Source organism: Blautia faecis (assembly GCF_027662325.1).
GTDB lineage: Bacteria > Bacillota > Clostridia > Lachnospirales > Lachnospiraceae > Blautia_A > Blautia_A faecis.
This window is the reverse complement of sequence record NZ_JAQDKY010000026.1, coordinates 5,376-61,913: the sequence shown is the minus strand read 5'-3', so window position 1 is coordinate 61,913 and position 56,538 is coordinate 5,376. Positions and strand designations below refer to the sequence as shown.

The 56,538-nt window shown below is 43.7% G+C and carries 56 protein-coding genes and 6 pseudogenes; 15 read left to right on the top strand and 47 right to left on the bottom strand.

All coding sequences use genetic code 11. The annotated features are described in order from the left end of the window. Positions 1-327: 327 nt before the first annotated feature. Both PGQ38_RS12575 and PGQ38_RS20080 read right to left on the bottom strand, forming a co-directional pair. Positions 328-2,460, bottom strand: a complete 2,133-nt coding sequence (locus PGQ38_RS12575; RefSeq protein WP_270431972.1) for a glycoside hydrolase family 13 protein — start codon at positions 2,458-2,460, stop codon at positions 328-330. 35 nt (positions 2,461-2,495) lie between these two features. Next, on the bottom strand, positions 2,496-2,741 hold the full coding sequence (locus PGQ38_RS20080; RefSeq protein WP_334292298.1) for a DUF6783 domain-containing protein: 246 nt from the start codon (positions 2,739-2,741) through the stop codon (positions 2,496-2,498). Here PGQ38_RS20080 and PGQ38_RS20075 point away from each other — a divergent pair. Continuing rightward, positions 2,640-2,870, top strand: a complete 231-nt coding sequence (locus PGQ38_RS20075; RefSeq protein WP_334297255.1) for a DUF6783 domain-containing protein — start codon at positions 2,640-2,642, stop codon at positions 2,868-2,870. The two genes, PGQ38_RS20080 and PGQ38_RS20075, sit on opposite strands and share 102 nt — an antisense overlap. Positions 2,871-2,964: 94 nt before the next feature. On the opposite strand, the gene ftsH is transcribed toward PGQ38_RS20075, so the two are convergent. From ftsH to PGQ38_RS20070, 11 genes and pseudogenes are all read right to left on the bottom strand, one after another. Beyond that, complete coding sequence (gene ftsH, locus PGQ38_RS12570) at positions 2,965-4,815, bottom strand: ATP-dependent zinc metalloprotease FtsH (RefSeq protein ID WP_204453367.1); 1,851 nt, start codon at positions 4,813-4,815, stop codon at positions 2,965-2,967. 16 nt (positions 4,816-4,831) lie between these two features. Then, entirely contained in the window at positions 4,832-5,359 is a 528-nt protein-coding gene (gene hpt / locus PGQ38_RS12565; protein WP_118581570.1) for a hypoxanthine phosphoribosyltransferase, read from the bottom strand. Next, a complete protein-coding gene (gene tilS, locus PGQ38_RS12560) occupies positions 5,352-6,887 on the bottom strand; it encodes a tRNA lysidine(34) synthetase TilS (protein WP_148463168.1) in 1,536 nt (511 codons plus the stop codon). The genes hpt and tilS overlap by 8 nt, the downstream gene beginning before the upstream one ends. Positions 6,888-7,007: 120 nt before the next feature. Continuing rightward, a complete protein-coding gene (locus PGQ38_RS12555) occupies positions 7,008-8,495 on the bottom strand; it encodes a SpoIIE family protein phosphatase (protein WP_118581564.1) in 1,488 nt (495 codons plus the stop codon). Between the two features lie 15 nt (positions 8,496-8,510). After that, a pseudogene (locus PGQ38_RS20760) lies at positions 8,511-8,573 on the bottom strand (DUF6783 domain-containing protein); the annotation flags it as partial. 177 nt (positions 8,574-8,750) lie between these two features. Then, a complete protein-coding gene (locus PGQ38_RS12550) occupies positions 8,751-9,065 on the bottom strand; it encodes an FtsB family cell division protein (protein WP_226815895.1) in 315 nt (104 codons plus the stop codon). Beyond that, positions 9,019-9,522 carry a spore cortex biosynthesis protein YabQ gene (gene yabQ / locus PGQ38_RS20755; protein ID WP_204453369.1) on the bottom strand — a complete coding sequence of 168 codons (504 nt, stop codon included), beginning with the start codon at positions 9,520-9,522 and terminating at the stop codon, positions 9,019-9,021. Before yabQ ends, PGQ38_RS12550 begins: the two co-directional genes overlap by 47 nt. 3 nt (positions 9,523-9,525) lie before the next feature. Continuing rightward, on the bottom strand, positions 9,526-9,807 hold the full coding sequence (gene yabP, locus PGQ38_RS12545; RefSeq protein WP_118581555.1) for a sporulation protein YabP: 282 nt from the start codon (positions 9,805-9,807) through the stop codon (positions 9,526-9,528). A 101-nt stretch (positions 9,808-9,908) separates the two neighbouring features. Beyond that, the gene (locus PGQ38_RS12540; RefSeq protein ID WP_173773275.1) at positions 9,909-10,148 is read right to left on the bottom strand and encodes an RNA-binding S4 domain-containing protein; all 240 of its coding nucleotides are present in this window, start codon (positions 10,146-10,148) and stop codon (positions 9,909-9,911) included. 72 nt (positions 10,149-10,220) lie between these two features. Next, a complete protein-coding gene (locus tag PGQ38_RS12535) occupies positions 10,221-10,496 on the bottom strand; it encodes an HU family DNA-binding protein (RefSeq protein WP_117851504.1) in 276 nt (91 codons plus the stop codon). A gap of 25 nt (positions 10,497-10,521) precedes the next feature. Next, positions 10,522-10,701, bottom strand: a complete 180-nt coding sequence (locus tag PGQ38_RS20070) for a DUF6783 domain-containing protein (RefSeq protein ID WP_306467791.1) — start codon at positions 10,699-10,701, stop codon at positions 10,522-10,524. Here PGQ38_RS20070 and PGQ38_RS20065 point away from each other — a divergent pair. Then, positions 10,639-10,890 (top strand): annotated as a pseudogene (locus PGQ38_RS20065) (DUF6783 domain-containing protein); the annotation flags it as partial. The gene PGQ38_RS20070 and the pseudogene PGQ38_RS20065 sit on opposite strands and share 63 nt — an antisense overlap. Here the strand turns inward: PGQ38_RS20065 and PGQ38_RS12530 are convergent. The 11 genes and pseudogenes from PGQ38_RS12530 to PGQ38_RS12480 all read right to left on the bottom strand — a co-directional run. Further along, positions 10,787-11,668 (bottom strand): annotated as a pseudogene (locus tag PGQ38_RS12530) (CotS family spore coat protein); the annotation flags it as partial. The pseudogenes PGQ38_RS20065 and PGQ38_RS12530 overlap by 104 nt on opposite strands. 123 nt (positions 11,669-11,791) lie before the next feature. Continuing rightward, a complete protein-coding gene (locus PGQ38_RS12525; RefSeq protein WP_148463165.1) occupies positions 11,792-13,132 on the bottom strand; it encodes a CCA tRNA nucleotidyltransferase in 1,341 nt (446 codons plus the stop codon). A 134-nt stretch (positions 13,133-13,266) separates the two neighbouring features. After that, positions 13,267-14,706, bottom strand: a complete 1,440-nt coding sequence (gene proS / locus PGQ38_RS12520; protein WP_148463164.1) for a proline--tRNA ligase — start codon at positions 14,704-14,706, stop codon at positions 13,267-13,269. Positions 14,707-15,212: 506 nt separating this feature from the next. After that, positions 15,213-17,366, bottom strand: coding sequence for an LTA synthase family protein (locus tag PGQ38_RS12515; protein ID WP_204453371.1), 2,154 nt, complete (start codon positions 17,364-17,366; stop codon positions 15,213-15,215). A 16-nt stretch (positions 17,367-17,382) separates the two neighbouring features. Then, positions 17,383-17,868 (bottom strand): deoxycytidylate deaminase, encoded by a 486-nt coding sequence (locus tag PGQ38_RS12510; protein ID WP_118581740.1) that lies wholly within the window; start codon positions 17,866-17,868, stop codon positions 17,383-17,385. 82 nt (positions 17,869-17,950) lie between these two features. After that, positions 17,951-18,385, bottom strand: coding sequence for a ribose 5-phosphate isomerase B (gene rpiB, locus PGQ38_RS12505; RefSeq protein WP_173770842.1), 435 nt, complete (start codon positions 18,383-18,385; stop codon positions 17,951-17,953). Further along, a complete protein-coding gene (locus tag PGQ38_RS12500) occupies positions 18,382-19,446 on the bottom strand; it encodes an L-threonylcarbamoyladenylate synthase (protein ID WP_204453373.1) in 1,065 nt (354 codons plus the stop codon). Before PGQ38_RS12500 ends, rpiB begins: the two co-directional genes overlap by 4 nt. Before the next feature lie 63 nt (positions 19,447-19,509). Continuing rightward, positions 19,510-21,783, bottom strand: coding sequence for a DUF2298 domain-containing protein (locus PGQ38_RS12495; RefSeq protein WP_204453374.1), 2,274 nt, complete (start codon positions 21,781-21,783; stop codon positions 19,510-19,512). Further along, positions 21,767-23,749, bottom strand: coding sequence for a hypothetical protein (locus tag PGQ38_RS12490; RefSeq protein WP_204453376.1), 1,983 nt, complete (start codon positions 23,747-23,749; stop codon positions 21,767-21,769). Before PGQ38_RS12490 ends, PGQ38_RS12495 begins: the two co-directional genes overlap by 17 nt. Before the next feature lie 109 nt (positions 23,750-23,858). Continuing rightward, complete coding sequence (locus PGQ38_RS12485; RefSeq protein WP_226840941.1) at positions 23,859-24,545, bottom strand: N-acetylmuramoyl-L-alanine amidase; 687 nt, start codon at positions 24,543-24,545, stop codon at positions 23,859-23,861. A gap of 191 nt (positions 24,546-24,736) precedes the next feature. Then, positions 24,737-26,395 carry a glycosyl hydrolase family 18 protein gene (locus PGQ38_RS12480; protein WP_204453378.1) on the bottom strand — a complete coding sequence of 553 codons (1,659 nt, stop codon included), beginning with the start codon at positions 26,393-26,395 and terminating at the stop codon, positions 24,737-24,739. A 1,290-nt stretch (positions 26,396-27,685) separates the two neighbouring features. On the opposite strand from PGQ38_RS12480, the gene PGQ38_RS12475 reads away from it, so the two are divergent. Then, positions 27,686-28,465, top strand: coding sequence for an adaptor protein MecA (locus PGQ38_RS12475; protein ID WP_173715667.1), 780 nt, complete (start codon positions 27,686-27,688; stop codon positions 28,463-28,465). Between the two features lie 98 nt (positions 28,466-28,563). Continuing rightward, positions 28,564-28,770: a DUF6783 domain-containing protein gene (locus PGQ38_RS20745; RefSeq protein ID WP_368365937.1), complete on the top strand. Its 207-nt coding sequence runs from the start codon at positions 28,564-28,566 to the stop codon at positions 28,768-28,770. Here the strand turns inward: PGQ38_RS20745 and PGQ38_RS12470 are convergent. Beyond that, positions 28,732-28,935: a DUF1858 domain-containing protein gene (locus PGQ38_RS12470; protein WP_117851487.1), complete on the bottom strand. Its 204-nt coding sequence runs from the start codon at positions 28,933-28,935 to the stop codon at positions 28,732-28,734. The two genes, PGQ38_RS20745 and PGQ38_RS12470, sit on opposite strands and share 39 nt — an antisense overlap. Positions 28,936-29,232: 297 nt before the next feature. Here PGQ38_RS12470 and PGQ38_RS12465 point away from each other — a divergent pair, with 297 nt between their 5' ends. Further along, positions 29,233-29,403, top strand: coding sequence for a DUF362 domain-containing protein (locus tag PGQ38_RS12465; protein WP_118583690.1), 171 nt, complete (start codon positions 29,233-29,235; stop codon positions 29,401-29,403). 68 nt (positions 29,404-29,471) lie between these two features. On the opposite strand, the gene PGQ38_RS12460 is transcribed toward PGQ38_RS12465, so the two are convergent. The 5 genes and pseudogenes from PGQ38_RS12460 to PGQ38_RS20060 form a co-directional block, all read right to left on the bottom strand. Beyond that, on the bottom strand, positions 29,472-30,026 hold the full coding sequence (locus tag PGQ38_RS12460) for a MerR family transcriptional regulator (protein WP_173715668.1): 555 nt from the start codon (positions 30,024-30,026) through the stop codon (positions 29,472-29,474). A 188-nt stretch (positions 30,027-30,214) separates the two neighbouring features. Continuing rightward, a complete protein-coding gene (gene dnaB, locus PGQ38_RS12455) occupies positions 30,215-31,543 on the bottom strand; it encodes a replicative DNA helicase (protein ID WP_118583698.1) in 1,329 nt (442 codons plus the stop codon). Between the two features lie 64 nt (positions 31,544-31,607). Beyond that, the gene (rplI, locus tag PGQ38_RS12450) at positions 31,608-32,057 is read right to left on the bottom strand and encodes a 50S ribosomal protein L9 (protein WP_204453380.1); all 450 of its coding nucleotides are present in this window, start codon (positions 32,055-32,057) and stop codon (positions 31,608-31,610) included. Further along, positions 32,054-34,108: a DHH family phosphoesterase gene (locus PGQ38_RS12445; protein WP_118583686.1), complete on the bottom strand. Its 2,055-nt coding sequence runs from the start codon at positions 34,106-34,108 to the stop codon at positions 32,054-32,056. The genes rplI and PGQ38_RS12445 overlap by 4 nt, the downstream gene beginning before the upstream one ends. 10 nt (positions 34,109-34,118) lie before the next feature. Further along, positions 34,119-34,310, bottom strand: a pseudogene (locus PGQ38_RS20060) (DUF6783 domain-containing protein); the annotation flags it as partial. Between PGQ38_RS20060 and PGQ38_RS20055 the strand changes: the two are divergent. After that, a complete protein-coding gene (locus tag PGQ38_RS20055; RefSeq protein WP_306797036.1) occupies positions 34,248-34,385 on the top strand; it encodes a DUF6783 domain-containing protein in 138 nt (45 codons plus the stop codon). The pseudogene PGQ38_RS20060 and the gene PGQ38_RS20055 sit on opposite strands and share 63 nt — an antisense overlap. A 41-nt stretch (positions 34,386-34,426) precedes the next feature. On the opposite strand, the gene rpsR is transcribed toward PGQ38_RS20055, so the two are convergent. From rpsR to PGQ38_RS12400, 9 genes are all read right to left on the bottom strand, one after another. Continuing rightward, positions 34,427-34,693 (bottom strand): 30S ribosomal protein S18, encoded by a 267-nt coding sequence (rpsR, locus tag PGQ38_RS12440; RefSeq protein WP_118583682.1) that lies wholly within the window; start codon positions 34,691-34,693, stop codon positions 34,427-34,429. 42 nt (positions 34,694-34,735) lie between these two features. After that, on the bottom strand, positions 34,736-35,188 hold the full coding sequence (locus PGQ38_RS12435; RefSeq protein ID WP_118583680.1) for a single-stranded DNA-binding protein: 453 nt from the start codon (positions 35,186-35,188) through the stop codon (positions 34,736-34,738). A gap of 74 nt (positions 35,189-35,262) precedes the next feature. Continuing rightward, complete coding sequence (gene rpsF / locus PGQ38_RS12430; RefSeq protein ID WP_117851485.1) at positions 35,263-35,550, bottom strand: 30S ribosomal protein S6; 288 nt, start codon at positions 35,548-35,550, stop codon at positions 35,263-35,265. A 109-nt stretch (positions 35,551-35,659) separates the two neighbouring features. Next, positions 35,660-35,854, bottom strand: a complete 195-nt coding sequence (locus tag PGQ38_RS12425) for a DUF951 domain-containing protein (protein ID WP_173715669.1) — start codon at positions 35,852-35,854, stop codon at positions 35,660-35,662. 55 nt (positions 35,855-35,909) lie between these two features. Then, positions 35,910-36,638, bottom strand: coding sequence for an NAD-dependent protein deacylase (locus PGQ38_RS12420; RefSeq protein WP_118583678.1), 729 nt, complete (start codon positions 36,636-36,638; stop codon positions 35,910-35,912). Positions 36,639-36,777: 139 nt separating this feature from the next. After that, positions 36,778-37,644 (bottom strand): class B sortase, encoded by an 867-nt coding sequence (gene srtB / locus PGQ38_RS12415; protein WP_195409151.1) that lies wholly within the window; start codon positions 37,642-37,644, stop codon positions 36,778-36,780. Between the two features lie 297 nt (positions 37,645-37,941). Continuing rightward, positions 37,942-39,462: an ATP-binding protein gene (locus PGQ38_RS12410; protein WP_204453382.1), complete on the bottom strand. Its 1,521-nt coding sequence runs from the start codon at positions 39,460-39,462 to the stop codon at positions 37,942-37,944. After that, entirely contained in the window at positions 39,459-40,754 is a 1,296-nt protein-coding gene (locus PGQ38_RS12405) for a vWA domain-containing protein (protein ID WP_204453399.1), read from the bottom strand. Before PGQ38_RS12405 ends, PGQ38_RS12410 begins: the two co-directional genes overlap by 4 nt. Before the next feature lie 100 nt (positions 40,755-40,854). Then, positions 40,855-41,298, bottom strand: a complete 444-nt coding sequence (locus PGQ38_RS12400) for a hypothetical protein (RefSeq protein WP_243284505.1) — start codon at positions 41,296-41,298, stop codon at positions 40,855-40,857. Between the two features lie 34 nt (positions 41,299-41,332). Here PGQ38_RS12400 and PGQ38_RS20740 point away from each other — a divergent pair, with 34 nt between their 5' ends. Then, complete coding sequence (locus tag PGQ38_RS20740) at positions 41,333-41,416, top strand: DUF6783 domain-containing protein (protein ID WP_368072636.1); 84 nt, start codon at positions 41,333-41,335, stop codon at positions 41,414-41,416. A 23-nt stretch (positions 41,417-41,439) separates the two neighbouring features. After that, a complete protein-coding gene (locus PGQ38_RS12395; protein WP_195380046.1) occupies positions 41,440-42,669 on the top strand; it encodes a 6-phosphofructokinase in 1,230 nt (409 codons plus the stop codon). 266 nt (positions 42,670-42,935) lie between these two features. Here the strand turns inward: PGQ38_RS12395 and PGQ38_RS12390 are convergent, their stop codons facing one another. The 5 genes from PGQ38_RS12390 to PGQ38_RS20050 all read right to left on the bottom strand — a co-directional run bounded on the left by PGQ38_RS12390 (position 42,936) and on the right by PGQ38_RS20050 (position 47,439). Next, entirely contained in the window at positions 42,936-44,324 is a 1,389-nt protein-coding gene (locus tag PGQ38_RS12390; protein ID WP_118583668.1) for a uracil-xanthine permease family protein, read from the bottom strand. 145 nt (positions 44,325-44,469) lie between these two features. Further along, positions 44,470-44,880 (bottom strand): ATP-binding protein, encoded by a 411-nt coding sequence (locus PGQ38_RS12385; RefSeq protein WP_118583666.1) that lies wholly within the window; start codon positions 44,878-44,880, stop codon positions 44,470-44,472. 197 nt (positions 44,881-45,077) lie between these two features. Further along, complete coding sequence (locus PGQ38_RS12380; protein ID WP_173715676.1) at positions 45,078-45,380, bottom strand: STAS domain-containing protein; 303 nt, start codon at positions 45,378-45,380, stop codon at positions 45,078-45,080. Positions 45,381-45,535: 155 nt separating this feature from the next. Further along, entirely contained in the window at positions 45,536-47,248 is a 1,713-nt protein-coding gene (locus PGQ38_RS12375; RefSeq protein WP_195699505.1) for a S8 family peptidase, read from the bottom strand. A 44-nt stretch (positions 47,249-47,292) separates the two neighbouring features. Continuing rightward, positions 47,293-47,439 carry a DUF6783 domain-containing protein gene (locus tag PGQ38_RS20050; RefSeq protein ID WP_334286099.1) on the bottom strand — a complete coding sequence of 49 codons (147 nt, stop codon included), beginning with the start codon at positions 47,437-47,439 and terminating at the stop codon, positions 47,293-47,295. Between PGQ38_RS20050 and PGQ38_RS20735 the strand changes: the two are divergent. Continuing rightward, positions 47,377-47,613: pseudogene (locus PGQ38_RS20735) on the top strand (DUF6783 domain-containing protein); the annotation flags it as partial. The gene PGQ38_RS20050 and the pseudogene PGQ38_RS20735 sit on opposite strands and share 63 nt — an antisense overlap. Here the strand turns inward: PGQ38_RS20735 and PGQ38_RS12370 are convergent. From PGQ38_RS12370 to PGQ38_RS12360, 3 genes and pseudogenes are all read right to left on the bottom strand, one after another. Then, positions 47,499-48,218, bottom strand: a pseudogene (locus tag PGQ38_RS12370) (prolipoprotein diacylglyceryl transferase); the annotation flags it as partial. The pseudogenes PGQ38_RS20735 and PGQ38_RS12370 overlap by 115 nt on opposite strands. A gap of 16 nt (positions 48,219-48,234) precedes the next feature. Next, on the bottom strand, positions 48,235-49,029 hold the full coding sequence (locus tag PGQ38_RS12365; protein WP_195699507.1) for an arginase family protein: 795 nt from the start codon (positions 49,027-49,029) through the stop codon (positions 48,235-48,237). Beyond that, on the bottom strand, positions 49,017-49,832 hold the full coding sequence (locus tag PGQ38_RS12360) for an HdeD family acid-resistance protein (protein ID WP_204453384.1): 816 nt from the start codon (positions 49,830-49,832) through the stop codon (positions 49,017-49,019). Before PGQ38_RS12360 ends, PGQ38_RS12365 begins: the two co-directional genes overlap by 13 nt. Before the next feature lie 231 nt (positions 49,833-50,063). Here PGQ38_RS12360 and PGQ38_RS12355 point away from each other — a divergent pair, with 231 nt between their 5' ends. The 6 genes from PGQ38_RS12355 (at position 50,064) to PGQ38_RS12330 (ending at position 56,501) form a co-directional block, all read left to right on the top strand. Continuing rightward, positions 50,064-50,846, top strand: coding sequence for a GDSL-type esterase/lipase family protein (locus PGQ38_RS12355; RefSeq protein ID WP_118583657.1), 783 nt, complete (start codon positions 50,064-50,066; stop codon positions 50,844-50,846). Beyond that, positions 50,843-51,421 carry a DUF4358 domain-containing protein gene (locus PGQ38_RS12350; protein ID WP_270431956.1) on the top strand — a complete coding sequence of 193 codons (579 nt, stop codon included), beginning with the start codon at positions 50,843-50,845 and terminating at the stop codon, positions 51,419-51,421. Before PGQ38_RS12355 ends, PGQ38_RS12350 begins: the two co-directional genes overlap by 4 nt. Positions 51,422-51,434: 13 nt before the next feature. Then, entirely contained in the window at positions 51,435-52,823 is a 1,389-nt protein-coding gene (locus PGQ38_RS12345; protein ID WP_204453386.1) for an MBOAT family O-acyltransferase, read from the top strand. Between the two features lie 49 nt (positions 52,824-52,872). Continuing rightward, positions 52,873-54,129, top strand: coding sequence for a DHHW family protein (locus PGQ38_RS12340; RefSeq protein WP_270431952.1), 1,257 nt, complete (start codon positions 52,873-52,875; stop codon positions 54,127-54,129). A 371-nt stretch (positions 54,130-54,500) separates the two neighbouring features. Then, positions 54,501-55,595, top strand: a complete 1,095-nt coding sequence (locus tag PGQ38_RS12335) for an ABC transporter ATP-binding protein (protein ID WP_173715683.1) — start codon at positions 54,501-54,503, stop codon at positions 55,593-55,595. A gap of 12 nt (positions 55,596-55,607) precedes the next feature. Further along, positions 55,608-56,501 (top strand): carbohydrate ABC transporter permease, encoded by an 894-nt coding sequence (locus PGQ38_RS12330; RefSeq protein WP_204453390.1) that lies wholly within the window; start codon positions 55,608-55,610, stop codon positions 56,499-56,501. Positions 56,502-56,538 lie beyond the last annotated feature (37 nt).

Below are 56,538 nucleotides of genomic sequence, written 5' to 3'. Positions count from 1 at the left end.
TTCGAATCCTTCTCCATCCACTATATTCTAAACTCCCAGGTATTTTTGTCTGGGCGTTTTTTATCCCTCTTCTCTGTATCAGCAGCGCAGCGCCCTGATACCAAACGTTCTTTTTTCGCCTTGAATACTCAGCCGCGAGGAGGGGCCTATGGACTGGCGGCCATTGCGAGGATTCCAGGGATTTTCCATATACGCGCAGGAGGTGGAGCACTGTCTGAGGCCACCATGTGGCCGAGTTTGCTCCACCTCCTGCAAATAAGCGTATATGGAAAATCCCGGAACCGCAGCTCTGGCCGTCAGCCCATAGGTTCCTCCTCGCGGCGTCCCTTAATCTTCCACAAATATAGTCGGATTCTCACACTTATGATACAACACCATCGCCCCAAACGCTGGCATCGGCACCCTGATCACACCTGCCTTGGCTGTATATTCATATTCCTCCGTAGTATATCCATCACGGTAAGACAGCATGATCCGCTTCAACACAGAATCCTTCAGTCTGCTGATTCCCGTCTTCCAGACCTCAATCTCAACCTCCCGATCCTCATTCCGGTTATTCAGAATCACAATCATTCTTTCATCATGGGAAAATCTTCCGAAGCAAAGTCCCTGATAATCATTCCAGAGGAACACAAGGGAACCATTACTTAAGAAATCATATTCCTTATGGATCTTAATCATATCTCTGTGGAACGCAATCATCATCTGATTCTCATGTCCCCATGGATAAGTTCTTCTGTTATCCGGATCCGTAAAGCCACAGACACCTGCCTCATCACCATAATAAACAGTTGGTGCTCCCGGCCAGGTCATCTGCACCACAACACCTTCACGCATCACTGCAGGATTGATGTTCTGGGAAGCAGCTTCCGCACCGGCATAGGAAATCCTTCCCACACGGCGGTTTGTTCTGGTGAGAAATCTGGAATGATCATGATTGGACAGCTCATTCATGGACGTATAAAGTGCAGACATATGAAGTGCCCTCATATGAGTCTTCATAGCCCCAATAAAGGCATCACTGTTTCCATAAAGGTCATCCCTGCACTCATCACTGTGCTTCTCCATGCCCGTCAGGAACCAGGTCAGAGGTTCCATAAAGGCATCGTAGTTCATAACCGTATCCCACTCATCCCCCTGCAGCCAGCTCTCCGGATTTCCGTAATGCTCTGCCAGAATGATCGCATTGGGATTTGCCTCCTTTACAGCTTTCCTGAAATCCTTCCAGAATTGATGGTTAAATTCGTTGCTGTGCCCAAGATCTGCCGCCACATCCAATCTCCATCCATCTACATTATAAGGCGCAGAAACCCACTTCTTACCAATCTCCAGAATCTTATCATACAGATCCCTGGAGGCTTCATAATTCAGCTTCGGCAAAGTATCATGAGTCCACCATCCATCATAGGTAGGATTGTACGGCCAGCGGTTCTCGTCATAGAAATTAAAGTAATACCTATATGGACTGTCTGCAGAAATATACGCTCCCTTTGGATATCCCTCCTGGTTCTCATAGATCCGCTCTCTGTCCATCCATTTGTTAAAAGATCCACAATGGTTAAACACACCATCCAGGATTACTTTCATGCCTCTCTTATGGATTTCCTCCACAAGCTTTGCAAACAGTTCATTACTTGCCTCCAGATTCCGCTTATCGGTCACACGCTTAATAAATTTCCGGGCATGGGCATTCTCGCGGTCCCCCTCATTCAGAAGGCCATCATCCATATCCTCCACGATCTTGCCGTAATGGGGATCCACATACTCATAATCCTGAATATCGTACTTGTGATTACTTGGAGAAACAAAAATCGGGTTCAGATAAATAACATCCACTCCCAGATCCTGCAGATAATCCAGTTTATCCATAATTCCCTGCAGGTCACCGCCATAAAACTCCCGCACCCCCATTACTGCCGGAACTTTTCCCCAGTCTCTTACCCTGGAAGTCATATCGCCAATATAAAAATATTCACGATCCTCCACATCATTCGTCGGATCCCCATTGCAGAAGCGATCCACAAAAATCTGGTACATAACAGCACCCTTCGCCCACTGGGGTGTATCATAATCCGGATAAATCTCAAACTCCAGACGCTCCTCCGGGTTCATGGAAACACCCTGATAATTATAATAACAGGTCACCCATCCGTATGTGATCTCAAAATGGTAACGGACAATCTCCTCTCCCATAATAATAGAAGTCTCATAATAATCAAATCCATTGGATTTGGCCACACGCTCCATCTGTTGACGCTTGCCATCGTATACTAAATAAACCATATCTACGTTGTTCCGCTTGGTGCGGAAGCGGATACGGACCTTGTCTCCTGCTTTGGGATTTGACGGACAACGGTAATAATCAGAACCATCGCTGAACAATGCCTCTGTATTCAAAACCGGTCTCATATTCAATATATATTGCATTTTTTTCATTACATCTGCATTATTACGATCCATAACATCCCTCTTTCAAAAAAATTACACCCTATATTTTAACTGAAAACATTTCTTCCCACAACTGTTAAAATTCGGCTTATTCTCCAAATTTCCGCCCAGCTTACCGACGTTTTCACCAAAGAACTCCCACCACATTTCAAACACGCTCTAGAGTGTGTTTGAAAAAGGCTTTCTGCAAGATGTGCGTCACAATTTGTGGGAGATTTTGTCCGGATGAGGGCGCCGTAGCGGGCTACGGCAACCGAATTCGGGCAAAATCTCCCGCAAAGTGGGGCGTGCAGATTGCGGGAATGATTTTTCAAACACGCTCTAAAATACCTTATTCATTTAACGTAAAAAAGACAGCCGGTAAAAGCTGTCTTTTTTGGAGAAGGTATTTCTTCTTATGGGGTGTAGCAAAAACTATATAATGTATTGGGGGGTTTTTACGATGTATATAGTACCATGTGTCCACCAAAAAGTGTGCACAAACTTCACAAAAATCACTATTATTTTTTGTGCATGTTATATACTTTCATTTGATTCACCCGATTTTTCCATTGTAAAAAGTGCTTCAAATTCATCCCGATGAACTTTTTCCTTCTCGAGAAGGAGCTTGGCACAGCCATGAAGAACCTCCATATGCTCAGAAATAATCTTCTTCGCATTGTCATGACACTCCTCAATGATACTGTGAATCTCACTGTCAATTGCCTTGGCAACATCCTCGCTGTAACCGCGGGTGTGCGCCAGATCCCGTCCAATAAATACCTCATCGTCATCATCTCCATAGGAGATCAGTCCAATCTTATCGGACATACCATACTTGGTCACCATAGCTCTTGCTTCGCTGGTAGCCCGCTTGATATCGTTGGATGCACCAGTTGTAATATCGCCGAAAATCAGCTCCTCTGCCACACGTCCTCCAAGAAGTGTGGTAATATCCTGGAGCATTTTACCCTTAGTATTAAATATTTCGTCATTCTCTGGAAGAGGCATGGTATAGCCGGCTGCTCCCATTCCGGTAGGGATAATGGAAATGGTGTAAACAGGCTCCATATCCGGCAGCACATGGAACAAGATTGCATGGCCTGCCTCATGATAAGCGGTGATCCTTTTCTCCTTCTCGGAGATCACCTTGCTCTTTTTCTCTGCACCGATGCCAACCTTGATAAAGGCATTCTTAATATCTTTCTGGCAAATAAATACATGACCTTTTCTGGCTGCAGCAATAGCCGCCTCATTCATCAGGTTCTCAAGATCTGCACCTGTAAATCCAGCTGTAGTCTGAGCGATCTGTTTCAGGTCTACATCCTCGCCAAGAGGTTTATCCTTGGCATGAACATGGAGGATTTCTTCCCTTCCTTTAATATCCGGACGACCTACGCCAACCTTGCGGTCAAAACGTCCCGGACGAAGAATTGCAGGATCCAGAATATCCACACGGTTGGTAGCGGCCATTACGATAATGCCTTCATTTACCCCGAATCCATCCATCTCTACAAGAAGCTGGTTCAGAGTCTGTTCCCTTTCATCATGACCGCCTCCCATGCCGGTTCCACGCTGTCTTGCAACAGCATCAATCTCATCAATAAAGATGATACAAGGTGCGTGACGCTTGCCCTCTTCGAAAAGATCTCTTACACGAGAAGCACCTACACCAACAAACATTTCCACAAAATCAGAACCGGAAATGGAGAAAAACGGAACGCCCGCTTCCCCGGCAACAGCCTTGGCCAGAAGCGTCTTACCAGTTCCTGGAGGTCCTACAAGGATAACTCCTTTCGGGATTCTGGCCCCCATCTTGGTATACTTCTGGGGATCCTTCAGGAAATCTACAACCTCCTTCAGTTCTTCTTTCTCTTCCTCCAGGCCCGCTACGTTCTGGAAAGTCACTTTCTTATCATCCGGCATGGACATTCTCGCCCTGCTTTTGCCGAAATTCATCATCTTGGCATTGGTGCCACCACCCCCACCTGACATCTGACGGTTCATCATCAGCATGAGGAAGATGATAAGACCACAGGTAAGAAGTACCGGGAAAACAGAGTTCATAAATACACTCTGCTTCGGCACATCCTCAACAGCAGGATCAAGCCCGCTCTCTCGAAGAAGCTGCTCTGCCTCATTTACATCTGCCACATAAATACGCTTCTGTCCCTCGCCGCTTATATTCACGATCACAGAACCTGTTGGAACCTCACTGTTCTGATGGATCGTGGCACTGGTCACCTTTCCGTCTGTCACTGCCTGCTCCAGCTGTCCATAAGTATAATCACTCTGGACAGCTACCTGATTGTTCAGATACAGGTAACCTGCGATCAAAGCTACGATCAGGACAAGATACAAGCCAATTCTGCCTGACTGCTTATTCACTTGTATAATTCTCCTTTCATTCGAACTCTACCACTCCGATGTATGGCAGATTTCTGTATTTCTGGGCATAGTCAAGACCATAGCCCACAACAAACTCATCTGGAATATTGAAGCAGCAATAATCCACATCAACCCCTTTTACCACTCTGCGGTCCGGTTTGTCCAACAAGGTGCAAAGTCTCACGCTGTTTGGATTACGTCTCTTCAGAACGTCCAGCAGATAGCTTAAGGTTCTTCCGGAATCAATAATATCCTCCACAACAAGAACTTCTTTATCTTCAAGAGGCTGATCCAGATCCTTGACGATCTTTACAACTCCGCTTGATTTGGTGTCATCTCCATAACTGGAAACAGACATGAAATCAAGAGTTACCGGCACTGTGATTCTCTTGGCAAGCTCACACATGAAAAATACTCCGCCCTTAAGAACGCAGATCATGTGGATTTCTTTTCCCTTGTACTCTTCGCTGATCTGGGCTGCTACTTCGCAGATACGCTTCTCCACAGTCTCCTCATCCAGTAAAACTCTGATTTTTTCACTCATGATTATCTTTTCCTCCTTGGTATTGTATTTCCAATATTCTCCTGGTTCTGGGAGCTATTTTATAATTCTCATTTATTCTGCCTCCCACCACCCACAAAACCTCAGAGCCGGTACATAGAAGCAAGATGCTGTCTCTTTCCTCTGATGGGATCTTCTCATCTATAAAATAACGGTTCAGCTTCTTGCTGCTCCCTTTGTCATCTACAATGAGAAAATCTCCCGGCTGTCTGGTCCGGATGGACAGTTCCTGTTTTATTTTATCATAATCCAGCCATTTCGTATACTTTTTTTCTTCAATCTTCTGGCCTTCATTAGAAAATATTTTTAGATAAAAAACATTATCTGTAAAAAGTACCTGTTCACAAGCAGTTTCCAGCTCCTTTTTACTCAACTGGACACTTTTTTGCAGTGCATTCCTCTCCTGATTTTTTTCAGCTTTCACTGGATCGTACTCTTTTGAACTTAGATTTCTATCTGACATTCCCAGTAATTGTCTTTCTCCCAGTAAAATTCCTCCATAAGTTCGAAGCGCCGCCAGATCATAAGGCAGATTGATCCGTCGTCCCACCTGAAGCTTCAGAAGGCTCTCCACACTTTTTACATGAGCAGCTGTAAAATCCTTACGTTTCCCAGCCAGCTCTTCAAAAACCTGAAGCACTCCGTAAGAAGCTATGGCAGGCTCATCCCGCCAGAATGCTTCTGACAGGAAAATTCCCCGCTCCCTGTTTTCCCCATACTTTTTCACAAGGCGTTCTCCCTGACGGGACAAATACTCCTCTGCCTGACTAACAAGACTGGCCGTCTCCGCCATATGGCGGACAGCAGAAGCATTCACCTGTTCTTCCAGAATAGGCAATATCTGATGTCTGATCTTATTTCTTGTATAATCATCTGTAAGATTGGTACTGTCTGTTACATAGGGAATCTGTTCTTTTATTAAATAATTGACAATTTCCTGTTTATTTAAACACAAAATGGGCCGAATAATTTCATCCCGCACCGGCAAAATAGAAGCCAGACCTTTCAGCCCCGTTCCTCTGCAAAGATTGTGGAGCAAAGTTTCCGCCACATCATTTTCATTGTGGGCCAGAGCAATACGGATCCGTAATTTTCCTTCTCTGGCGGCAGAGACTCTTCCCCCACCCTGGAGGTCAGCCGTTTCTGATTTTCCAAAATAATCAGCTTCTGCCCTGGAAAACGCATCCTGTCTGACTTTTCTTCCTGTCTCTTCCAGTCCCATTTTCCATTTCTTTGCAAGCTCCGGTACCGGGTAATGATAGGATAAAAAAGGAATCGTCCATTTTTCGCAGGTCTCTCTTACTACTCTTTCATCCCGGTCAGCTTCCTCGCCGCGGATTCCATGATGCACATGTACCGCACACAGCGAAAAAGCTGCTTCAGCCTGATATCTTTTTAACATTTCCAGCATAGCCATGGAGTCTCCTCCTCCGGAAACTCCGGCAAGGACCACATCCCCATCCACTACCATGCCATGTTCTTTCATATATGCTTTCACTTTCTGATACATACTAGCTCTGCCTCTGATACGTTACTGATTCTTTCGTGAACCGTAACAATATTACTTCTTTCAAACATATTCATATGCTCATATGATTCCATATCTGTTTTTTACTCAAAAATAATCATTCTATTTCTTCCACATTCCAGCTACAAGAACCGTCATATCATCCCTGGCGCAGTAATCGCTGTATCCTAGCACCCGCTCCAAAATCCCCCGGCTCATCTCCTTGGGAGTCTCTTCATGGATATCCATAATGATTTCTTTCATGGTCTCCTCCTCCCGCATGGCAGGCAGCGCATCCAAGACGCCATCTGTCATCATGATCAGATAATCCCCGTGATACAGCTTCCTTGAAGATGTTTCAAAATCCACCTGCTGTATCAGCCCTGCCGCCAGACTCTCTGAAGAAATGGCCTCCACCCAGTGATCCCTTTTGATAAAAGTGGCGGAAGCCCCCGCTTTCAGGAAGTTACAGATTCCCGTATATAAATCCACTGCGCAGATGTCCACTGTTGAAAAAATCCCTTCCTGTCCCTTCATCACAAGAGCAGAGTTCACCATTTTCGCCGCCGTCTCCTGGGTAAAACCGGATTCCAGAAATTGTTCCAGAAGTTCTACCACTTCCTCGCTTTCCCGGCATGCCTCCACCCCGGAGCCCATTCCATCGGAAAGACACATTACAAAACGGCCTGCCTCTTCCTGTCTGCAAATATAATTGTCTCCGGAAACCTTCTCCATTTCCTTGGTCAGCTTTGCCACTCCGTAAAGTACCTGATAACTTACATCCTCCACAAAATGAACCGTATGGTATTCTCCATTTACAATTCTTCTTCCTCCTGCTGCCGCCATGGGAGTTCCGAATTCCTGAGACAAAAGCTGTGCCACCTCATTAACAGAAATGCACTGCCCGCTTCTGGCACGCATGGTAAGAAAAATCTCACGTCTTCCTTCCACCTTATCCATCACCCAGACCTGCTTCACCACAATATGACGCTTCCTGAGAATCTTCTGCAATTCCGTCATAAGCTGAGGATCCGCAATGGAAATGTCGTACAGGTCTTCTGCCACCATATCCATGATTCTGGACATCTCCTGGAGTTGCTGTGCCACGGCAAGGCGGCTTTCGATCATCCGGTTGTCCCATATCAGCTTCTGCCGCTCCCTCATATAAGAGTTACCAAGTGTCTCATAATACTGGGAAAAACGACTGCATACACTCATCCAGTCGCTTTTTGTCTCCTGTATTTTCTCCTGATTTCCCTCCTCCATGGAACGAATCATCCGCTCGCTTCCTCTGTACATTTCCTGCGACTGGGTGCCCCAGCAGATTTCCCGCTGATAACAGTGGCTGCATATCTCATCACAGGTCTCCCTTATGATTCCATCCACCTGGCCGTTGCTTAAATAGTCTTTTCGGTAGGGTAATCCATAAAAGCTGTCTGCAAGCTTCCGAAAAGAAGCCGCATACCGCTCCACCTTCTCCTTCTGGGGATTTTTCTCTTCGGCCGGCTGCTCTGCCTTAAGGAAACTTCTTCCCCTGAAAAAAACTTTTGCCATGTCCCGCAGCACCAGCAGCACACTGATCACGAGCATGGCAATTATCCATTCCTGCATATTCTCCCCTCCCCTTTACAGCCTTACAGTGCCAGAGCCTGTTTGAAAAAGCATTCCCGCAAGCTGCACGCCCCACTGTTCATGTAGTCTTTAACTGCTGCCCTTGTTTTTGCAAAGGAATGCTGCATTTACATCACCTTCGGCAGCACCTTATGCCTATTATAGGGGACAGGTATGAAAATATATGTCAAACAAAGACGACCATATTGAAAAATATATCGTCAGAAACTTCCAAACTTCGTTTTTCCCAGAACCTTATTTCTCCTCCTGAAAAATAATCTCATTCTCCTTCACAAGACCCAGCTTCTCTCTGGCGGCCTGCTCTGCGTACTCATCCGTGAGCATATACTGCTTCAGATCTTCAATCTCCTGAGTGCGCGCCTGCTCTTCCTCAATCTGCTGGCTTAATGCCTCTGCCCTGGTCTCATAGCCGGCAAGAGATTCCTTAAGGTCCCGGCTCTGTGCCATAAGCGTCAGAATCAGAATCAGAACGATCAGAGAAATACCGAACATCCCGAGATGATTATACCCTATTGTCTTTTTTCTTCGTTTTTTCCCTGATTTTCCCAAACTTCCTGCCTCTTCTCATCTGCAAACGATTTCTGGTACTATTTTTGTACTGATTTGCAGATTGCTTAACTAAAATTTTACAACGTTTACAAAAAAATAGCAACCAATTTATATATTTTTTTGAAGTTTTTTTTACGAATCTGACAGGAACCTCCAGGATTATATAACAAATTTTTTCAAATAAAGGTTTTATTGTCAGATATGTAAGAAATGCCCCTGATATAATTCCCAAAAACAGAAAACTACGCAGGATTCCCTGGTTGATCCGGTAAATTCCTGCAAATACCAGAAGTCCTGCGCACACCCAATAAAGAAGGTCCAAAATCCCTCCTGCTGCCGGACTGCAGAAAATGAGCCTTCTTATTTCCTGAAGCAGGCTGTAGCAAAGGATCAGCACCGCACCCCCTGCAAAAGCCCAGACGAAAAGCCAGATCTCATTGTAGATATATATGCTCATAGCTTAACGGAACAGCCTTGTAAATAATGGTTCTTCTTTTCGTGGGGAATCTTTAGACAAATAGACAAGAGAATCCACATGTCCGGCAAGAGCAGCTTCTCCTTTTTCCAGGTTTAGTCCTTTTACATGAAGCCCGCTGCCGCGAATCTGCAGCTTCCCGTCAGCAGTCTGAAGAAGGATTTCTTTTTCATCAAAAGAAATCACATCCTTCACACCTGTGACAGATGCTTCTTTCCTGTTATCCAGTATCAGCTTATGGGAAATGTTCACAACCTTTTCTTCCAAATCCCTCTCTCCCAAATATGTGGGTTCACAGATAATCTATGATTTTTTCTTTAAAATTAGAACCTGCTTAAGTAATGCTGTTTCCTTCGTTCTCAGAACTCTTAAACATACCTGTACAGATTCTCAACTTCTTCCTTCTTCACAGTCTCTTTCACATCCAGCACTTCCACCTTCACATTGCGGCTTCCAAACTGAATCTCAATAGTATCTCCTGTCTTCACCTGGACAGAAGCCTTGGCCGGCTTATCATTTACAAGCACTCTTCCTGCATCACATGCCTCATTTGCCACAGTTCTTCTCTTAATAAGGCGGGATACTTTCAAAAATTTATCTAATCTCATAATACTCTCCTATATCAGAGCGTGTTTAAAAAAGGAGGAACTATAAAGTTCCTCCTGTAAAAGCTTACGCGATTATGCGTTTACCATATCTTTTAAAGCTTTACCAGCTTTAAATTTCGGAGCCTTGGAAGCTTCGATCTTCATGGTCTCACCAGTCTGAGGATTTCTTCCCTCTCTGGCAGCTCTCTCGCTGACTTCAAATGTACCAAAGCCAACTAACTGAACTTTCTCACCTTTTTTCAGTTCTTCTGATACAACGTCGATGAATGATTTTAAAACAGCTTCAACGTCCTTCTTGGACAGATTGGTTTCTTTCGCCATAGCTGCTACTAATTCAGTCTTATTCATGGTGTTTCCTCCTCTAAAGATTCTTCTATCTATATATATACCTTTTGCCCTGTATTGTCAAGGTTTTTGCGCTAGAACGTGTTTGAAAAATCATTCCCGCAAGCTGCACGCCCCACTTTGCGGGAGATTTTGCCCGAATTCGGTTGCCGTAGCCCGCTACGGCGCCCTCATCCGGACAAAATCTCCCACAAATTGTGACACCCATCTTGCAGAAAGCCTTTTTCAAGCACGCTCTAGAAAGGGGATTTTCCAAAGCAGTTTTCAGGGAAATCCCCCCATATTTTCTTCTGGGCAATTACCTTTTCCAGCTTTTCTGTATTCTTGCCGGAAATCCATGCTTTGTTGTGAGAAAAGTAGTAATTTGCCAGTTTCCAGTATTTTTCCGGATATGTGAAACGGATTTGCAGGTTTTCCCATTCTTCCGAAGAAATAGGACGTATTTTGTCATATTGCTCCAGCATCCGTCTGGCCAGAAATACATCCCAGTTATATTTTTCCAGGATTTTTCGCATAAAACAATACAAGTCGCTGATCTGCACATCAAAGCTGAAGTGACCAAAATTTGTCACAGCAGCCTGATTTTTACAAAGAAGAACATTGTGCTGGTTATATTCGCCATGACATAGAAGCCCCTCTTCGCCCGCCTTGTCCCTTAGTTTTTCATAGTCCGACTTTACAAGCATTTCCAGTGCTTTTTCCCCTTTTTCCAGAAACCACTGTACACTGCCCAAAAATTCCTTTTCAAATCTGGCACTGGCACCTTTCTGGCGGATAAATTTACGGATCTTGCGGATTTCCTGATTATGCCTTGCATACTCATCTGCAAGGGAACGCGCCATGTAGGCTTTTTCCACAGGCATATTCATAAATTTATGTACCCTTGCCAGAATCTGCACACTTCTTATAATATCTTCCCTGGACTTGGTGTCACACTCTCTGCCTTCATACCAGTTCTGAAGGGTATAGGGAATATTATCCTTATCTCTGGTAACCAAAGAGCCTTCCTGATTTTCAATAAAAGTATCAACCAGACAGCCTTCCTGGGAAAGTTTTTTTAACACTTCCTGCTGAAAAAGCAGTTTTTTTTCGGAGCCGTGAAACTCTCTGAGGAGCAGAATTCCCTGTTCTGTACGACATACCAATGCTCCCCGGGTCCTGGACGAAGATTTCACTTCAATTCCATACTGGGTCAGGGTGCTAAGACCATAATCATACAATAAAAATCCCCCCGTCACTCACATATGCCAAATGTCTTCAGATACCTTCTATCTTATGAGTGGGAGGGATATGTTATTCTAAAGAAGTTTTTTATCGGCTGCAAAAGCAAGGGAAAGAAGTGCTTCTTTCTTGTTCAGTTCCGGATTCTCCAGAACAGCATCCAAAAGCTCATGGAGCACACTTCCCATTTCTTTTCCAGGCTTCATTCCGGCTGCGATCAGGTCACTGCCAGTAATTGCAAGACCTTTCATGGAAACACATTCGCCTTTTTCCATAATTTCTTCCCAGGTCATTCGAACTCCGGCCTGACGGGCAGCTTTTTCTTCCCCACGGTAATCACTTTTCGCTTTGTTATCCGCATACTGGACTTCCATCCACATGGGAAACAGATCTTCCCCAACTACATTGATGGCTTTCCGCACCTCAGCAGGTGCCGGAGTCGGGCGCAGATCATGCCAGCGAATCAGCCGGCTCACTCTGGAAATGGTGTCATTGTCAAACTTCAGACGGCGCAAAATTTCCTTGGACATTTTTTCTCCCACAGAAGCATGTGTTTTGAAATGATCCCTGCCATTTTCGTCTGTTTTTCGTACAACAGGTTTGGCAATGTCGTGAAGGAGCATGGTCAGCCTTAGCACCTTATCCTCCCTCACATACAAAAGGCTGTGGAGAATATGTTCTCCCACATTATAGCAGTGGTGTGGAGTGTTCTGAGGTGTCTCCATACAGCGGTCAAATTCCGGCAGAAATTCCCTGGTAACTCCCGCTTCATAGGCAATCCGCAGATAATCTGGATGAGGGGACACCAGAAGTTTTACAAGTTCCACCTGGATCCGCTCTGCGCTTACATGTTTTAAATTTGGTGCAAGCACAGAAAGAGCTTTTCGGGTCTCTTCTTCCAGGGAAAAGCCAAGCTGCGCAGAAAAACGTACAGCACGCATAATGCGAAGAGCGTCTTCTGTAAAACGTTCCAGAGGATCACCAACACAGCGGATCACCTTGTTTTCCAGGTCTTTCTGCCCTTCAAAAAGGTCCACCAGCCCTTTCCTTGGATTGTAGGCCATGGCGTTGATGGTAAAGTCCCGACGCTTCAAATCTTCCTCCAGGCAGGCCGTAAAGGTTACTTCTTTCGGGTGACGGCCATCTTCATACTCGCCATCCACCCGGTAGGTGGTAACCTCGAATCCCTCTTTTTCAAGCAGCACTGTTACGGTTCCGTGAGCGATTCCTGTATCTACGGTTCTGTGAAACAGGGCTTTGACCTGCTCCGGCTTGGCTGAGGTTGTGATATCCCAGTCATTTGGAGTTCTTCCCAGAAGGGCATCGCGGACACAGCCGCCTACTGCATAGGCCTCATAACCAGCTTTTTCCAGAATATTTATAATTATTTCAACTTTTTGTGGAATTTCAAATACCATCTTTATCACCTGCCTCTGATTTAAAACAAAACTTCTCCTCATACACTTCTCTGCCTTGAAAAACAAAGCGGGGCAAAATAATTTTGCCCCTTTTTGACTACTGATTGCAAAATAAACAGCAATCCCTTTTGTTATTAATAAGCACGTCCCCAGTATACCATTTTCTTGGCAGGTTTTCCACAGCATACACAGACATCGCTTAAATGTTCCTGCTCAAACGGCATACATCTGGATGTTGCCTGAACGTCTTCTTTGATCTTATCTTCGCACTCACGGTTGCCGCACCACATAGCTTTTACAAAACCAGGTTTTGTGTTGATGGTCTCCTTGAATTCTTCGTAATTTGTTGCTACATAGGTGTGAGCATCTCTGTGGGCTCTTGCACGCTCCAGCATTTCCTTCTGCATGGTGTCCAGAACTTCCTGAACCTTAGCAGCAAGTTCTTCGAACTTCACAATATATTTCTCTCTGGTATCTCTTCGGCAGATAACAGCCTGTCCGCTCTCGATATCCTTCGGACCGCACTCAATTCTTACCGGAATACCACGCATTTCCTGCTCTGCGAATTTGAATCCCGGGCTCTTGTCTGTAACGTCTGCTTTTACACGGATTCCAGCTGCTTTCAGAATCTGTGTCAGCTCCTCTGTTTTCTCCAGAACGCCCTCTTTTCTCTGCTGGATCGGGATTACAACAGCCTGGACCGGAGCAATTCTTGGTGGAAGAACAAGTCCGCTGTTGTCTCCATGAACCATGATCAGAGCACCGATCATACGAGTTGTCATTCCCCAGGATGTCTGGTGTACATACTGAAGCTGGTTGTTTTTATCTGTGTACTGGATGCCGAATGCTCTTGCAAATCCATCACCAAAGTTATGGCTGGTTCCAGACTGAAGTGCTTTTCCATCATGCATCAGAGACTCGATTGTGTAAGTAGCCTCTGCACCCGCAAATTTCTCTTTCTCTGTCTTCTGACCTTTAATAACCGGGATTGCAAGTACTTCCTCGCAGAAGTCTGCATACAGGTTCAGCATCTGGATGGTACGTTCTTTTGCTTCCTCAGCTGTAGCGTGGGCAGTATGTCCTTCCTGCCATAAGAACTCACGGGAACGAAGGAACGGACGGGTTGTTTTCTCCCAGCGAACTACTGAGCACCACTGATTATATACTTTCGGAAGATCTCTGTGGGACTGAATCTCTTTCTGATAGAAATCACAGAACAGAGTCTCGGATGTAGGACGTACGCAAAGGCGCTCCTGAAGAGGATCAAGTCCGCCGTGTGTTACCCATGCAACTTCCGGTGCAAATCCCTCTACGTGATCCTTCTCTTTGTCCAGAAGGGATTCCGGAATGAACATTGGCATGTATACATTCTCTACGCCTGTCTCTTTGAATCTGCGGTCAAGCTCTTTCTGGATATTCTCCCAGATTGCATATCCTGCTGGTTTGATTGCCATACATCCCTTTACACTTGTATAGCCGCAAAGTTCCGCTTTTTTTACAACATCGGTATACCACTGTGCAAAATCCACATCCATGGATGTGATAGCTTCTACCATTTTCTTTTCTTTTGCCATGATTTTTCTCCTTTTTGATTTTCTAATATTTAAACGCCAGGGAAATCTGGTAAATTCCATGTATTATTTGAAAAACACATAAAAAAAGACCTTCCATCCCTGCAAAAGGGACCGAAAGGCTTCGGCGGTACCACCCTGATTAACACTGGAAATGACTGCTCCACTGCTCACTCAATTATCCTGATAACGTAGGACAGACGCCGCACTTCAATTGTGCGGAGCTCTGAGGCCGGTTCCATGACTTGCGCACAAAATCCTCACACCATTGCCTGTCGGCCTGGATTTCTCTCTGAGATTGCTCCTCATGTACTATTCTCTTCATTGCCACTTCATTTATTTAATTTGCTCGTTAAGTCTTGTTTATTTTATGCGAAATTTTCCCATATGTCAAGTAGCGAAACAGAAAATACCCAGACAAAAAACAGCCAGAGGTTACTGTTCACTCCGTTCACAGTAACAGCCAGAGTTACCATCCACCGCATCTGTTTTGTCCGGGTACTTTTTTATTACTTCAATGTAAACAAGCTCTCTATTACATCTTTTTTCTCAAACTGGTTGTTATATTCCAGAATATTGTAATCCGTCATCAGTTTTTTGTAATCGTCCGGAAGCGCATCATTGGCATACCAGTTTCCATCTTTGTCGCAAACAGCACCAACTCCGATGATTGGAAGCTGCTCTTTCAGATTCATAAGGAACTGGTTGTAGCCTGGCATTTCAAGACCAGCCAGCTGAAGCATATAGCTTCCCAGATAATTAGCACTGAAATCTTCCTCTACTGTCTCAAATGGATAATTTGTCCAGATCACATAGGGAGTTGTATAGGACTGCTGGCTTTCAACAAGTCCCAGGCTCTGCCTGTTGCCGCCTAAAAGTTTCGCCATAAATTCTTCTTCAATCTTAGGCCAGTGATCCCCAAACATAACAATCATGGTAGGCTCATCTACTTTTTCAAAGTACTCCAGCAATTCCTTAAATGCTGAATCAGACTCTCTTGCCAACGATAAATACGTTTCAGCCAGAGGATACTCTGTATCATATCCAAGCTTTACAGTAGGTTCAAATCCAGCTCTGTCTTCTACTGTATAACCGCCATGATTCTGCATGGTTACACAGAATGTAAATAATTTTTCATCCGCATCCTTCTCTTCATAAAGGCTGATGATCTTTTCAAATGTTGCTTTGTCACTTACATAATTTCGAAGAAGCTCTCTGTGTTCCTCTCCCCAGTTCTCCAGGCTGATAAATTCATCAAATCCCATGCATGGATAAACAGAGGCCCGGTTCCAGTTATGAGCCTTGTTGGGATGCATGGCAATTGTGTAATATCCCTGGGATTTCAGGATATCTGCCAGACCATACTCCGGATCCCGCACATAAAGCTGATAAGGAACACTTCCGGATGGCAAAAAGCTCATACTGTTTCCTGTAAGAGCCTCATATTCAGAGCGTGCAGTTCCGGCTCCGAATGTAGGTACATGAAGCTGTCCATGTTTTACATTTTTGTTAAGGCTTCTTATGTATGGCAAAATTTCTACATTTGACTTTATTTTCCCTACACTTTCAAAATCTGTAAGACTTTCATTCATAATCAGGATAATATTTTTCGGTGTTACTGTTTCAGAAGTATCTGCAGCTGTATTATCAACACTTTCTTCAGACTCACTCTTGTCTGTCTCTGAAACAATATTTTCCCCATCTTCAATTTCCTGTGCCAGTTCTACGGTTTTTCCAACAGAATAGCCTTCTGGCTGCTCGATATAAAAATACTTGATTTCCTTAACAAGAGAGGAAATGTAGCCCTGTTCTTTATAAATACGGTTAATCTGCCATAAAGTAACAGCGTCAAGCTTCTGGAGGATAGGTCTTATAGTAAAACATAATGTAATCACGATCACAGCCAGTACACTAAACCGGGCAGCTGTATTCTTTCTGCTCTTTTTTCCAAGCTCCAGTTTCTGGAATTTCAGTACAAACTCACCAAATACCAGGGCATAAATCAGTGGAATTCCAAGCATCAGTTTGATTTTGAAGCTATATTCTCCAACAACTTCTGCTGCCGTTCCCATTCCTACAATGTCAAGAAGCTGGAATGGTTCTCCACGGAATTCCATTACATAATAGTTTACCATTGCAAGGATTATAAAAAGGTAACACAACGCAGAAGAAGCAATATTGATTTTCCTGAATAAAATAATAAGTATTATAAAAAATATTGCATAAATAATAAGATTCAGTGTCAAATAAGGCTGCTCCATCAGTAGCGACATCTTGACCAGGCCTTTAAATGTTGACACTGCTTTATTCTTATATCCTGACACCCAGGTGACCATCTGGACAAGCATAAATACAATTCCAGGAGTTGCCAGCAGCAATATGACATCTGCTATTTTCAAAAAAGTGGTATTTTTAATTGCACTGCAGATTTTCTCCCCCCAGAACAGAAGAACAAGAAACAAAATATTTCCTGTAACAATTAGTAATATTTTAATGATTGTTCCTTTATATATACGATTTCCTTCGTTAATAAAAGTATATACCAACAATCCATCTATAAGCAGAAGCAAAGCAATGTTCAAAATGATTCCCAGTATCTTTTTCCATCTGTCATTCTTCGCTCTGCCCATATTCAAATCTGTATTTTCTTTCGTATTTTCCACAACAAACCTCTTTAACTTACACCGTCAGCGAAATCTCGCGTCCGGTTCTCTTATATTGATAATAGCGTACACCGGCGGAGTCCAGCATTCTCTTGGAAGCAAGGACTGACGGAGTGCTTGCATATTTGTCACAATCATAGACCAGAGTCTTGATTCCTGCCTGGATGATTGCCTTGGCACACTCATTGCATGGAAAAAGAGTTACATACATTTTCGCTCCCTCAAGGCTTCCTCCACGGTAGTTTAAAATTGCATTGAGCTCGCTATGGGTCACATACAGATATTTGGTATCCAGAGGCTCTCCCTCTCTTGCCCAGGGAAATTCATCATCGGAACAGCCTTTTGGGAAACCATTATATCCCATGGAAAGAATTTTATTATCATCGCTGACAATACACGCTCCTACCTGTGAATTGGGATCCTTGGAGCGCATGCCGGAAAGCATGGCAACTCCCATGAAATATTCGTCCCAGGTAAGGTAACCTTCTCTTTTGTGGTTCAGATCTGCCGCGGCACTTACAGGCGCGATCTGTATATTCCCGGTGTTTTTCTGATTTGTGTTCTCCATAGAAGAGCTCTCCTTCCTATTCCGTCTCGATCTGAGCAATTCGGCGGATATGTCTCTCATCTCCTGAAAATGGTGTATTCAGGAAAGTATCCACAATCTTAACTGCAAGTCCAGGTCCAACTACACGTCCTCCAAGCGCAAGGATGTTTGCGTCATTGTGAAGTCTGGTTGCTTCAGCAGTAAAGCAATCTGTACATACTGCTGCACGAATTCCCTTAATTTTGTTTGCAGTGATAGAAATACCAATACCAGTTCCGCATACAAGGATTCCTAGCTCACACTCTCCTTCCAGAATCCCATGTGCAACTTTCTTTGCATAGATCGGATAGTCTGTGGATTCTGTGCTGTAGCAGCCGTAATCCTTATACTCAATATTCTTTTCTTCCAGATATTTGATAATCTCCTGTTTCAGTTCAAATCCGCCATGATCACTACCTAATGCTACTCTCATTGTTCTTCTCTCCTTATATTGATTATTTTGTGACCGGCTGCTTTTAGAAGCCGGTTCATAATTGCCTGTCCCATTTTTGGGGTATAAAAAGCTTCGGAATAAATTTTGCTTACCTGGCACTGATCGAATTCACGCAGCACCTCATAAAGGTTATGAGCAATGGTTTCCTCTGCCTCTCTGCTTCCAATACACTTCACAGTTCCACAGGGATATCTGGAAATAGTCTCCTCTGTGGCAATAATCCCCGCCTGAAGTCCATTTGCCTGATCTTCCTTTACAAACTGATTAATGGCATTTATTACTTCTTCTGTGGGGCCCTCCACAATTGCAAGATCTGCTTTCGGTGCATAATGCCGATATTTCATTCCCGGCGCCTTGGGATGAACTTTACTATCAGGCTTTATAAGACCTTTGTCCATTCTCACATCACCAAGAACCTCCTGGAGCATTTCCAGTGAAATATAACCGGGTCTTAAAACCACCGGCACGTCCTCGGTAAAATCTACAATCGTTGACTCCAGGCCAATTCCCACAGGACCTCCATCAATGATCATCTCAATGGCATCCCCTAAGTCCTCCTCAACATGCTGTGCTGTAGTCGGGCTTGGCCGTCCGGAAGTATTTGCACTTGGCGCTGCCACGTATCCCCCTGCCTGCAAAATAAGCTCCGCTGCAATGGGATCACTTGGAAAACGCACAGCTACACTGTTGAGACCACCAGTTGTCTCCAATGGAACCAGGTCTGATTTCTCAAAAATCATAGTCAGGGGACCAGGCCAGAATTTCTCTGCCAGTATCTTCGCCTTCTCCGGTACTTCCTTTACAATTGGAACCAGCGCATTTAAATCTGCAATATGAACGATCAACGGGTTATCCGAAGGACGTCCCTTGGCTGCATATATCTTCTTCGAAGCCATAGGATCCAGTGCATTTCCTCCAAGACCGTAAACAGTTTCTGTAGGGAATGCCACCAGTCCTCCCTGTTTCAATATCTCTCCGCCTCTGGCAAGTGCCGCATAGTCGATAGCATCTGCCGTCATGGCTACAATTTCTGCTTTCATTTTAGTCCAGCTTTCTATTATTTTTTCAGCATTCTTTAATATAACACCTGTTTAAAAACCTTGTCAATCCACCTTAACAATATAAGTGCCGGAATCTTCATCCATAAATACAATTTCTCCAAGTGACTGAAGAAGTGCATTATTAAGGCTGTCCTCATATTTCTCTCTTTCTTTAGAGCCCACAAAGATATAGGAAACACCATATTCCGTAAGAAGAGCTCTTACCTGGGTCTCATCCTGTGAAGTATAAATACTCATAATATCTGCCTGTTTCCGGTTCAGATCATCTGTATCATTCCTCCAGAGCCATTCGTGTACATACCAGCCAAGAATTGTTGGAAGACCTGTAGCTGCAGAAACACGCTCATAACCGCTGTAGCTGTCACCGTTTGCCTCCAGCACTACCGGAGCCCCTTTAATATTCTCCTTTAGCCATTGGATTGCAGACACATCCTCTGAAAAATCCGTATCCAGATAGCCCAGAGCATAAAGCCCCTGATAGCCTGACGGATTCAAAACCTTTCCAAACCAGGAATCCACACTTTTTCCAAAATATCCTACCGTCCAGATCAGGAAAAACAGACAGATTCCGGAAATGATCTTAAATACTTTCTGTCTGCTAACAGCCAGAAGTCTGTAAATTCCATATCCCATAGTCAGTGCAAACATAATATATGCCTGATAAGTAAGCTTGAACATAGTGTTTGCCCTGGCATTTCCATTTTCATAAATATCACGCACGTAAACAAATTCCGGGATTACCACCAGACCAATAGCGCAAAGTCCCATAATAATGGCAAAAAGATCTGCCGTGCGGATAGCTTTCATAAGACGGTACAGGCTCTTGTGCTCCATCCCCCGCAGCTTTTCCCAGAGAATAGAAATTACAAATGTAATGGTAAAAACTGCCGGAAGTCCCCAGAGAACCAGCAGCTGGTAGAAATAGGAATGGTACTTGGCAATTCCTATTCCATCCACCATAGTGTCAAACTGTAAGGTAAATGGCAGGATCACAAGATAGGCAAGCAGATAGATTTCTGCCATTTGTGCAAAAGTTACAACCATGATTTTCTTTATTTTTCCCTGGAAACGGATAATATTGGCAAAAAGCACCGTTCCAAGAGTTACTACATAATAAATTACAAAATCCCAGAAATTTGTCCACTGAAACATTCCGAGAAGCGCACTGATTACCAGAAGATGAGGCATAAGAAGCTGCTCTTTCCAGAATTTTCCATCTTTCATGGAAGTCTCAACCGGTACTGTTTTCTTGCGCACACCCCTTAGCCATACATAAAGAAGTGCTATTACAAGAAGTACAAACATAATATTTACCACATGAGCATGAAGATCTCCCAGTACAAAAGAATAGCAGGGAAATTCATGTATCGTCCGGTCTTCCTCACGATATGGATTATATCCTATATAGCGGGTAGCATCCGGAAACCAGTAACTGCTCACTTCCTTACCTGTCAGCTTCTCAATCAGGGGAATGATCTGCGCATAAATTACGTAATGCATATTTCCTGCAATGGAAACAGCTGTACCAGCTGTAAATCCAGCTGCAAAAGGAAGTCCTTTTATTACTTTTTCGCTTTTTTGCAGTCCCTTCATACGGTCTGACATCATCTGGTAAACAAGGGAAAATGGCATTGCAAAAGCCAGTCCGGCTACAAAGGTACGCATAAGATTGTAAGTCAGTTCCACCTTTGTATGGGAAAGCTTGGTAAGAAAAACAGCAAAATACTGACCGCCATAATAATAATTAATATGTCCTTCTGAATACCACAGATCTCTTGCCGGAAGTGTGGTGCTTCTCATCATAGCTTCCATAAAACCATAATCCATGAACTTCTCGGTTCCATATGCAGCAGGGCGGAATCCTGCCAGATATGTCCACATAAGAAATGCAAGGAAAAACAATAATTCTTCCCAGTAAATCAGAGAAATCCTGTCAACTGGAAAACATTCTGTCTTTTCTTTTGATTCCTTTCGAAGAAGGAAAAAACAGATAACTGCGCATAGGATTGTTACAGCAGCACAAGTCAGGGCATTAAAAGGGATTAGTCTGATAGCTGTCAGAAACCAGGTAAGAAAACCTGTTGCAGCAATCGCCAGTACCTTAGAAAAAATCCATCCTTTGTCCTCAAAACGCCAGAACAGTCTTCCTGTAACAGGCATCGCAGCAAATCCCATCACTCCCGCCAGAAGCCACCAAGTCCAGAAAGTCCACACATCACCTTTCAGTAAAAATGCAGATAGGCCAAGCAGCACCACCGCCAGCAGAAGTTTAATTATTGTTTGTGTACTGATTTTTTTCTTATTCTTTTGTTCCATAAATTCTTATTCTCCCGTCATCTGACTGATACACCAGAGGATATGTATCCGCAATCACATCTTCGCGGCATTCTTTCTCCTCAAATTTCATACCTTCCTCAAAAAGGATATATGTAATTTGTTCTTCCTCAACTGTTTTCTTTAGTACCTGTGCGCTGGCTGTTGTATAGATCTCTACCGCCCTGGCAGCCCTGTAATAAGTGTCATAGCCTGCGGACCATGCATAATAAGGCCATCCCAGATACATCATAACCCCTGACATAGTGACTTCATTTATACTGTATTCCGGTGTCAAAATCAGATCGTCTTTTTTCAGATTTTCTGCAAGCCAGCTGGTCAGTCCACTGTTCAGGTTCACAGAAACCCGATGTCCCGAATCATTATCTTTTAGGATTACTGCAAAATCATAAATTCCTGTTATGGTCAGACTAAGTGCCAGAATCAAACTCAAAATTTTCCCAACAGCACCTTTCCAATGGAACAATCTGCTTACAGCTCCCCCCCAGAAAACAGCAAGGAATGCATAAGATATTATAATATATTTATGATTCACGTTTATATCTGGTGTAAGAGACGCCACAAATGCAAAGATTGTTGGGAAAAGTATACTCACTGCAACTGCTCTTTCCATTTTTTTCAGAAAAAACAGCAGTACTAAAACGCCAAGGAAAACAATGCCGCTTATTTCAAATAAATATACAGCTATGCCTGGAAGTGATTTCTTTTCTGCCAGAAATCCAAAATATACAGAAGGTGATACAACACTTCCCCATACAAACATTTTAGATTGAATTTCCGAGAACACAACTGTCACGATTGCCAGAATCAGATAGTCAAGTTTTCCATCAGAAAAAAAGGCAAATCCCATAAGAATCAGAAGACATGCAATTACAGCAGCTCCATTCCAAAATGAACACAGACCCAATAGCATTCCGGCAAAAAGAGCTGTATTAGGTTTCTTAAACATCCATGCTTTTTTTGTAAGAAATCTGTTCTTCAGCCACAATATTCCCTTATCTTTCTCTGCACAGCTTTCTTCCACCCAGTCCAGGAAAATCCATAATACCAGCGCAGCCATCAAAAGACCAAATCCCAAGTGCCGCTGATTCAAATATACATTAAAATTCCAAAGTCCCCAGTTCTCATTGGGGGTATATCCAATAAAAGCAGTATTCCCGGCCAGAGTCTCCCACAAATCACCAGCCTGTAAATGTTCATATGTAAATCTGAAAAAAGCAGTTCCACTTCGAAATACAACAAACAAAACAGAAAGCACTCCGGCACTCATACTGCCAAAGAACCTTTTCGCCATAGAATACAGCATGATAAAGAAGCACCAGAGTGACAGACTGCTTACGGCATTGTACGCTATATCAATTCTCATTCCAAGATATTCCAGGTTTCCTGTCAGAAACTGAAACATAAAATGGTATTTTACATCTTCACCACCAAAATGAGGATACTGCGTGGGGAAATTATTTCCCAGCGAAAATGATCTCATCATCGCTGTATGAGGGGCATAATCTCCAAATACAGTAAATCCGGAATACAAATATCCGTCACTAACATGAAATACAAATACCATGATCCAGGTAATTCCCGCCAGTAAAATCAATAAGAACACGATTTCTTTCGCTGGAGGAACCTCGCCGGAAAGTCTTTTAATAAATTTCCCCAAAGAACCTTTTCTTCTATAACAGCACAAGAGCAAAAATATCCCCACAGCTGCCATCACCATCAGATTTGCTCCAAAGAGGGGGTTCTCCGCTTCAGAGTACACGCTTAGCAGCCATGCTGCTATATAGACAGCCCAGGTCATAAGCAGCACACCACTTCCAAATGACGCTGCAAAAGTCACCCACAAGGGCGTGATTCCTTTTTCTCTCATTCTTTGTTCCGGCAAAAAATTACGGATAATTTCCCTTCCCAATAATGCTGCCAGAATCAGATAAACACATCCTAACATGGTATTTTCCCTCGCTTATTTTTTCCAGTCCAGTATAGCAGAATCCACAGCTTCTGAAAAGTGTATAGTTTTTGATAAACTGAAATGTTTTTTCATTAACAGAGGATTCTCATTGTTTATTATTTTTTATGTACTCTTCCACACCGTCAGCCACTGCTGCCGCTACTTTTTCCTGATAATCATCCTGTAACAGTTTTCCGGCTTCTTCCGGGTTCGTAAGGAATCCACACTCCACAATATTCAATATCCCCGGGCTTCGTTTCAAAAGATAATAAGTAGTATTTCCTTTCGCCTGCCTTGGCCGCTCCACCTCAAGATAATCATTCAGTTTCTCCTGAATTATTTCCGCCAGTTCTTCTCCCTTAACAGAGTCCCGATAATAGAAAACCTGAGGGCCCTTCACCCCAGAATCTTCGTAACTGTTCTGATGGATACTTACTGCAAGTACAGGCTTTACTTCCTGAATAAGAAAAATCCTTTTTTGCATATCCTGTACTTTCTTATTATTAGAGTCTTCATCGTATAATCCCACGTCTGTTTCCCTGGTCATAACCACCTGAAAATCTTTCTTTTCCAATGCACTTTTCACTTTCAGGCCAATGGCAAGATTTACATCCTTCTCCTTCAGACCGTCTATCCCGATCATACCTGGATCCATTCCTCCATGACCACAATCCACCACAATTACCTGCTTCTGATTCATCTCTACCGATACTGCTGCCGCCTCGCGGGAAAGATAATAAAAGCATATCAGCAAAAGACATCCCATAATCAGCTCCACTATATGCTTTTTCAATATAAAACACCCCCTGGCATATAATATATAATGTTATCGTTAAACTTTCGTCTTTTGTCGCTGTTCACGACCTTCACATTATTTATATGTCTCAGAGAGTGTTTTTATCATTCGTGTATTAGAGCATGTTTGAAAAAGGCGTAACTGTTCAGTACCCTCACAGCAATATGCTTCGCAAAATAGTACCTGTTTTAATTAGACGCAGACAGATTATCTGTGATCACCTGCCAGATACTGCTATTCTCAAATCCCAATTTCCATGCTGCCACACCGGCAAGATTATATTTCTGTACCAGCTGTACCTTCGCTGCAATAGACTGAGAATCCTCAATCCAGATCTGGTAAGTGCATCCATCCTTCTCAAAGCTGCCATAATTCTGACTTACATCGCTGTCCCAGTATACCTGGGCATTATTTGTATTTACTACTTCCTGGGCAGTATCCATGCCAATTGCCTCACTAGATAAGCTGCCAGCTTCTGTTTTCCATAATCTTGTGTAAAATGGAACTGCATTAATCACACGCTGCGCCGGAACTTCAGCGATAGTATCCTGAATTCCCTTCTCCACCCATGGAAGAGACGCTACTGAGCCCGCTTCCTCGGATCCAACGTAGTGCTCGTCATATCCCATAATAATGACATAATCTACTACCTTGCCCTGTTCAGCCCTGTCATAATGACTGGTGAAATCCTCTGGAACCGGATTGTCTACGGAAAGAACAAGATTGTTCTTATGGCATTCTATAGAAAGCTCCCGGAGGAACTCCAGGAAATGAACGCCCACGTCCTCACTAAGCTGCTCGAAATCCACATTAATTCCATCAATTCCAGCTCCAACAGCTGCATTCACCAGCTGTGAAATCAGATTCTGTCTGGAACTTGTTCTGGACAATACCTCATAAGTACTGATGTCCTGCGTAAAATTGTCCACAAGTCCCCATACCTTCAGCCCTTTTTCATGGGCAAGAGATACATAATCAGCTGTAGCATTGTTGATAATATTACCATTGTTGTCAGTTACATAGAACCAGGTTGGTGAAATTACATTCACTCCGGTCATATTCTGAATAGCCTCTGAAAGTCCTGCATTGGCATCTGTGGACATTACCTGATGCCATACCAGATTCACTGGCTGGTCCATGGTAAGATAAGTATAAGATTCCCCAACTGCTTTTCTGTCCATATTCAGATTCTGAACATCACTTACACTGCTCTTCTCTATATATCCGATATAACCGTCCCATGTGGCTACCTGATCCCAGTTCTCCAGTTCTTCCATAAGGATCAGATTATCTCCTTTGTTTACCTTGGATAGTACTTCTGATTTGATTCCTCCACGGTAGCGCACATATGTATCCTTAGTTGCTGTGACAACTGATACGCCTGAAAAATCCTTCTGAATCGCTATACGGTTTGGCTGCTGGTACACATAAGTATCCAGATCTGTATATCTCTTTATAAAATCAAGGCTCAGATAAGCGGTTCCGTCCTTCAGCCATACATCACCGCCCGCCTCAGTGGAAGCAGGTGTATAAATCAGCTCCGACGGAGTAGCGTACAGAATCTGCTGACCTTCTTCATCCCAGTAATATCTCTGGTTCAGATAACTATCCACCACATCTACAGGAAGATATGGCTGTTCGCCAGACATAACTGCCTTCTGCTCCAGAATCTGGGTACCTACTATAATTACGGCTTCTGAATCGTCTGTCTGTCCATAATATTCAGTCAAATCCATCTGTTTCCTGGTAGGAATGCGGCGCATGATCAGGGTTGTAACAATTCCGATCAGGGTAACTGCTGCGATCAGCATGCACACCACTACTACAGGATTAATTCTTCTCTTCATAAAATATTTATCCTCTCAGTGAACGTCTAATTGATATCTGCTGCGGACTTTTCCACAGTCGATTATCATTATAACATATTTTTTTTCAGGATTGTATTACATAATTCGACTTTTTACAATTTGTTTACATTATTGAATGTTGGTATCTAGTACATCGAAAATTAAGTATCTGCTATATTGACGTAGGATGATTTTCTCATATACAAGGCGGAGGAAGGAGGCGTAGCGGTAGCTACGGCGACTGACGACAACGCAGCAGATGAAAAATCAGACAAGTCAATATGGCAGTTACTTAATATTCGATGTACTAGAATCATTCCTGCAATCAGCAGCACCGGAAATTTCTTCCTGCCAAAGCATGAGTAGGGGGAAACTGCTGGTCTTGAAGAAATTCCGGTATGTACTGAATATTCATGGCTTACAACTGCTGATCATCGATTACAAAATCGAAATCCACACGGGCTATATGCCCATTCTCGTCCTCTGTATAATCCCGCATATATCCTCCGCCATCTGCAATCTGACAGGCTTTTGCAATGGCTCTGGCATCACTGGGCAGCCCTTCCAGATAAAGAGCAATTCCCAGTTCTTCATACTGATTCAGCTCACCCTCCAGCGATCTGCAGGATTCTTCCTTTCCTGATCGTGATATACGCTTCGTGTCCTAACCTCCTTTCCTCCTTTATGGATTCAGAAAACACCTGAATCATTTTGCAGAAAAAAGAGACGGAATGTGAACTCATTTCATCTTCAGGGAATGCAAACACCGCCCCAGCTGATACGCTGCATGATAAATCGACGCTGTTTTTAGAAAAAATAGATGTTAATGTTAATATTTAATACGAATCTGTGTTATCTCTGTTCTCAATTGCTTGTGAGTCACAGATCCATTTCTTTTTTCTTGTTCCCCATTATACGGATTCATTTTCCATTATGCAATAGATTTTGACCAGTTTATTCTTTTTTTCCATTCTGTTTCGAAAAATTTAATAAGTTGCAACTGAAATTTACAAACTGAAATTACCTGTTTTTTTCCTATTGCACTTTTGAAACATATATTATACAATGAGGAATCAAGATAGCTGATTGTTACTGTTCACTGGTAGTGTTCCGCGAGGTGTTTTTGTGAATATAGTTCACAGAAAACCTGGGAAACCCGGTGCGAAATCATGCGAATGTATGATTTCTGTGCATCGCGAAGTGTGTTGTTATTCGCGAAGTGAGCATTAACAACTGATTATGGTAATCTTTTAATAATAAACACTATTTCCAAGAACAGGATGTGATCATATGAAAATAGAAAAAATCAGTGACAATCAAATCCGCTGTACTCTTACAAAGGAAGATCTGGACAGCCACCAGATCCGTATCAGCGAGCTTGCCTACGGCACAGATAAAGCCAAGAAGCTTTTCCGTGAAATGATGCAGCAGGCTCAGATTGAATTTGGCTTTGAAGCTGATAACATCCCGCTGATGATCGAGGCAATTCCCGTAAACGGTGAAAGTGTCATTCTGATTGTCACCAAGGTAGAGGATCCCGAAGAACTTGACACTCGTTTCTCCAAATTTTCACCATATAAGAAAACCAAGCAGGATACCCTTCATTTCGATGGTGCTGATAATATCATCGATATCTTCCAGAAATTATATGAGGAGACACAGAAAGCAGCCTCTCAGGGAGCTTCTTCCAGTAACAAGGAGGTCAAAGAATCTGGAGCTTCCAGGACTTCCAGAAGTACGGAAGCTTCTGAATCTGTTTCCAATACCCGGAAAGTTTCGGTAAACCTGATACGGCTCTATACTTTCCATACTCTGGATGATGTCATTGCTGCCGCACATGGACTGGATGGATTCTATAAAGGCGTCAATACTCTTTACAAGGATGAAAATTCCCTTTACCAGCTGATTGTACATCAATCCTCCTGCACAGCAGAAGAATTCAATAAAGTATGCAATATTCTTTCTGAATACGGCAGCGGACGCGCTTTTACTGCTGCCGGAGAGGCTCATTTAAAGGAACATGGTGAGCTCATTTCCCGCAAAGCCTTGCAGCAGCTTGCAAAAATCTGAAATAAAAAGAATCCTGCCTGCAGGATTCTCCGCCTGACAATTCCAAAATGCCTGCACGCTGCGCAGACATTTTGAACATGCTAGAGCGTGTTTGAAAAATCATTCCCGCAAATTGTGACGCACATCTTGCAGAAAGCCTTTTTCAAACACGCTCTAAAACCTTATTAAAAAGGACTGGCAAATCGCCAGTCCTTTTTATTATAAGTTCGTATATACTCTGTCGGGGTTACCTTCTCAACCGGAACAGCCCGTCAAGAAACTATATACTAACGGCCTGCAAGATAATCGTTCAGCTGCTGGATTAAAACATCAGCATCAATTCCGTGTACCATAGCAGCCTCCTCCAGAGATTCCATCTGTGCGGATGGGCATCCTACACATCCCATACCGGATGCCATAAGAATACCAGCCATATTAGGATCTAACTGAAGAAGCTGACCAATCAGCATATCTTTTGTCACCTGTGCCATGATCTGTTTCCTCCTTTTTTATATCGAGTTACTGTTCATACCTGACCAGCAACTGCTTCTCTCGTAAAAAATTCCCTGCCATTACATCAAAACCGGCAGTAACTCTCCACGTTCCACTATTATAATACCAAATACACATTTGCGCAACCGTCACAATTCTAAAATTTTGTTTATAATTTTGTACTTGATATCCTTTGACATATATATTAGAATAGACTCATATCCCAGAAAGGGTTTCTGTTCACTCTGTGAACAGTAATCATAAGGGAACTAAAGAGATTAAAGGAGGATATAACAATGGCATATGTAATTTCTGACGAGTGCGTAAGCTGTGGAACATGCGAGAGCGAGTGCCCAGCAGGTGCTATTTCTCAGGGAGATGATCATTACGTAATCGATGCAGATTCCTGCATGGACTGCGGAACTTGTGCTGATGCCTGTCCTACAGGCGCTATCAGCGAGGGTTGATTTTCCCACATAAGTGATGATAGCATGAAGGGGAGCTTCCTATGGAGCTCCCCTTTTTCAACCGCATTCTACACTCCGTTTTTCTTTTTTCCCTTCTTCTCCGAAGATGCAGCTGCTTCTCTTCTTGCCATCTGCTGTCTCCTGATGGCTGCATCCAGAGTGCGCCACCTGTCTTCTCCTTCTTTTTTGGCATGAAGCTCCTGAGTAATCAGACGTTCTAATATCTCCTGAAACTCCAGAATCTTTTTATCTGGCTCCGCTTTAAAATTCTGAACATTCTCCAGCAGTTCTTCCCGAAGTGTATCTCTTGTTTCATTCTCTTCTTTTTCTATACTCTCAGATTCCAGTAAATGTATTTTATCCTTTTCTTCCGGCACGATTACTTCCATTCCTTCTTTTTTTGTAAGTTTTGGAAGAAGATCATGTATCGCCCGAAGCTGCAAGCCTCTGTTCTTTAGTTCTTTAATGTTCAAAAACAGTTGAATATCATCCTGGGTGTAGCAGCGATGCCCCAGCTCATTTCTGCGAATAGGAAGGGAAAGTTCATCCTCCCAGTAACGAAGGACATAAGATTTCACCCCTGTCAGCTTCACAGTCTCAGCCACGGTATAGCATTTTTCCATACTACCCCTCCTCATGAAATTGTTGCTGTCCACAAAACAAATCGGTCTGGCTGCCAGACAGCATCCGTATGGACAATAGCATAATTCACTGTTTTTATTATAACAAAAGGTCTTTCAAATGCAAGAAAAAAAGGTCGACATAACATGCCGGCCTTTTCGAAGAAATACCATAATCAATCAGCATTTCCTTATTTTTTCATATTTACAAACTGTGTATACTGAGGCAGCCATACCAGCTCAACGGTACCAATAGGACCGTTTCTCTGTTTCGCTATAATGATCTCAGCAATTCCCTTTTTCTCCGTATCCTTATGATAATAATCATCACGGTAGATAAACATTACCATATCAGCATCCTGCTCAATAGCTCCCGACTCTCGCAGGTCAGAAAGCATAGGTCTGTGATCCGGGCGCTGCTCTACAGCTCGACTGAGCTGTGAAAGTGCAATGACCGGAACGCTGATCTCACGGGCAAGTGCTTTCAGGGAACGTGAAATATCGGAAATTTCCTGCTGTCTGGAATCAGAATGTCCGCTTCCACTCATCAGCTGAAGATAATCAATCATAATAATTCCAAGATTGTGCTCTAATTTGTATTTTCGGCACTTGGAACGCAGCTCGGAAATGGAAATACCGGGGGTATCATCAATAATAAGATTAGAGCGTCCGATAATATCTGCACCCTCCACCAGCTTGGTCCAATCCTCGTCTTTCAGATTACCAGTTCTCATATTCTGGGAATCCACATGAGATTCCATGGCAAGGAGACGGTTTACAAGCTGCTCCTTGGACATCTCCAGACTGAATATCGCTACCGTAACGTCCTTACGAAATGCCATATACTGGGCAATATTAAGAACGAAAGCAGTTTTTCCCATAGACGGACGGGCTGCGATCAGCACCAGGTCTGAAGCATGCATTCCGGAGGTCTTGTAATCCAGATCCACGAAACCGGTAGGAATACCAGTTACCGTTCCCTTCATCTTGGAAGCTTTCTCAATATTGTTCACCGCATTCAAAACCACCTGCTGGATAGGCACAAACTCATCACTGGAGCGTCTCTGAAGAACATTAAACAATTTCTTCTCCGCTTCCTCCAGGATCATTTGTGTGCCTTCTTTCTCCATATAGCAGGCATTTTCCACTTCCTCATTCACTTTGATCAGTCTTCGAAGGACAGCCTTTTCGCTGACAATATTGGCATAATACTTTACGTTGGCAGAAGTGGGAACTGCAGAAATCAGATCTCTTACATATTCCATACTGCTGATATCTGGTGGAAGTTCCTTCTCTTTCAGACGGTTCTGAAGAGTGATCAGATCCACCGGCTTTCCTTCATTACATAACTCCACCATGGCATCAAAAATAATACCATACTGGCTCTGGTAAAAGTCATCACTTGTAAGAATCTCTGATGCTACCAGAATGGCATCACGGTCCAGGATCATGGAACCAATAACGGACTGTTCCGCTTCAATGCTGTGAGGAAGTATCCTCTTGATCAATGCTTCTTCCATTTCGTAAAAAACATCCTCTCCTGCAGCTTTATGCATTACTGTTTACACTTCTTCACAGTAGCCCTTATGCCTCTTCCTTTACCCATACTTTCAGGCTTCCGGTTACCTTAGGATGAAGCTTAACCGGTACATTTGTTACGCCAAGATTGCGGATTGGGTTTGGAAGTACCAGTTTCTTTTTCTCTATATCGAGATTCAGCTGTTTCTTGGCAGCTTCTGAAATTTCTTTTGTGGAAACAGAGCCAAATGTTCTTCCGCCCTCTCCCACTTTAAGAGTAAGAATAACCTCTTTATCTTCAAGATTCTTGGCAAAAGCTCTGGCAGCTTCTAAATTCTCCTGGGCAACTTTCTCTTCATTTGCCTTCTGAAGCTTCAGATCATTTAAGTTCTTTGGAGTTGCCTCAAGTCCAATCTTCTTCGGCAGGATCATGTTTCTTGCATATCCGTCACTGACGTTTACAATCTCTCCCTTTTTTCCAAGGGCTTTTACATCTTCCAGTAAAATTACTTTCATTCTTTGAATTCTCCTTCCTGGTATAACTGATCTATAATATCTTTGATCATTTTCTCTGTCTCATCTTCTGTAGCCTTCACCTGGGCTCCGGCAATGTTCAGATGACCTCCGCCGCCCATTCTCTCCATCATAACCTGCACATTGACCTCATCAATGGCACGGGCACTTACATACACCTCATTATTATATGGAGTAAGAACAAAAGAAGCCTTCACACCTGCAATATTCAGAAGCTCATTTGCGGCCTGGGCTCCTACTACTGTAGGACTTTCCAACCCCTCGCTGGGGCATCTTCCTATTGCAAAACAATTTCTGTAAATCTGGGCAGTGCGGACAACTTCCGCTCTTGCCTTATATGCATCAATGTTATCCCGAAGCATTTTGCGGACTCTTGTAATATCTGCGCCATTTCTCCGAAGATAAGCAGCTGCTTCGAAAGTACGCACGCCGGAGCGTGTAGTAAAATTATTGGTATCAATTACCATACCTGCATACAGACAATCCGCCTCCAGGCTGCGAAGACGCAGATCCTCGTCAAAATACTGAAGGATCTCGGCAACCATCTCACATGTGGAGGATGCATATGGCTCCACATAGGAAAGTACTGCGTTCTGTATCACTTCACTGCCTCTTCTGTGATGATCCAGCACCACGATCGTCCTGGTCAGATAAAGAAGATCCTGACACTCTGTATAACTTGGTTTGTTTGTGTCCACCACAACCACAACTGTATTATTATCCACAAGATCCTTTGCCTGGGCACAATCTACAAACATGGAAGGCTCATAATCCGGATTATTGATATACCCCGCCATCAACGGACGGATGGATGTGGTCGGATCATTTACTACAATATGGACCGGCTTGCCAAGGGTCTTTCCTGCGCGATAAATACCGATTGCAGCCCCAAGGGCATCTACGTCTGTGATCTTATGTCCCATAACCACAACACGATCCTTGGTGCTCATAAACTCTTTCAGCGCCTGTGCCTTCACTCGGGCCTTTACGCGGGTATTTTTCTCCACCTGCTGGGATTTTCCGCCAAAATAGGCGATAGAATCTCCATTCTTAATTACTACCTGGTCACCGCCGCGTCCAAGAGCCATCTCAATGGCAATACGGCAATATTCATAATTCTGCAGATAGTTTGCGCCGTTCAGACCAATACCGATACTTAGGGTGACTGCCATTTCATTACCAATATTGACCGTCTTAACTTCATCCAGAATATGAAAACGCTGTTCTTTCAATGCTTCCAGGGAACTCTGACGCATGATCAGGAAGTATTTATCCCGCTCCAGCTTGCGTACAAGTCCGTCAAAATTGGAAAAATACTTGGTGATTTTCCTGTCGATCAGTGCGATCAGAAGGGATCTTCTGACTTCTTCCACACCTTCCAGAGCTTCTTCATAATTGTCCAGATATGCCAGAGCAACTACCAGCTTATCATCCTCATTCTTCTGAATATATTCCTGAAGCTCTGTCTCATCATAGAAAAACATTGCCACAAGATTAATGTCTGCATCCACATTTTCCAGAATACGGGCTTCATTTACCACATCTTTCATAGTAACCAGCTGCATGGAAACACGATAGATCCTGTCACCAAAGTTGGTGCTCATCTCTGTGATCTCCTGTTTCTCAGGTACAGGAAGTTTATCCGGTGTGATCTCCGGAAAAATAGTGGTAATGTGCTTGTTATACAGCTGTTCTTTCCCGGTAAGCTCTGCAAATACCTTGTTGGACCAGATCATTCTTCCATTGGTGTCCATAATGGCATAAGGAAGAGCCAGATCATCCAGAAGACGCTTCTCAAGAGATTCATACTGATTGGCAAACGCGATCAGATCATTGAGAATCAGCGGCCTGTGAAAGCGGGTAAGCAGAAGTGCTGCCACAATATATACCACAATTCCAAGTGTAGCAAGAATTCCTGCTTTCACACTTACCATAAAAATAAGAATATCCAGCCATATAAGAAGAATGGTCAGATACAGTGGCCACCTCATGAACTGCTTCATGGATCCCTTGAATTTCAGTTTTTTATTCATAAGTTTATCCTCACTTACAAATCCTCAGGTACCTTTTACATAGTGACAGGCAAAATACGCCTTTGCCAGATAGTATAACAGATTTCTGAGTATTTTTCCATAGAAGATTAGAGCGTGTTTGAAAAAGGCTTTCTGCAAGATGTGCGTTACAATTTGTGGGAGATTTTGCCCGGATGAGGGCGCCGTAGTGGGCTACGGCAACCGAATTCGGGTGAAATATACCGCAAAGTGGGGCGTGCAGATTGCGGAAATGGTTTTTCAAACACGCTCTAGATAGAAAAACCGCCATCCTTCCGGATGGCGGTAAACACTTCCAAATTAGTCCTGGATGTATGGCATCATAGCAAGATGACGTGCTCTCTTAACAGCAACAGTCAGAGCTCTCTGATGTTTCGCGCAGTTTCCTGTGATTCTTCTAGGAAGGATTTTTCCTCTCTCGGAAACATATTTTCTTAATTTTGCTACATCCTTGTAATCGATCTCGTTATTCTCTTTACCACAGAATACGCAAACTTTTTTTCTTCTGCGGCCGCCTCTTCTCTTCATTGGAGAATCTGGTCTTTCGCTTCTATTATTGTAAGCCATGTTGGTTTTCCTCCTGTTTTATTCAGTTCTAAGAGCTAAGCTCTAGTTAAATGGCAATTCCTCGTCAATGCCATCCGGAATGTTCATAAAGCCCTCTGCAGCGGTTCCCGGGTTCGGCATAGATGCCTCCGGTGCACTTGTGCGCGGATGGGAAGCAGCATAACTGTCGCTGGAAGCCTTGCTCTCAGCAAACTCCTGATCTTCCACAACAACCTCTGTAGTGTAAACCTTCTGTCCATCACGGTTGGTATAGCTTCCGGTCTGAATACGACCTGTAACGGCAATCTTCAGTCCCTGACGGAAATACTTCTCAGCAAACTCTGCCGTACGTCCAAAAGAAACACACTGAATGAAATCAGCACTTGCTTCTCCATCGCGACGGAATCTTCTGTCTACCGCTAATGTGTATCTGGCAATTGCCAGTGCATTCTCTCCTGCGGAATATCTTACCTCAGGATCTCTTGTTAAGCGTCCCATTAAAATTACTTTGTTCATTCTTCTTACCTCTCTTAATATACTAAGTGAACGGGCTCTTAATGGTGCTTTCTAAATCCGATTATGCAAAAAGATTATGCGTCTTTTCTGACAACTAAGTATCTTAATACGTTGTCCATGATACGTACATGTCTTTCTACTTCTGCCGGACACTGTGCGTCTGCCTCAAACTGAATAAAGTAGTAGAAGCCTTCATGCATTTTCTGAATCTCGTAAGCTAATTTCTTCTTACCCCATTCTTCAACGTCTGTGATAACGCCATTGTAACGAGTGATGTATCCTTTAGCTTTCTCAACTACTGCATCACGTACTTCGTCTTCAACTTTTGCGCTAACAACTAATGCTAACTCGTACTTGTTCATGCTTGTCTTACCTCCTTATGGTCTGTTGGCCCTTTGCCTGTCAAAGAGCAAGGATATTTTATATATCACGATTTTTGATTCTAACATACTTTTTTCAGGCTGTAAAGCATTATTTTTCCTTTTTTTGAAGATTTTTTGTGTTTTTCTCCACCATCTTCCGCGGTACCATGATCTGGTGTCCACAGCCCATACATTTCAGGCGAAAATCTGCACCTACTCTTAAGATTTCCCATTCTTTGCTGCCGCATGGATGACCCTTCTTCAATGTAACAATATCTCCAACTTCATAAACAACTGCTGCCATATATAAACTCCTTATTTACCTGCTTCATTTCTGCTTTAGAACCTTTTTCAGCACACTATTTTTTTACTTTTATCTGGGAAAACACCTGTCCGATAGGCTCCTTGATCAAAAGATCTGCATACCGATCTCTTGGTGTCGGGGACTTGTTGATCACTACCAGATGTTCTCCGGAAAAGTAATCGATCAATCCTGCCGCAGGATAAACAGCCAGGGACGTCCCTCCTATAATAAGAACCTGCGCCTGGGAAATGGCACGCACAGACTCATTGATAGTGCGGTCATTCAGTCCTTCTTCATAAAGAACCACATCCGGCTTGATAATTCCACCGCAGGAGCACCTTGGAACCCCTTCCGCTGCTTTCATATATTTAAAGTCATAGGATTTTCCGCATCTCATACAGTAATTCCGGTATACACTTCCGTGAAGCTCCAGTACATGTTTACTGCCTGCCATCTGATGCAGATTATCAATATTCTGGGTGATAACTGCTTTCAGCTTTCCGGCTTCTTCCAGCTCTGCCAGCTTCAGATGAGCTGCATTCGGCTTCGCTGTATCGCATAGCATCTTGTCCTGATAAAAACGATAAAATTCCTCAGGATGACCCATGAAAAAGGTATGACTTAAAATAGTTTCCGGCGGATAATCATACTTCTGATTATAAAGTCCGTCCTGGCTTCGAAAATCCGGGATCCCGCTCTCCGTAGAAACTCCTGCTCCTCCGAAAAATACAATATTATCGTACTGGTCGATCAGCTCCTGAAGCCTTTCCACTTCCTTACTCATGTCCATTCCTCCAATCATTATACGGTACACATTTTTCAGTAATATGCTTTCCGATATCTCTCTCAAAATCCCTCTGCAGCCCTGCAGAAATTTCCCGGCCGTTTACAGGTCTGCATGCTTTTTTCAAGAAGATCCGATTCTAATTATCACCTGTCTGCTTCGTGCTGTCTGATTTCTTCACAACATCCAAAGTATCCACTCTTTTTCCCTGAACCACATAACGGGTAGACTCATTACCGGTACATGTGGAAAGGGTAACGATCTTGTCGTCTACGCCCAACTCACCTGGTGTAGTCTTAACATCAGAATAGGAGACTATTTTATTCATATAATCCACAAACTCCTGTCCAGGTCCCTTAAACAGTGTATATGTATCACTGTTTACCGCTGTGGTATACGCAGAAATAATCTCATACCGGTAAGTCTTCTCCGGGGTAAAGATCCAGAAATATTTGCTCTTATTGTAAGCAGAATCATCCTTACTGAAATTCTTCAGCTGTCCAAACATAGTCCCGTTCTTCATATTGTGACCATATACCAGCGTATTGCAGTCACTGAAATCTGCCTTATTCTCATAATCAATGAAAATAGTTCCGGCAAAATTATAATTCTTCTCATATGTCAGATGAAGATACTGGTCATTGTCAGTTCCCTTTACCACCGGATAGCTGACACCATCAAGTGCCTCCACATAGATCCAGCCGATCACATCTGTATTAATGCTTCGAAGAGAATCAAAATCAATATCCAGCGGGGCCTTCAGAGACGGTCCGTCTGGTCCTGCTGCTTCCTCACTTTCACTGGTACTGTCCTGATCCGGATCACGCTCTGTCACCGCCATCTGGGCAATCGCATTATACTCATCTGAGCCTTTCTTATACTCTGTATAAATGTGATAAAGATTGTATGCCGCGTAGCAAAATATACAGATTGCAGCAATCAGTACAATTGTGAGAAATATATCTCCTGCTTTTTTCTTCTTTTTGGGTTTCTTATCTTCGCTCATGGCAACCTCCTTCTACCAATATCATTCACATAATCTGAAGTTTCGCATATATAAAACTTTTAAAGTCTCTCTATATTATATAGGCTATAAAATTTTCCTGCAACCTCTGTCTCAGGATATATTACCAGTGAACAGCAACAGTTCCTGTTCACCGGTAACATTCCGCGAGGTGTTTTTTGTGAACAAAGTTCACAGAAAACCCGAGAATTGCGGCGCGAGATCATGCAAAGCATGATTTCGCGATCAGATTATTATACACGCCATACCTTCTGCATCAGTAATTCCTACATTCTTCACTTATTCTTCCAGCAAATCCCTGCACTCTTTTCGCATCTCATTTTCTTTTTTGCTGTAAAGCAAAAGTTCACAATGTTTAAAATAAGAAGGACAGCCATACTGAGAGATGAAAATACTGCATCTGTCATCTCCTGTCAGGCCAGTCTCAAACAACAGCAATTCCTGCCCTTCCCCAAAGCACTCTTCCAGAAAAGAAAAGGCTTGTTCCAGCATCTTCTTCGTTTCCTCAAGTTTCTCGTTTCGTAATCTGCAAACATTGCCAAACCTTTCGCCGATTTGTTCTATTCCTTCTGCCACGTCAGAAATATGCAGCTCTTTCAACTGAAAAAAATACTCTTCCAGAATTCTGATCTGTTCCTCTTCCCTAGCAGCTTCTTCTGCTGTCAGAAGCTCTGAACAGATTTTCGCATCTAGTGCTTTTCTTCTGGAAGCAACAAACTGTTCCATAGCTTCTACGCTGTTCTTTTCCTGCAAAAAAATCTTCAGCAATTTAAGATTTTCGTATAGTTTTTCTATCTTTTCATCTGTTTTCTGAAAGACTGAAATTCTTTCTGTCACAGCTTCAAGAAGCATTTCGGTTACAGTAAAGCGTTCTTCAAAAGATGCTTTTTTTCCCATATCGCAACAAGTCTTCAGCTGCCTGGTAGTTACATTTCCATCAAGAATTTCCTGTATCTGATAATCAGATTTATACTTCTCATACAGTCTGTAATAACCGGCAAAATCTCTTGCAATTTCCTCTTTTTGAAGGAATTCCCCAATCAGTTCCTCTCCGATTTCCACTTGCAGTTCCTCATAACTTTTCAGGATTTCGGAAAGGTCCTCCCAACCTCTGGCAGTCACAAAAAACTTGCCATCTACTGTATTTTCTACCATATAAAAATTCTCTTTTTTAAGGGAAAGATAGGACAAAATTGCGCCATGTATGCCCTTTTCCCCCGCATATTCCAGCCATACATCTGTATCTGCCTGTATGGAAATCTTTCTTACACGATCCAGCGTAACAATGTCAAATTCCCGGACCGATTTGTTGTATGCAGGCGGATTGCCAGCAGCTACAATAATCCATCCCTGCGGTACCTTATGGGTTCCAAAGGTCTTGTTCTGCAAAAACTGCAGCATAGCCGGGGCCAACGTCTCCGACACGCAATTGATCTCATCTATAAAAAGGATTCCCTCCTTTTTTCCCGTTTGTTCCATGTACTCATACACAGAAGCAATAATTTCACTCATGGTGTATTCTGTTATATCAATTTCCGTACCACCGTAATTCCTGGTGACAATTTTGGGAAGTCCCACTGCACTCTGACGAGTATGATGCGTGATGGTGTAAGCCACCAAGCCCACCTTACATTCGGCTGCAACCTGCTCCATAACAGCAGTTTTTCCGATTCCCGGCGGACCGATCAGAAGGATTGGGCGCTGCCGTACCAAAGGATAGGTATAAACTCCATTCCCGTCCTTTTTCAGATAAGCAGCAAGGGTATGGATAATCTCATTTTTTGCGTCTTTGATATTCATATTTTTGTCCTTTCGCCGATAACCAGTTTATAAGCCCAGTCCGGCACAAGTCTCATATTTTCCGTCTTTTTCACAAATACAAAGGCCGTTTCATAATCCGGTTTCTGTCTCGGATAAATCCCATCTCCGTCAGTAAAGTAGATCAAAGCCTTCAGATTCTGCAATTCCCGCTTCTCCTGTTCCTTTCTGATCAGTTCAAAAACAGGCCTGAAATCGGTTCCGCCCCGTCCCTGTATGGTTATCTTCTGCATATATTCTTTCCATTCTTCCTCTGAATGGATCACCTGGTACCACTGAATACAACAGTCACATTGGACAATATATACTTTCATTTTCTTAAAAAAATTCTCCCTGGTGCTGAGGATCTGGTAGGTCTCTCTAAGGAATCTCCGGACCATCTCTCTGGAACAGGAACCAGAGGTATCAATGGCGATCACCAATTCCTCCAGACGATTCACTTCTTTGTACTCCAACGGCTCGATCAGCGGCAGATTTCCATACTGCTTCATTCCAAAATTATAAAAAATATAATCAAAGCTATCCTCATCCAATTGGATTTCTTCCCTGGGAAAAGCAAATTTTCGGAGAAATTTCCGATAATCATATCGGCTTTTGTACAGTTCCTCCAGTTCCTCTTCTTTATTTCCAGAACTTGCTCCGATCCGATGCTTCTGCCGCTCCCTTCCAAGGGTGGTATATGTAAGAATCTTTTCCCACCTGCTCCGTTTTTGTTCCCTTTTCCATGGATTTACACTCCATAGGGAATGATCATCAAAGGAAAAAAGAGATTCCAGCTCTTCAATATTAAACGGGAATTTTTCCTGTTTCAGAAGCTGATAAAGTACCTGAGCAGAGCAATTTCTGCCTTTAAAAAATTCAAAAATCTGTCTTCTTTTTTGCAGTTCTTCTGACGAATATTGCCATAAATTTTCCGGAATATTCTGCCAGATCAGAAGCTCCACAGCCAGATCACAGGCCACATTCCATAATCTTGCTTCCATCTTTTTGTCAGAAAAAGGATGCTGATAAAGACAGTGAAACAACATGTGCAGGCAGCCTCTTTTCAGCCTTTCCGGCTTTTCTGCCCAGATATAGATCAGGAATACAGGGTCTGCTATTATCCTCTCACCGTCAGTTCCAATTCCATGGATCCAGGACTGCAAAGAGTTCTCATTTTCCATGCTGTTTGGAGACATTTTTGTCTCCACAACCGCCGAAAGGGCTGCTGATGCATAAGAAAAAAATGGAAATCTTGCACAGATTTCACTCCTGCAGGTATGCAGGATTTTCATTCCCATTTCCTGGTATTGCCTTTTTTTCTTTATGAAACTGCCTGTATTTTCAGACATTTTTCTTTCTTTATTGTCCTGCATAGTTTCGCTTTCTTTCCTGCTAAAGGTCAAATTTTTTCTCTTTATATCCGTATTTCTGATCCTTTAACCTCATCAGCCACACCAGGCTCTCCAGCTTTCGCTCTCTTCTGGCAGTACAGATAAAATTCTCCAGTTCTTCTGCTCCAAACCAGCCAAAACTCTCCAAGAGCTCCATTTTTCCCACGTTCTCTTCCCGGATCAAAGCTTCCATAGCAGGACGGATTCTTCGCTTCAGATACTGGCCATAGGCAGTTTTTTTCTCTTCTTCGCACTCATTTGTTAAAAAAAATCCTTCCAAAGCGCAGGCAAGCCGAATCCGCTCCTGTCCTGTTGTCTGGAATTTTTCATACCGCATATCACGCTCTTCTTCCATATATAATCCCAGCTTTCTTGCAGTTTCCCTGCTTCTTATTATAATCCATCCTGCCTTTTCCCACAATCGTATTTTTCTCATTTGCCACATACGCTCTCTCCTGTTATAATAAAAATACCAAAGCGTGTTTTTGAAAAATCATTCCAGCAAGATGTGCGTCACAATTTGCGGTATATTTTGCAGCAAACCTTTTTCAAACAGGCGCTAAGAACAACAGGAGGTTTCATTAAAATGGAAAAAAAGAACTTGATCGTCGGACAATCCGGCGGACCTACTGCAGTTATCAACAGCAGCCTTTATGGTGTAGTTTCTGAGGGCATAAAACAGGAAGAAATCGGACATGTTTACGGCATGATAAACGGTATTGAAGGATTTCTGAAGGGCACCATCCTTGACTTTGAAGAAGCACTTCCCGGGGAAAAGCTGAAATATCTTACCTACACCCCAGGCGCTTACCTGGGTTCCTGCCGCTATAAGCTTCCGGAATCTCTGGAAGATCCGGTATACCCAGAGCTTTTCCGCAAATTTGAGGAGATGAATATCGGCTGGTTTTTCTACATCGGCGGCAACGATTCCATGGATACTGTGAGCAAGCTTTCCCGCTACGCAGCCATGATTGGCAGTGACATCCGCATTATCGGAGAGCCGAAGACCATTGACAATGATCTTGTGCATACTGATCACACTCCTGGCTTCGGCAGTGCTGCCAGATATGTGGCTTCCACAGTTCGTGAAATCACCCTGGATGCCAATGTTTATGAGAAAAAATCCGTGACCATCGTAGAAATCATGGGACGTCATGCCGGATGGCTCACAGCAGCCAGCGCTCTCGCCCGCAAATATACCGGCGATAACCCGCTTCTTATTTATCTTCCTGAAACAGCCTTCGATACAGAAGAATTTTTGAAAAAAACAGAAGCCTGCTTCGAAAAAAACTGTAATGTTGTTGTCTGCGTTTCCGAAGGCATTCATGATAATAAGGGAACTTTTATCTGCGAATATGACAATTCTGTAGGCACCGATACTTTTGGTCATAAAATGCTGGCAGGCTGCGGCAAATATCTGGAAAACCTGGTGCGAAGCCGACTTGGCGTGAAAGCCCGCTCCATTGAACTGAATGTAAGCCAGCGCTGCAGTGCCTCCATGCTCTCTGACACGGATCGCCAGGAGGCCATTACAGCCGGTATTTTCGGCGTTCAGGCTGCGCTGAAAGGCGAAACTGGGAAAATGGTATCTTTCATCCGTCAGGAGACCTCTAAGGGCGTTTACCAGATGAGATGTGGACTTGAGGATGTCAATGAAATCTGTAATGAGGAGAAAACCGTTCCCCTTTCCTGGATCAGCCAGGACGGTTCTGACGTGACAGAGGATTTCATCCATTATGCACGTCCGCTGATTCAGGGAAATGTAGAACTGCCTATGGGCGAAGACGGACTTCCGGTCTGCGTATACAGAAAATAACGTTACCAGTGGACAGTAACAAAATAACCTCGCCGTTCTGAGTTCAAACCCTGCAGAGAATCTCCCTATACGGTATCATGATTTAAACAGGGCGAAACATATTCTACATGTTTTTCTTGTGGCTCACGAAAAAGAAAAGAACTCCTTTCTCTATAAGATCAGTTAGAGCGTGTTTAAAAAAGGCTCTAACTGATCTTACAGAACAAAGGAGTTCTTACTTTTTTTATTTTTCACACAATCAGCAAAAATCCATGATTTCTTCTGCCTTATTCCTGATCATTTCCAAACATCTTATGATCTTCTTCCAGTTTCTCCTGAACCTGGCTGTCATAAATTTTCTCTTCTTTCTCCTCATCCCTTGACTTGGGCAGGATCAGGTTCAGACAGACTGCTATGATCGTTGCCAGCACAACCGGAGATTTCCCGAAAATGGTAGTCACCCATGCAGGAAGTGTGGCAAGTGCTGCATTTGCCTGGGAAACGCCCACACCAAGTGCTGCAGCCAGACCTACAATGGAGGAATTACGGTAATCCATCTCTGCAGAAGCCACCAGCTTCATACCTGTCATAGCAATAGATGCAAATACGGAAACTGTGGCACCACCCAATACGCACTGGGGAATCGTGGTCAGAAGTGCTGAAAATTTCGGCACAAATCCGGCAATTCCAAGGAACGCAGCTGCCAGTCCCAGAACCCAGCGGTTGATAACCTTGGTCGTGGTAACAATACCAACGTTCTGGCTGTATGTTGCAGTTGGAAGTCCTCCGAACAGGGCTCCAAGAATATTGGTAATACCATAAGCTACAATACCACCCTGAAGCTCTGAATCCTTGGGAGTCCGGTTCATAGCACCGATGGTAGTTGCAGAGTAGTCACCAATTGCCTGAATCGAGTTAATTGCAAAAAGCAGTCCGATGGCTACACATGCAGAAATCTCAAAATGCACTCCGAAGTGCAACGGCTGTGGTACCTGGAACACACTTGCCTTACCCACGCTTGAAAGATCCACCATTCCGAATGGAATGGATACCACATATCCGGCCAGCATACCAATCAGAATAGAAGAAAGCTTCCAGATTCCTTTTCCAAAGTGGTTCAGGACCGTTACCACTGCAAGGGTAAAGAAAGCCACCAGCCAGTTCTGCCAGGAGCCATAATCCGGATTAGAGGTTCCACCAGCCATGTAGTTGATCGCAGTGGGATACAGGGAAAGTCCGATGGTAAATACCACTGTTCCTGTGATCAGAGGTGGAAAAAATACCCTGATCTTTTTTACCATAATTCCCATGATAACGGCAACAACACCGCCTACAATCTGGGCTCCCAAAATGGTGTCGATTCCGTACCCGTCCGCAATGGCCTGCATACTTGGTACATATGCGAAGCTGACACCCATAATGATGGGAAGTCCTGAACCAATCCTGTACTTCTTCCCAATGGGAAAAAGCTGGAGCAAGGTAGACAACGCAGCAACTACCAGAGCTGCCTGAATAAGAATGACCTGATCCTTATTCTCAAGCCCTGCTGCGCCTGCCACAATAATGGCAGGGGTGACACATCCCACGATCATTGCAACAACATGCTGCAACGCAAGAGGAAGGGCTTCCTGTATCCGCGGGATACCATCCGTTTCAAAAATACTGCCTCTCTTCATAATATTTTCCTGCTTTCTTTTGTTTTATACAGTATACCAAATAAGGCGTGCAAAAACAATTAGGTTAGCTCAAAATATTTGGATATAATATTCACAAAAAAGTCATCCTTTTTTTGTAAACATTTATCTGTTTCGTTTTTTTATCTTATGCCAGTTCTTTTTTCATGGTTAAAATATTCTGTCCGTCAACATATTCATAAGAAAGCTCATCCATGGTTTTCTTCACCAGGAAAATTCCAAGTCCGCCAATTTCTCTGTCTTCAATGTCCAGTGTAATGTCCGGATCTTTGTTTTCCAGTGGATTATAAGGGATTCCCTGGTCTATGAAAATCAATGTGATTTTCGGCGGATTATCTTCCATTTCAATTTGTATTGTGGCATTTCCGCTGCCCTTCCCATAAGCATAATAAGCAATATTTCCAAATATCTCATCTATGGCAACATCCAGCTGCATCTGAACCTTCAACGGACATTCCTTTTCTTCCAACACTTCATTTACAAATTCCGTAACTTTATCCACATTCTCTATCTTTGCTTCCACTGTAATACTTTTCAAATTTCACAGCTCCTTTCCCATACGCTACCAAGGCTTCTGTTGCCATCCCGCCTGGTAACCATACCTTTTTTCCTGCACTATGTAAAAAAGAATCCTGCACAAAATACAGAATTCCTTTATTAAATGCGCGCTGAACCGGTTCCTCACATGGTAAGTTCTCTGACCACTCCTAAAACCTGCCAGACCTGCAGCGCGTGTCACTCTATTGTTAAAATATCCGTAAACCCTGTAATCTCAAAGACTTCCTTTACAACATCTCCCACATGGATCAGTTTCATACTTCCTTTTTTATTCATAACCTTCTGCAATTTCAAAAGCACACGCAGACCAGCAGATGAAATGTACTCAAGATCTGCAAAGTCAAGCACCAGTTCCTGTGTATCTGCCAGTTCCTTCTCTGCAAAAACATCCAATTCAGGAGCTGTGGTTGTGTCCAGTCTTCCTGACAGCATTACAGTATCTTTTGTTCCTTCATTTTTCTTTTCAATCTTCAGGCTCATATTCTTCTCCTTTTAAATCGGATTATTTTCACAGCTTTTCTCTTATGTCTATCAATTACTCTGATAAAACATTCTTCGTAAGGTTTTCACCGTATTTTATGGGTTTATTATACAAAGAATCAATATTTTGTGTCAAGTTTTATCAAGGATTTTTATCACGCCAATAACTCAAATGTATGATAAAGATCCATTCTCCCGAATCCCCAGTCCCGATTGGGATACTGCATCCGTTCTTCACGCTCCGCCCCTCGTGTAATATAATTTTTCACGCTCGAGCCGGTAAAATAGGGTTGATTCCCACGTATCACCGCCCATTCGAACAAAAGTGCAGCCGCACCGGCAGTCTGAGCGGCAGAAAGGCTGGTGCCGGAGGCATTTCCGTAAGGACCGTTTAACAGGGGTACCCGGATCTGGACACCTGGGGCTGCTACCTGTGGAACTACATTTCCATCTGGCATAAAGCCTCTGCTTGCCTGGACATACAGGCTGTTGTCACGATACTGGTAAGCAGTCACGGTAATACTCTCCAGTGAATCTCCAGGTGCCGTCACTGTATTATAAGGCGATGGTTCCAGAAAATAGGTTTCCTCCGAAATCAGCCCCTGAACCGGCAGCCACATATGAAATCCTACATTCTGCCCATCTCTTCCTCTAACAAAAATACGCCAGATTCCAGGTACCGGCTGGATAAATTGAAAATATACCAGCGTATATCCGGTCTGCCTCTCAATAGAAACATAATTTACCTTCACCCTTGTTTCCACAAAGACAAAAGATAATTCCTGCGTCACCGCCCCCAGTGAAGCGCTGATATCCAGAATTTCCCCTGTAGGAGACTGCAAAGAAAGATTATAAATTTCTGGCGGCTCGCCCCAGAATTCCATGGTAAATCCTGGCTCCTTGTTTCCAACGCGAAGCTCCGCCAATGCCTGGTTTTCTCTCTCTGTAAGGCGGCCTGCGTAATGATGTCTTGCCGCTCCCTCATTTCCAGCTGCAACAGAAACTGAAATCAGCGAATACTGGGAAATATAATCCACATAAAGACTCAGTGGATTTTTCCCGATATGTGCTCCCTGGCTGCTGCCAATTCCAAGGCACAGAGAAAGAGGCATTCTTCTGTCATTCGCAATTCGCACTGCAAAATCCATTCCCATCATAATGTCATTTTCCTGGAAAATCTCCGCTTCTGCAGGGAAAAGATAAAACTCCCGAAGATATTTTTTCGCAGGCTTCACTTTCACAATGATCAGCATAGCTTCTGGTGCAGCTCCAGAAAAATTCTCCTCAGGAAAATAATTTCCAGCTGCTATAGCAGCCATTCTGGTTCCATGGCCATCCGTATCCACAGAGGGCACAATTTCAAGAGGATTTCCGGAAGCCAGTGCCTGATCAATATCCTTTTTCCAGAAGACACGACCATAAGGTACTTCCTTCCCGTCTCCCTGTAAGGTCTGGTCCCAGATACAGAGGATTCTGCTGCCCATTTCGTTCTGAAAAACCGGATTCCGATAGTCAATTCCGGAATCCACAACCGCAACAGCTGTTCCGCTTCCTTTCAGCTGAAGGTAGGGCTGTTCCTGAAGCCGGGTAATTCCGGAAGCACTAAGGCCTCCAAGATCCATATGCGTATAACATTTTGGAATAGAACTGTAGGAATACGTATTGATATTCCACCTTCCAATTTCTGTCAAGGGTGCATAAACTACCCCGTAAATTCCGTTTATTTTCTGAAAACTAAAACCTGGGACATCGCCCAGGTCTTCCTGAAAATCGTCCATATATTTTACAATAAAATCCGCATACATCTCGTTCTGTGCCGGTGAAACTGACTCCTGCATACTCAAATTGCCCGCGTCTTTATTTCCCATAACTGCCCCTTAAAGCTTTTTCATTTAAGAGTATGCTTTATTTTTCATTTCAATGACTTAAAGCCTGTTTGAAAAATCATTCCTGCAATCTGCACGCCCCACTTTGCGGTATATTTCACCCGAATTCGGTTGTCGTAGCCCGCTACGACGCCCTCATCCGGGCAAAATCTCCCACAAATTGTGACGCACATTTTGCACAGAGCCTTTTTCAAACACGCTCTAGAGCGTGTTTCCTCTGTACCAGAAGCACAATTCCTGCCAAAAATGTAAAGACTGAAATAAACTGCGACGTAGAAAGCACTCCCACACTTCCTCTTGCCAGATCTCCGCGGAAAAACTCCAGCACAAATCTTCCTGCACTATAAAAAATCAGATATGCCGCCGCTGTCTCTCCATCTTTTTTCTGGCTTCTCAAAATCAGGAGTAACAAACCATAATGAAGAAAGTCAAGAATACTGGAATAAATCTGCGTAGGAACCAGCGCCACCCCATTTGGTGCAAATGCAGACGTATGAAACGTAATAGAAAAAGCACCTGACGTTTCTTTTCCGTAACAGCATCCTGCCAGCAGACACCCAATTCTTCCAAATCCCTGTGCAAGTGCTACAGAAGGCATTAACGTATCAAAAAACTTCAGAAAATTCAGTTTTTTTACCCTGCAATATACATACGCCGTGAAAATTCCACCAACAATTCCACCAAATACCACAAAGCCATCGGTCAGAGTAGCACTCAGAAACCCAGGATTTTCCAGGATACTTTTCCATTCTGTAATCCAATACAGGATCTTGGCGCCCAGGAATCCTCCCACTACGCACCATACCACCAGATAAAAAACGTGTTCATAGGGCAGTTTCCGCTTTTTTGCCCTGTATTCTCCGGTAAAATAAGCTGCCAGAATTCCAATGGCGATCATCAGTCCGTACCCATAGACCGTAAATGGACCAATCCGCAGAAGTTCATTTTTCATAAATTATTCTCTCCACTCAAAACCATTTTTTCCAGAACCTTAAAAGTTCCTTGTTTGCATGATCATTTTTAGGACTTTCCATACTCTTATCCGGATCACATTCCCCGCAGATATCCACCTGCAGGATTTTTCCATTCTCTTTTTCAAAATGAGAGCACAATGCCAGAAGTACTTTCAGCATCTCTTCTAAAGTCATATCCCCCTGGCTCCAGGTAGTGGCTGCTTCCTCCGGGCAGAGCACATCCTTATCAATAGAGACATACAGCGGTATATTTGCAGGAATTTCCAAGCTTCTGATCAATTCTTCCTCAGAACCTTTTTTCTCAGCCATATGCGACCTTGCCTCAGCCAGCCTCTCCCTGGATAAAAAATGCACTCTGTCCTTAAAGGGTTCTTCCACCTGCCCGTACGCTTCCTCATCCGGCCCAATCAGCCAGACCTCCTGAAGCTTTTCTACCTCTTCCAATGTACTTGCAATCCAGCCCCCGCAGGACAAAAGCCCTCCGAAAGCAGGAAGCTGCATGTCTGTATGATTGTCAAATACCAGCAGGTTGAAGGGCTCTTTCACCCGCCCGGTCCCGATTCTGCTCATATAATGATAATTTCCGGAATCCATAAAATAAATTCCAGAAACCGGATATTTTTCCATTCGTTCCAGAATCTGCGCCTGGGCATCTCCATCGCAATAGCAGTTGGTTCCTGAAATATCACTCAGGTCTATCCAGGAAATCTGCTCTCCCTCATAGAACTGCTCATTCTGGTAAATTCCAGAAAAATCCATGATCACAACGTTCCTCTTCAATCCTTCCATTCCTCCAGAATTTCCTCTTCTTCCGGCTTCTGACTTGCCTGTTCTTCCTGATCCGCCTGCTCTTCCTGATTGGTCTGCTCTTCCTGATCTGTCTGCTCTTCCTGAGCACCTGTATTTTCAGCACCAGATTCGACTGTCTCCGTGTCAACCTTCTTCGCAGGTTCAAAACCTGAGTCCGGTGTTTCAGCATCTTTCACAGCCACATCAACATCTGTCACTTTATCCTCTTTCTTTCCATCACCAGCTGATCCATCCTGAATCTCTTTTTTCAGCCCGTGTTTCAGAATCAGATAAAAAATAATATCCAGCACCCCGTTCGCCACAAAAATACATCCTGAAATCTGCACGGTCATCCTGATTTCAGAAAATGGATTTACAAGGATCAACACTCCAAGTCCTATAAAAATCAGACTTTCAACCAGAAATGCCTTCCAAACGCCCTGCCCGCGCTTCTTCAGTTTCATACTGCCGCGCATCATCCAGATGCTGTCCACCAGAATAAAAGCTCCCAGCATAAGAGTCAGCAGTTTCACAACCACAGTTGGATTCATAAACAAAAAGATACCGATCACCAACACGATCACACCGGAAAAAAGATCCAATATAGTAGAATTATCCTTTTCCAGAACAAAGATCAGAATGTGATAAACACCGGCCCCGATCAGAACCAGCCCAAATACCACCTTGCACAGAACATTCACCGTTTCTACAGGCATCAATGCCAGACACAGTCCAAAAAGAATATAAAATACAGATGTTGGAATCTGTCCTCTTAAAATTTTGCTTTTCTTCTCTTCCATCATTTAACCTCCTGTTATCCTCCGGTTCTTTTTGGACAGTATAAACCTTTTCGTGAAATTCGTCCACAAAAAGCCGGAAAAAGAGTATAATTTCCTATATAAAAAATCCATTTTTATACTTGAAGTTTTTCCCTGTGGTATTATAATGAATGTCGAAGGAAAATGAATTATGTCGTAACTGTTCATACAGGGAACAGTTCCATTATATCTAATTTTTTATCGGAGAATTAAATTTTGAAAAATATAAAAAACAACAAAACCATTCTTGCCGTTATCCCAGCTGTCGTAGTGCTGGCTGCAGGGGTAGCTTTTTTTTGCTCTCGTTCAGGCAATACTGACAAACAATGTCAGGAAACAGTTGAACGTCTTCAGAAGCTTGAAACAGCCGATATCTCCAGTATAGAGGATGCGATCCGTGCACTTTCCGAGAAAGAAAAGCCCACCGGATCGGACTCAGAGGAGGGTGTTCTTGGCGATATTCTCACAGATGTACAAATTAAACAGGCATTTCAGGGAACTGTTATTGTAGGAGACTCTATTACAGAATCAATTGCAGAATATGGTTTTCTTGACACCAGTATTGTAGTTGCCAAGCTGGGACTTCGTATTGACGATGCAGATGACCAGATCAATACCGCCATCAGTCTGAATCCAAGCGTATTTTTCCTGTCCTTTGGAGCAAATGACCTGGAAATTTACAATGGTGATTCCTCTGCTTTTATTGACGCCTACCGTGTGAAAGTGAAACAGATCCAGAACGCACTTCCTGATACTGCCATTTACATCAACAGCATTCTTCCCATCCAGCAAAGCGCCATTGACCAAAATCCTGCTCTTGCTTATTATGACAGCTTTAATCAGGCACTCAGGGACTTTTGTGACGAAATGGGATGCACTTTTATAGACGATACATTCCTTGTAGACGAAAGCATGTATGAGCCGGATGGTGAGCATATGGTTTACAATTACTACCCCAAATGGCTTACTTATATGGCAGAAAGGGCAGGTCTCGTATGAAGCTGAATACCAAACGAAATATCCTCTCAGATTTTTCTGGCAAACTGAGCGGCAATCTGAAGAAAAATAAACATCAGGGAACCAGCATCCTTTCTGATTTCAAGCTTACCGGTTCCCTTATCTTAAAATCCGTCATGGTAATTTTCCTGGTTGTCTATCTGGGACGCCTCTATGTATCCGACTACGCAGCAGACGTATCCATGGACAAAATATCTGCTGCCCTTGAACAGGTTTCCGGTGTAACGGACCTTAGTGAGCCAGGGGTTTCCGGTCTTCGCCGTTTTTATCAGATAGATGAGAATGACATAGACAGCTACTTTTTCCGTAAAGCAGCCTCCCCAATGTCTGTAGACGAAGTTCTGGTAGTTAAGGCTAATTCTTCTTCTGAGGCAGGCGCCTATTTAGAAGCAGCTCAGGCTCATCTTGAAAGTCAGAAGAACATTTTCGAAGGCTATGGAACTGATCAGATGGCACTTCTCGGAGAAGCTTCTGTAGAAAAGCGCGGTGCCTATGTCTGGTATTTCTGCGGTGAAAATGCCCAGGAACTTCGCCAGGCTTTATTATCCATGATATAGGAGAATTGACGTTATGGTATTTAACAGTGTAATTTTTATATTTTGTTTTCTTCCCATATTTCTGCTGATCTACTATTTCGTGCCGGCCAGGGCCCGTAATCCGGTACTTTTCGCAGGAAGCCTTTTCTTTTATGCATGGGGAGATCCTACCTATCTGGTTCTTATGCTGTTTTCCAGCTTTTTCAATTATTACATGGGCAAAGAGCTTGGGAAAATAACCGATGAAGATCCGTCCCGCAAGCGAAACCTTATTTTCGCAGTAGTGATTAACCTTCTGATCCTGGGATTTTTCAAATACTGGGGATTTCTTCTTGATACCGTCAGCGGTGTCACAGGACTGAAGCTTACCTATCCGCAGCTTGCATTGCCCATCGGACTTTCTTTCTATACCTTTAAGAATCTGTCCTACATCCTGGACATCTATATGGGAAAAACAGAACCCTGTAAAGGATTTTTTCCATATGCCGTATACAGCACCATGTTTCCGCACATGACAGCCGGACCCATTGTCCGCTACACTGACATTTCGGAATCCATCAGCCGCCGCAGTATAAACACAACGCGCCTCGGTGCAGGTGCAGAGCTCTTTATCAAGGGGCTTTCCAAGAAGGTTCTCCTTGCAGACAATCTTTCCGCTCTGTACACCACCCTTCAGGCTTCCGGTACTACCTCCTTTGTGGGAACCTGGCTTGCCATTGGCGCATATACACTGGAGCTGTATTTCGATTTCAGCGGATATTCCGATATGGCCATCGGTCTTGGACAAATGCTGGGCTTCAATTTCAACAAGAACTTTGATTATCCTTACATTTCCACCAGCGTCTCTGAATTCTGGCGCCGCTGGCATATTTCTCTTGGAAGCTGGTTCCGTGATTACATCTACATCCCACTGGGAGGCAACCGTGTTTCCACAGGCCGACATATCCGCAACATCCTTGTGGTATGGGCACTCACCGGTCTCTGGCATGGCGCCAGCTGGAACTTTGTGTTCTGGGGCATTTACTACGGTCTCCTTCTTCTGGCAGAGAAATTCCTTCTTGGACGTTTTCTTGAGAAGGCACCTGTCTGGCTTCGCAATTTATATACCATGTTTGCCGTGATCATCGGCTGGGTATTTTTCAGCCAGACCACACCTGCAGCCATAGGAAAAATGCTGGGATCCATGTTTGGATTGGGAGCTTCCTGCTTCGCAGACCGTGCCTCCCTGTATGCATTGAAATCCGGACTGATCCTGATGATCATTTCCGTGATCAGCTGCCGTCCGGGGCTTTATCAGTATTTCAAGCGCCTTGCAAGACGCAATACTTACCTTGCCGCAGTGATAAACGCAATCCTGTTTTTCCTCTGTATTGCGTATATGATCTACAGTTCCTACACACCATTTATGTATCAGCAGTTCTAGAGTAAATTTGAAAAAGCCCTGAACTGGTACCATATTAATTGGAGGACCCATGAAAAAGAAACCAAACGGATACCGCTATTTTTGTCACCTGACCGGATGCCTTTTCGGAATCTTCATCCTGGCAGTACTGATAATCAATTTTTTAGTTCCGGACCGGGGCTTTTCCCAGAAGGAAAACCGTGTGCTGGCCTCCCGTCCGGCCATCAGCGTTTCACAGCTCACATCCGGCAAATTTGCGGATGGTTATGAAACCTATGTAAATGACCAGTTTTTCCTTCGTGACTGGTGGATCACACTGCGCGCCACAGCCCAGCGTATCCTTGGAAATACGGAAGAAAACGGTGTTTTTCTTGGCAAAAACGGCTACCTGATGGAGGATTTTACAGCACCCTCCCAGGAGCGTCTGAACCGTACCGTAAACGCTATGACAGATTTTGCAGCAAGGCATTCTGATCTATCCCAGTATGCGCTGATCGCGCCAAATGCCGTGAATATCCTTTCAGATAAGCTCCCTGCCCTGGCTGCTGCCACTGACCAGAATCCTTATCTGGACGCAACTGCCGCTGCTCTTGAAAAGGCAGGTGTCACTTTCGTGGATGTGCGTGACACCCTTTCCCAGCACAAGGATGACGGAATTTATTACCACACAGACCATCACTGGACTACTCAGGGAGCTTACTTTGCTTATATGCAGCTTGCAAAGGTACTTGGAATCGATTCTTCTTCCATCTCCTACGACAAGCTCCCGGTTTCCATGAGCTTCCAGGGAACCCTTTCTGCCAAAAGCGGTTTCCGTGCTTCTGAGAAAGAAGAAATGGATGTCTTTCTTCCAAGAGATGACTCGGTTCCTTCCTCTGTTGTAAATTATGTAGACGAACAGAAAAAAACAGCCAGCTTTTACGATACCAGCAAGCTGGAAACCAGAGACAAATACGCCATGTTCTTTAACGGAAACCATGGCAAGGTTGTGATCACCACTCCTACAGAGGAAAACCGTACCTTACTTGTGATCAAAGACTCCTACGCAAACAGCCTGATCCCTTTCCTGGCGCCTTACTACCGCAAGATTGTTATGGTAGACCCTCGTTATTTCTATGACGATCTGGAAGAACTGATGCAGGTAGAGGAAATTCAGGAAGTACTTTATCTGTATAATGCAAATACATTCTATTCAGATACTTCCCTGGAGCTTGCACTTATGCCTCAGAGCAGTACAGATTCCACACCTGACAGCATTGAAACGGATAACACAGATACTGCTTCTGCTTCTTCTGACAACGCTTCTGCTGACAATCCAGAAGCTTAAAGCGTATCTGAAAAAGGCTTTCTGCAAGATATGCGTCACAATTTGTGGGAATGATTTTTCAGACATACTTTAGTCTTATTTCCTTCTGCCAGACAGGCAGGAGGATTTTTTTTCCAAATTTCATTGTACAACTCATGCAAATTCGCTATAATTACTTTATTAAGCAGCTATTTTCTGCAAAGTGTTTTTTGGAACGCAGTTCGCAGAAATCCCAATAAAACAGAATCCTGCAAGCAGGATTCTCCGCCTGCGGCTGGTCGCCTCCAGCGACATCCAGCGCATGTTTGAAAAAGGCTTTCCGCTGCAGTGCGAAGCGGGTAACTGTGAAGGTACTGGACAGTTACCTTTATTAAACATTTAGGAGCGAAATTATGAAAATAGTATTAGAACATCTCACAAAGCAGTTTCCGCCCCGTGGAAGAAAGGCTCAGGAGCCGGTCACAGCTGTAAGCGATTTCAATTTCGAAATTCCTGACGGTCAGCTGATCGGACTTCTCGGCCCCTCCGGCTGCGGGAAAAGTACTACCCTGAATATGATCTGCGGCCTGGAGAAACCAACCAGCGGCAGAATCCTTTTCGGCGATGATGATGTGACTTCATTTCCCCCAGAGCGGCGCGGCGTTGGTATGGTATTTCAGAATTATGCACTTTACCCCCACCTCACAGTGAAGCAGAATATCCTCTTTCCTCTTCAGAATCTGAAAGGAAAGGACAAGCTTTCCAGATCCCAGATGGATGAGCGGGCTCAGAATGCAGCCCGTCTGGTGCAGATCACAGAGCTTATGGACCGACGTCCTTCCGAGCTCTCCGGCGGTCAGCAGCAGCGCGTAGCCATTGCCCGTGCACTTGTAAAAATGCCACGCGTACTGCTTCTCGACGAACCGCTCTCCAACCTGGATGCCAGACTCCGCCTCCAGACCCGGGAAGAGATCCGCAAGATCCAGCGGGCTACAAAGATCACAACTGTCTTTGTCACCCATGACCAGGAGGAGGCCATGAGCATTTCCGACATGATCGTAGTCATGAAGGATGGTGTGGTACAACAGATCGGGAAGCCCCAGAACGTTTACGACAGCCCTGTAAATCTGTTTGTTGCCAAATTCCTTGGTACCCCTCCCATCAATGTATTCGAGGGGCAGATCCGTGGCGGAAGCCTTTACATCGGTGAAAATGCGGTTCTTCTCACACCTGGGATCTCCGACCAGCCGGTTTCTGTGGGAATCCGTCCGGAGGGATTTATCCCCGATGAGAAGGGAGCGCTCTGCTGCCAGCTTGGAGGCATGGAAGTAATGGGACGTGACATCTCTGTTGTCTCCACCCATGCATCCTCCGTAAATCCTGTGATCCGCTCCATCATCAGCTCTGACACCCAGATCCGGCTTGATGCAAAAACCGTCCGTTTTTCTATCAAGCCAAACAAGATCTTCCTGTTCCGGCATGATACTGGTGAACGGATCAACCTTTAAAGGGAGGCTCCTATGAACAAACGAAACTTCAAAGGCTGGCTGTACCTTCTGCCGGCTATGCTTTTTCTGGGTATTTTCATGGTCTACCCTCTTATCGATGTTTTTATCTATTCCTTTGAAGAGGGCTATAATTCCGCTTCCCAGACTTACTATAGGACAGGTATGTACAACTATTCCTACGTCCTTCATGACCCATATTTTCTCCAGGCGATCCGGAATACCTTTATCCTGGTTGTGATCACAGTGCCCCTTTCCACTTTGCTGGCACTTCTGATTTCCGTTGCCTTAAGCTCTGTGAAGGCTCTGAAAAAACTTTTCCAGACCATTTACTTTCTGCCATATGTAACCAACACACTGGCCGTTGGACTGGTATTCATGATTCTTTTCAAAAAAACCGCTTATTCCGACGGACTGATCAACCTGGTGCTGAAGCTGTTTGGACAGGGACCTGTAGATTTTATTGACGGACCATACTGGGCGAAGATGCTGGTATTATGTATTTATACCATCTGGATCGTTATGCCATTTAAGGTACTGATCCTTACCAGTGCCCTGGCTTCTGTAAACCAGAATTATTACAATGCAGCCCGGGTAGACGGTACCTCCAGATTCCGTATTTTTATCCGGATCACCCTACCGATGATCTCTCCCACTGTTTTCTATCTGATCATCACTGGTTTTATCGGTGCATTCAAGGCTTACAGCGATGCAGTTGCCCTTTTTGGCACAGACTTAAACGCAGCTGGCATGAACACCATCGTAGGTTATGTTTACGACATGCTTTACGGAAATGGCGGCGGCTACCCGTCCTATGCCTCAGCAGCAGCGATCCTGCTGTTTGTTATTGTTTTGACAATCACCTGCATAAACCTGCTTGCAAGCAAAAAACATGTATACTACTCGTAACGGTGAAGGTTCACCCTCTTTATCTGAAAGGTATTTT

Coding starts and splice junctions, on each gene's coding strand:
- PGQ38_RS12575 (WP_270431972.1), bottom strand. CDS start 2,460: ATGGATCGTAATAATGCAGATGTAATGAAAAAAATGCAATATATATTG.
- PGQ38_RS20075 (WP_334297255.1), top strand. CDS start 2,640: ATGTGCGTCACAATTTGTGGGAGATTTTGTCCGGATGAGGGCGCCGTA.
- hpt (WP_118581570.1), bottom strand. CDS start 5,359: ATGAGTGAAAAAATCAGAGTTTTACTGGATGAGGAGACTGTGGAGAAG.
- tilS (WP_148463168.1), bottom strand. CDS start 6,887: ATGTATCAGAAAGTGAAAGCATATATGAAAGAACATGGCATGGTAGTG.
- PGQ38_RS12555 (WP_118581564.1), bottom strand. CDS start 8,495: ATGCAGGAATGGATAATTGCCATGCTCGTGATCAGTGTGCTGCTGGTG.
- yabQ (WP_204453369.1), bottom strand. CDS start 9,522: ATGAGCATATATATCTACAATGAGATCTGGCTTTTCGTCTGGGCTTTT.
- PGQ38_RS12540 (WP_173773275.1), bottom strand. CDS start 10,148: ATGAGATTAGATAAATTTTTGAAAGTATCCCGCCTTATTAAGAGAAGA.
- PGQ38_RS12535 (WP_117851504.1), bottom strand. CDS start 10,496: ATGAATAAGACTGAATTAGTAGCAGCTATGGCGAAAGAAACCAATCTG.
- PGQ38_RS20070 (WP_306467791.1), bottom strand. CDS start 10,701: ATGGGTGTCACAATTTGTGGGAGATTTTGTCCGGATGAGGGCGCCGTA.
- PGQ38_RS12525 (WP_148463165.1), bottom strand. CDS start 13,132: ATGGTATTTGAAATTCCACAAAAAGTTGAAATAATTATAAATATTCTG.
- proS (WP_148463164.1), bottom strand. CDS start 14,706: ATGGCAAAAGAAAAGAAAATGGTAGAAGCTATCACATCCATGGATGTG.
- rpiB (WP_173770842.1), bottom strand. CDS start 18,385: ATGAGAGTAGCATTAGGTAGTGATCATGGCGGATTTGAACTGAAACAG.
- PGQ38_RS12500 (WP_204453373.1), bottom strand. CDS start 19,446: ATGAAAGCAGAAATTGTAGCCATGACGGCAGATGCTATCGACTATGCG.
- PGQ38_RS12495 (WP_204453374.1), bottom strand. CDS start 21,783: ATGGAACAAAAGAATAAGAAAAAAATCAGTACACAAACAATAATTAAA.
- PGQ38_RS12490 (WP_204453376.1), bottom strand. CDS start 23,749: ATGTTAGGATGTGTTTATCTGATTCTGGCAGCATTATTGGGAAGGGAA.
- PGQ38_RS12480 (WP_204453378.1), bottom strand. CDS start 26,395: ATGAAGAGAAGAATTAATCCTGTAGTAGTGGTGTGCATGCTGATCGCA.
- PGQ38_RS12475 (WP_173715667.1), top strand. CDS start 27,686: ATGAAAATAGAAAAAATCAGTGACAATCAAATCCGCTGTACTCTTACA.
- PGQ38_RS12470 (WP_117851487.1), bottom strand. CDS start 28,935: ATGGCACAGGTGACAAAAGATATGCTGATTGGTCAGCTTCTTCAGTTA.
- PGQ38_RS12465 (WP_118583690.1), top strand. CDS start 29,233: ATGGCATATGTAATTTCTGACGAGTGCGTAAGCTGTGGAACATGCGAG.
- PGQ38_RS12460 (WP_173715668.1), bottom strand. CDS start 30,026: ATGGAAAAATGCTATACCGTGGCTGAGACTGTGAAGCTGACAGGGGTG.
- dnaB (WP_118583698.1), bottom strand. CDS start 31,543: ATGGAAGAAGCATTGATCAAGAGGATACTTCCTCACAGCATTGAAGCG.
- rplI (WP_204453380.1), bottom strand. CDS start 32,057: ATGAAAGTAATTTTACTGGAAGATGTAAAAGCCCTTGGAAAAAAGGGA.
- PGQ38_RS12445 (WP_118583686.1), bottom strand. CDS start 34,108: ATGAATAAAAAACTGAAATTCAAGGGATCCATGAAGCAGTTCATGAGG.
- PGQ38_RS20055 (WP_306797036.1), top strand. CDS start 34,248: ATGTGCGTTACAATTTGTGGGAGATTTTGCCCGGATGAGGGCGCCGTA.
- rpsR (WP_118583682.1), bottom strand. CDS start 34,693: ATGGCTTACAATAATAGAAGCGAAAGACCAGATTCTCCAATGAAGAGA.
- PGQ38_RS12435 (WP_118583680.1), bottom strand. CDS start 35,188: ATGAACAAAGTAATTTTAATGGGACGCTTAACAAGAGATCCTGAGGTA.
- rpsF (WP_117851485.1), bottom strand. CDS start 35,550: ATGAACAAGTACGAGTTAGCATTAGTTGTTAGCGCAAAAGTTGAAGAC.
- PGQ38_RS12425 (WP_173715669.1), bottom strand. CDS start 35,854: ATGGCAGCAGTTGTTTATGAAGTTGGAGATATTGTTACATTGAAGAAG.
- PGQ38_RS12420 (WP_118583678.1), bottom strand. CDS start 36,638: ATGAGTAAGGAAGTGGAAAGGCTTCAGGAGCTGATCGACCAGTACGAT.
- srtB (WP_195409151.1), bottom strand. CDS start 37,644: ATGAGCGAAGATAAGAAACCCAAAAAGAAGAAAAAAGCAGGAGATATA.
- PGQ38_RS12410 (WP_204453382.1), bottom strand. CDS start 39,462: ATGAATATCAAAGACGCAAAAAATGAGATTATCCATACCCTTGCTGCT.
- PGQ38_RS12405 (WP_204453399.1), bottom strand. CDS start 40,754: ATGAAAATCCTGCATACCTGCAGGAGTGAAATCTGTGCAAGATTTCCA.
- PGQ38_RS12400 (WP_243284505.1), bottom strand. CDS start 41,298: ATGTGGCAAATGAGAAAAATACGATTGTGGGAAAAGGCAGGATGGATT.
- PGQ38_RS12395 (WP_195380046.1), top strand. CDS start 41,440: ATGGAAAAAAAGAACTTGATCGTCGGACAATCCGGCGGACCTACTGCA.
- PGQ38_RS12390 (WP_118583668.1), bottom strand. CDS start 44,324: ATGAAGAGAGGCAGTATTTTTGAAACGGATGGTATCCCGCGGATACAG.
- PGQ38_RS12380 (WP_173715676.1), bottom strand. CDS start 45,380: ATGAGCCTGAAGATTGAAAAGAAAAATGAAGGAACAAAAGATACTGTA.
- PGQ38_RS12375 (WP_195699505.1), bottom strand. CDS start 47,248: ATGGGAAATAAAGACGCGGGCAATTTGAGTATGCAGGAGTCAGTTTCA.
- PGQ38_RS20050 (WP_334286099.1), bottom strand. CDS start 47,439: ATGTGCGTCACAATTTGTGGGAGATTTTGCCCGGATGAGGGCGTCGTA.
- PGQ38_RS12365 (WP_195699507.1), bottom strand. CDS start 49,029: ATGGAAGGATTGAAGAGGAACGTTGTGATCATGGATTTTTCTGGAATT.
- PGQ38_RS12360 (WP_204453384.1), bottom strand. CDS start 49,832: ATGATGGAAGAGAAGAAAAGCAAAATTTTAAGAGGACAGATTCCAACA.
- PGQ38_RS12350 (WP_270431956.1), top strand. CDS start 50,843: ATGAAGCTGAATACCAAACGAAATATCCTCTCAGATTTTTCTGGCAAA.
- PGQ38_RS12345 (WP_204453386.1), top strand. CDS start 51,435: ATGGTATTTAACAGTGTAATTTTTATATTTTGTTTTCTTCCCATATTT.
- PGQ38_RS12340 (WP_270431952.1), top strand. CDS start 52,873: ATGAAAAAGAAACCAAACGGATACCGCTATTTTTGTCACCTGACCGGA.
- PGQ38_RS12335 (WP_173715683.1), top strand. CDS start 54,501: ATGAAAATAGTATTAGAACATCTCACAAAGCAGTTTCCGCCCCGTGGA.
- PGQ38_RS12330 (WP_204453390.1), top strand. CDS start 55,608: ATGAACAAACGAAACTTCAAAGGCTGGCTGTACCTTCTGCCGGCTATG.